Origin of the sequence: Gordonia sp. NPDC057258, assembly GCF_042668985.1 — a bacterium.
GTDB lineage: Bacteria > Actinomycetota > Actinomycetes > Mycobacteriales > Mycobacteriaceae > Gordonia > Gordonia hongkongensis.
In genome coordinates this window covers 154,703-208,530 of record NZ_JBHUXZ010000005.1, presented here as the reverse complement: position 1 = coordinate 208,530, position 53,828 = coordinate 154,703, and the positions used below count along the sequence as shown (strand labels likewise).

46 protein-coding genes, 1 other RNA gene and 1 riboswitch are annotated in these 53,828 nt (G+C 68.9%); of the genes, 25 read left to right on the top strand and 22 right to left on the bottom strand.

Annotation, left to right across the window (positions count from 1 at the left end; all coding sequences use genetic code 11):
• Window positions 1–54: 54 nt before the first annotated feature.
• Window positions 55–2,034, bottom strand: a complete 1,980-nt coding sequence (locus ACFUEJ_RS06320; protein WP_388028188.1) for a protein kinase — start codon at window positions 2,032–2,034, stop codon at window positions 55–57.
• Window positions 2,035–2,164: 130 nt separating this feature from the next.
• A complete protein-coding gene (locus ACFUEJ_RS06315) occupies window positions 2,165–2,974 on the bottom strand; it encodes a spermidine synthase (protein WP_388028185.1) in 810 nt (269 codons plus the stop codon).
• Between the two features lie 126 nt (window positions 2,975–3,100).
• On the opposite strand from ACFUEJ_RS06315, the gene ACFUEJ_RS06310 reads away from it, so the two are divergent.
• The gene (locus ACFUEJ_RS06310; protein WP_388028183.1) at window positions 3,101–4,138 is read left to right on the top strand and encodes a cobalamin biosynthesis protein; all 1,038 of its coding nucleotides are present in this window, start codon (window positions 3,101–3,103) and stop codon (window positions 4,136–4,138) included.
• Here ACFUEJ_RS06310 and ACFUEJ_RS06305 read toward each other — a convergent pair.
• The gene (locus ACFUEJ_RS06305) at window positions 4,116–5,102 is read right to left on the bottom strand and encodes an SURF1 family protein (protein WP_388028180.1); all 987 of its coding nucleotides are present in this window, start codon (window positions 5,100–5,102) and stop codon (window positions 4,116–4,118) included. The two genes, ACFUEJ_RS06310 and ACFUEJ_RS06305, sit on opposite strands and share 23 nt — an antisense overlap.
• 37 nt (window positions 5,103–5,139) lie before the next feature.
• On the opposite strand from ACFUEJ_RS06305, the gene ACFUEJ_RS06300 reads away from it, so the two are divergent.
• Window positions 5,140–6,144, top strand: a complete 1,005-nt coding sequence (locus ACFUEJ_RS06300; protein WP_058253129.1) for a putative zinc-binding metallopeptidase — start codon at window positions 5,140–5,142, stop codon at window positions 6,142–6,144.
• Window positions 6,145–6,449: 305 nt separating this feature from the next.
• Here ACFUEJ_RS06300 and ACFUEJ_RS06295 read toward each other — a convergent pair whose 3' ends face one another.
• Both ACFUEJ_RS06295 and ACFUEJ_RS06290 read right to left on the bottom strand, forming a co-directional pair.
• Window positions 6,450–6,929 (bottom strand): low molecular weight protein-tyrosine-phosphatase, encoded by a 480-nt coding sequence (locus tag ACFUEJ_RS06295; RefSeq protein WP_058253128.1) that lies wholly within the window; start codon window positions 6,927–6,929, stop codon window positions 6,450–6,452.
• A 50-nt stretch (window positions 6,930–6,979) separates the two neighbouring features.
• Complete coding sequence (locus ACFUEJ_RS06290) at window positions 6,980–7,666, bottom strand: HAD hydrolase-like protein (RefSeq protein WP_388028176.1); 687 nt, start codon at window positions 7,664–7,666, stop codon at window positions 6,980–6,982.
• Between the two features lie 30 nt (window positions 7,667–7,696).
• Between ACFUEJ_RS06290 and cobC the strand changes: the two genes are divergently transcribed.
• The 6 genes from cobC (at window position 7,697) to ACFUEJ_RS06260 (ending at window position 13,406) form a co-directional block, all read left to right on the top strand.
• Window positions 7,697–8,839 carry an Rv2231c family pyridoxal phosphate-dependent protein CobC gene (cobC, locus tag ACFUEJ_RS06285; protein WP_388028173.1) on the top strand — a complete coding sequence of 381 codons (1,143 nt, stop codon included), beginning with the start codon at window positions 7,697–7,699 and terminating at the stop codon, window positions 8,837–8,839.
• Window positions 8,817–9,959: a Nif3-like dinuclear metal center hexameric protein gene (locus tag ACFUEJ_RS06280; protein WP_388028170.1), complete on the top strand. Its 1,143-nt coding sequence runs from the start codon at window positions 8,817–8,819 to the stop codon at window positions 9,957–9,959. The genes cobC and ACFUEJ_RS06280 overlap by 23 nt, the downstream gene beginning before the upstream one ends.
• An 81-nt stretch (window positions 9,960–10,040) precedes the next feature.
• Complete coding sequence (locus ACFUEJ_RS06275) at window positions 10,041–10,778, top strand: zinc ribbon domain-containing protein (protein WP_388028168.1); 738 nt, start codon at window positions 10,041–10,043, stop codon at window positions 10,776–10,778.
• 4 nt (window positions 10,779–10,782) lie between these two features.
• Entirely contained in the window at window positions 10,783–11,472 is a 690-nt protein-coding gene (locus tag ACFUEJ_RS06270; protein ID WP_388028165.1) for a histidine phosphatase family protein, read from the top strand.
• A 50-nt stretch (window positions 11,473–11,522) separates the two neighbouring features.
• Window positions 11,523–11,937: RNase P RNA component class A (gene rnpB / locus ACFUEJ_RS06265), an RNA gene on the top strand.
• Between the two features lie 26 nt (window positions 11,938–11,963).
• Window positions 11,964–13,406: an RNB domain-containing ribonuclease gene (locus ACFUEJ_RS06260; RefSeq protein ID WP_388028163.1), complete on the top strand. Its 1,443-nt coding sequence runs from the start codon at window positions 11,964–11,966 to the stop codon at window positions 13,404–13,406.
• 9 nt (window positions 13,407–13,415) lie between these two features.
• On the opposite strand, the gene ACFUEJ_RS06255 is transcribed toward ACFUEJ_RS06260, so the two are convergent.
• The 3 genes from ACFUEJ_RS06255 to panB all read right to left on the bottom strand — a co-directional run bounded on the left by ACFUEJ_RS06255 (window position 13,416) and on the right by panB (window position 16,837).
• Entirely contained in the window at window positions 13,416–14,909 is a 1,494-nt protein-coding gene (locus ACFUEJ_RS06255; RefSeq protein ID WP_068971679.1) for a CYTH and CHAD domain-containing protein, read from the bottom strand.
• A 67-nt stretch (window positions 14,910–14,976) separates the two neighbouring features.
• Window positions 14,977–15,960: a prolyl aminopeptidase gene (gene pip, locus ACFUEJ_RS06250; protein ID WP_068971680.1), complete on the bottom strand. Its 984-nt coding sequence runs from the start codon at window positions 15,958–15,960 to the stop codon at window positions 14,977–14,979.
• Between the two features lie 31 nt (window positions 15,961–15,991).
• A complete protein-coding gene (panB, locus tag ACFUEJ_RS06245) occupies window positions 15,992–16,837 on the bottom strand; it encodes a 3-methyl-2-oxobutanoate hydroxymethyltransferase (protein ID WP_058253120.1) in 846 nt (281 codons plus the stop codon).
• A gap of 325 nt (window positions 16,838–17,162) precedes the next feature.
• Between panB and glnA (ACFUEJ_RS06240) the strand changes: the two genes are divergently transcribed.
• The 4 genes from glnA (ACFUEJ_RS06240) (at window position 17,163) to ACFUEJ_RS06225 (ending at window position 23,285) form a co-directional block, all read left to right on the top strand.
• Window positions 17,163–18,503 carry a type I glutamate--ammonia ligase gene (glnA, locus tag ACFUEJ_RS06240; protein ID WP_065630066.1) on the top strand — a complete coding sequence of 447 codons (1,341 nt, stop codon included), beginning with the start codon at window positions 17,163–17,165 and terminating at the stop codon, window positions 18,501–18,503.
• A gap of 66 nt (window positions 18,504–18,569) precedes the next feature.
• The gene (locus ACFUEJ_RS06235) at window positions 18,570–21,599 is read left to right on the top strand and encodes a bifunctional [glutamine synthetase] adenylyltransferase/[glutamine synthetase]-adenylyl-L-tyrosine phosphorylase (protein ID WP_388028159.1); all 3,030 of its coding nucleotides are present in this window, start codon (window positions 18,570–18,572) and stop codon (window positions 21,597–21,599) included.
• Between the two features lie 76 nt (window positions 21,600–21,675).
• Window positions 21,676–22,626 carry an endonuclease/exonuclease/phosphatase family protein gene (locus ACFUEJ_RS06230; RefSeq protein ID WP_165629875.1) on the top strand — a complete coding sequence of 317 codons (951 nt, stop codon included), beginning with the start codon at window positions 21,676–21,678 and terminating at the stop codon, window positions 22,624–22,626.
• Entirely contained in the window at window positions 22,623–23,285 is a 663-nt protein-coding gene (locus tag ACFUEJ_RS06225; protein WP_247449566.1) for a heme oxygenase (biliverdin-producing), read from the top strand. The genes ACFUEJ_RS06230 and ACFUEJ_RS06225 overlap by 4 nt, the downstream gene beginning before the upstream one ends.
• Before the next feature lie 41 nt (window positions 23,286–23,326).
• On the opposite strand, the gene ACFUEJ_RS06220 is transcribed toward ACFUEJ_RS06225, so the two are convergent.
• Window positions 23,327–23,512, bottom strand: coding sequence for a hypothetical protein (locus tag ACFUEJ_RS06220; RefSeq protein WP_165629877.1), 186 nt, complete (start codon window positions 23,510–23,512; stop codon window positions 23,327–23,329).
• A 173-nt stretch (window positions 23,513–23,685) separates the two neighbouring features.
• Here ACFUEJ_RS06220 and ACFUEJ_RS06215 point away from each other — a divergent pair, with 173 nt between their 5' ends.
• Together ACFUEJ_RS06215 and ACFUEJ_RS06210 are read left to right on the top strand one after the other, a co-directional pair.
• The gene (locus tag ACFUEJ_RS06215) at window positions 23,686–24,645 is read left to right on the top strand and encodes a cyclase family protein (protein ID WP_388028155.1); all 960 of its coding nucleotides are present in this window, start codon (window positions 23,686–23,688) and stop codon (window positions 24,643–24,645) included.
• Between the two features lie 100 nt (window positions 24,646–24,745).
• The gene (locus ACFUEJ_RS06210; protein ID WP_165629879.1) at window positions 24,746–25,804 is read left to right on the top strand and encodes a zinc-binding dehydrogenase; all 1,059 of its coding nucleotides are present in this window, start codon (window positions 24,746–24,748) and stop codon (window positions 25,802–25,804) included.
• Between the two features lie 36 nt (window positions 25,805–25,840).
• Here ACFUEJ_RS06210 and ACFUEJ_RS06205 read toward each other — a convergent pair whose 3' ends face one another.
• The gene (locus tag ACFUEJ_RS06205) at window positions 25,841–26,095 is read right to left on the bottom strand and encodes a hypothetical protein (RefSeq protein ID WP_068971686.1); all 255 of its coding nucleotides are present in this window, start codon (window positions 26,093–26,095) and stop codon (window positions 25,841–25,843) included.
• A gap of 141 nt (window positions 26,096–26,236) precedes the next feature.
• Complete coding sequence (gene glnA, locus ACFUEJ_RS06200) at window positions 26,237–27,670, bottom strand: type I glutamate--ammonia ligase (protein ID WP_010841141.1); 1,434 nt, start codon at window positions 27,668–27,670, stop codon at window positions 26,237–26,239.
• 322 nt (window positions 27,671–27,992) lie between these two features.
• Here glnA (ACFUEJ_RS06200) and ACFUEJ_RS06195 point away from each other — a divergent pair, with 322 nt between their 5' ends.
• From ACFUEJ_RS06195 to ACFUEJ_RS06185, 3 genes are all read left to right on the top strand, one after another.
• Window positions 27,993–28,499 carry an RDD family protein gene (locus tag ACFUEJ_RS06195; protein WP_388028152.1) on the top strand — a complete coding sequence of 169 codons (507 nt, stop codon included), beginning with the start codon at window positions 27,993–27,995 and terminating at the stop codon, window positions 28,497–28,499.
• Window positions 28,500–28,589: 90 nt separating this feature from the next.
• On the top strand, window positions 28,590–30,032 hold the full coding sequence (locus ACFUEJ_RS06190) for a hypothetical protein (RefSeq protein WP_388028149.1): 1,443 nt from the start codon (window positions 28,590–28,592) through the stop codon (window positions 30,030–30,032).
• Window positions 30,033–30,067: 35 nt separating this feature from the next.
• A complete protein-coding gene (locus tag ACFUEJ_RS06185; protein ID WP_388028146.1) occupies window positions 30,068–31,540 on the top strand; it encodes a PQQ-binding-like beta-propeller repeat protein in 1,473 nt (490 codons plus the stop codon).
• Between the two features lie 19 nt (window positions 31,541–31,559).
• On the opposite strand, the gene ACFUEJ_RS06180 is transcribed toward ACFUEJ_RS06185, so the two are convergent.
• The 6 genes from ACFUEJ_RS06180 to ACFUEJ_RS06155 form a co-directional block, all read right to left on the bottom strand.
• Complete coding sequence (locus ACFUEJ_RS06180; protein ID WP_388028143.1) at window positions 31,560–32,300, bottom strand: DUF4191 domain-containing protein; 741 nt, start codon at window positions 32,298–32,300, stop codon at window positions 31,560–31,562.
• Window positions 32,301–32,376: 76 nt separating this feature from the next.
• Window positions 32,377–33,465: a lipoyl synthase gene (gene lipA, locus ACFUEJ_RS06175; RefSeq protein ID WP_068971687.1), complete on the bottom strand. Its 1,089-nt coding sequence runs from the start codon at window positions 33,463–33,465 to the stop codon at window positions 32,377–32,379.
• A complete protein-coding gene (gene lipB, locus ACFUEJ_RS06170) occupies window positions 33,462–34,181 on the bottom strand; it encodes a lipoyl(octanoyl) transferase LipB (RefSeq protein ID WP_388028140.1) in 720 nt (239 codons plus the stop codon). The genes lipA and lipB overlap by 4 nt, the downstream gene beginning before the upstream one ends.
• Window positions 34,174–35,073, bottom strand: a complete 900-nt coding sequence (locus ACFUEJ_RS06165; RefSeq protein ID WP_311276961.1) for a TIGR01777 family oxidoreductase — start codon at window positions 35,071–35,073, stop codon at window positions 34,174–34,176. Before ACFUEJ_RS06165 ends, lipB begins: the two co-directional genes overlap by 8 nt.
• A gap of 37 nt (window positions 35,074–35,110) precedes the next feature.
• Window positions 35,111–36,919, bottom strand: a complete 1,809-nt coding sequence (sucB, locus tag ACFUEJ_RS06160) for a 2-oxoglutarate dehydrogenase, E2 component, dihydrolipoamide succinyltransferase (protein ID WP_388028137.1) — start codon at window positions 36,917–36,919, stop codon at window positions 35,111–35,113.
• 242 nt (window positions 36,920–37,161) lie between these two features.
• Window positions 37,162–38,709, bottom strand: a complete 1,548-nt coding sequence (locus ACFUEJ_RS06155; RefSeq protein ID WP_068972096.1) for a leucyl aminopeptidase — start codon at window positions 38,707–38,709, stop codon at window positions 37,162–37,164.
• A 109-nt stretch (window positions 38,710–38,818) separates the two neighbouring features.
• Between ACFUEJ_RS06155 and gcvT the strand changes: the two genes are divergently transcribed.
• Both gcvT and ACFUEJ_RS06145 read left to right on the top strand, forming a co-directional pair.
• On the top strand, window positions 38,819–39,928 hold the full coding sequence (gcvT, locus tag ACFUEJ_RS06150) for a glycine cleavage system aminomethyltransferase GcvT (protein WP_165629884.1): 1,110 nt from the start codon (window positions 38,819–38,821) through the stop codon (window positions 39,926–39,928).
• Window positions 39,929–40,019: 91 nt separating this feature from the next.
• Entirely contained in the window at window positions 40,020–41,126 is a 1,107-nt protein-coding gene (locus tag ACFUEJ_RS06145; RefSeq protein ID WP_058253105.1) for a branched-chain amino acid aminotransferase, read from the top strand.
• A 16-nt stretch (window positions 41,127–41,142) separates the two neighbouring features.
• Here the strand turns inward: ACFUEJ_RS06145 and ACFUEJ_RS06140 are convergent, their stop codons facing one another.
• The 3 genes from ACFUEJ_RS06140 to ACFUEJ_RS06130 are packed head-to-tail and all read right to left on the bottom strand — an operon-like array spanning window position 41,143 to window position 44,519.
• A complete protein-coding gene (locus ACFUEJ_RS06140) occupies window positions 41,143–41,940 on the bottom strand; it encodes an adenosylcobinamide-GDP ribazoletransferase (protein WP_388028132.1) in 798 nt (265 codons plus the stop codon).
• Between the two features lie 17 nt (window positions 41,941–41,957).
• Complete coding sequence (gene cobT, locus ACFUEJ_RS06135; RefSeq protein ID WP_388028129.1) at window positions 41,958–43,826, bottom strand: nicotinate-nucleotide--dimethylbenzimidazole phosphoribosyltransferase; 1,869 nt, start codon at window positions 43,824–43,826, stop codon at window positions 41,958–41,960.
• Between the two features lie 3 nt (window positions 43,827–43,829).
• A complete protein-coding gene (locus ACFUEJ_RS06130) occupies window positions 43,830–44,519 on the bottom strand; it encodes a DUF3043 domain-containing protein (protein ID WP_058253102.1) in 690 nt (229 codons plus the stop codon).
• 226 nt (window positions 44,520–44,745) lie between these two features.
• On the opposite strand from ACFUEJ_RS06130, the gene ACFUEJ_RS06125 reads away from it, so the two are divergent.
• The 4 genes from ACFUEJ_RS06125 (at window position 44,746) to ACFUEJ_RS06110 (ending at window position 48,014) form a co-directional block, all read left to right on the top strand.
• A complete protein-coding gene (locus ACFUEJ_RS06125) occupies window positions 44,746–45,828 on the top strand; it encodes a glycerate kinase (protein ID WP_388028126.1) in 1,083 nt (360 codons plus the stop codon).
• A gap of 216 nt (window positions 45,829–46,044) precedes the next feature.
• On the top strand, window positions 46,045–46,404 hold the full coding sequence (locus ACFUEJ_RS06120) for an iron-sulfur cluster assembly accessory protein (RefSeq protein ID WP_058253100.1): 360 nt from the start codon (window positions 46,045–46,047) through the stop codon (window positions 46,402–46,404).
• A gap of 176 nt (window positions 46,405–46,580) precedes the next feature.
• Window positions 46,581–47,558, top strand: a complete 978-nt coding sequence (locus ACFUEJ_RS06115; protein ID WP_259937418.1) for a carbohydrate kinase family protein — start codon at window positions 46,581–46,583, stop codon at window positions 47,556–47,558.
• 65 nt (window positions 47,559–47,623) lie between these two features.
• A riboswitch (guanidine-III (ykkC-III) riboswitch) is annotated at window positions 47,624–47,690 on the top strand.
• Window positions 47,691–47,699: 9 nt separating this feature from the next.
• Window positions 47,700–48,014 carry a multidrug efflux SMR transporter gene (locus ACFUEJ_RS06110; RefSeq protein WP_068972093.1) on the top strand — a complete coding sequence of 105 codons (315 nt, stop codon included), beginning with the start codon at window positions 47,700–47,702 and terminating at the stop codon, window positions 48,012–48,014.
• A gap of 55 nt (window positions 48,015–48,069) precedes the next feature.
• Here the strand turns inward: ACFUEJ_RS06110 and asnB are convergent, their stop codons facing one another.
• Window positions 48,070–49,995 carry an asparagine synthase (glutamine-hydrolyzing) gene (gene asnB / locus ACFUEJ_RS06105; protein ID WP_388028122.1) on the bottom strand — a complete coding sequence of 642 codons (1,926 nt, stop codon included), beginning with the start codon at window positions 49,993–49,995 and terminating at the stop codon, window positions 48,070–48,072.
• A 403-nt stretch (window positions 49,996–50,398) separates the two neighbouring features.
• Between asnB and ACFUEJ_RS06100 the strand changes: the two genes are divergently transcribed.
• Both ACFUEJ_RS06100 and ACFUEJ_RS06095 read left to right on the top strand, forming a co-directional pair.
• Entirely contained in the window at window positions 50,399–51,496 is a 1,098-nt protein-coding gene (locus ACFUEJ_RS06100; RefSeq protein WP_058253081.1) for a cytochrome c oxidase subunit II, read from the top strand.
• A 2-nt stretch (window positions 51,497–51,498) separates the two neighbouring features.
• On the top strand, window positions 51,499–51,915 hold the full coding sequence (locus ACFUEJ_RS06095) for a cytochrome c oxidase subunit 4 (protein WP_004022916.1): 417 nt from the start codon (window positions 51,499–51,501) through the stop codon (window positions 51,913–51,915).
• Between the two features lie 111 nt (window positions 51,916–52,026).
• On the opposite strand, the gene ACFUEJ_RS06090 is transcribed toward ACFUEJ_RS06095, so the two are convergent.
• Entirely contained in the window at window positions 52,027–53,475 is a 1,449-nt protein-coding gene (locus ACFUEJ_RS06090; protein WP_338855412.1) for a diacylglycerol kinase family protein, read from the bottom strand.
• Window positions 53,476–53,828: the final 353 nt, after the last annotated feature.

The window sequence follows — 53,828 nt, the reverse complement described above, 5'->3', positions numbered from 1 at the left end:
GTTTGTCCCGGTTGCCGGGACAAACCGCAACCGGATCCACATGGACTCCGTGGGTCACCCGCCGACGGTCGCCTTCTGGATCAGCAGGTTCTGCTTCGGCGGGCCCGACGCCGCACCCGGGGCGTTCGGGGTGAAGCCGCCGGCCAGGACCTTGTCGAGGACGGCGAGTCCGGACGGGTCGATGGTGCCGACGGTCGAGTAGGTCAAGGGGAGGTCGGTGTCGTCGGCGAGCAGGAAGAACGTCGTGGATCCGGTGGCACCCTCGTCATCGGGCAGATCGAGGATGCCGACGGTGCCGCGTGGGTAGGTGACCTGCGGTACGCCGTCGTCGTCGGTGCCGGCCGACGGCAAATTCTCGGGCAGCTCGTCCGGGCTGGTCCAGCCCGGGTTGGTGCCCTCCCGGCCGCCGGACGAGCCGCAGATCAGGTACTGCCGCGACGCGCGGTGACACTTGCTGTTGTCGTAGAAACCGGACTCGATCAACGACACCATCGCCCCCACGTTGCAGGGCGCCTCGGCACGGTCGAGCGTCAGGTCGATCGTGCCCTGGCCGGCAATGGGGATCTGCGCGTCGACCGTTCCGGTGTTCGGCTGGCTCGGGGCGGGAGCGGGCTGGGTGATGCCGCCGACCGCGGTTCGTGTCGGGTAGTCGCACGCAACGGTGCCCGCCGGGATCGCACTGGTCGACGTGCTCGGCGGGGCCGGGTCCTCATCGCCCGAACCGGCCAGGACCACGATGATGCCGGTGACCGCCAGCGCGATCACGACCAGCCCGGCTCCCACCGCGATGGCCACATTCCGTCCGGTGTTCGATTTCCGCGGCGGGGCGGTCGGGGTGCCCCACTGGCCCGGGCCCGCGAACTGTTGCGGGCCGGAGAACTGTTGCGGGCCGGAGTGCTGGGGGCCCGAATAGGACTGGGGACCCGAGCGCTGGGGACCCGGGTAGGACGGCGCGCCCGAATAGGACTGGGGTCCCGAATAAGCCTGGGGGCTCGAAAGTCGTTGCGGGCCGGACTGTCCCGGCGGTGGCCCGAAACCGGGGGCGCCGCCGGGCTGTCCGGGCGCGGGTGTGCCGGGCGAGATGACCGTCCGATCCGAGGGGACCGGACTCCCTGGCTTGCGAAACGCGTCCGAGCCGGGCCCTCCGGGCGCGTAGGTGGGCGGGGCCATCGGGGGTGGTGTCACGATGCGCGGTGTCACCGTCGGCGGTGCCGACGACGCGGGCGGTTCGGTCAGCGCCGACGCCGCGGCCCGGATCAGTTCGCGCGCCGTCGGATAGCGCTGCGCCGGATCCTTGGCGAGTCCGCGCGCGATGACCGGGTCGAGCGGACCGCCCATCGTCGGCGGTTCCTTGGTGATGTGCGCGGCCATCAGACCCTGATCGGTTTTCACCGGATACGGGGTCTGACCGGTGACACATTCGTACAACACGCAGGCCAACGCGTAGTTGTCCGAACTCGGCCCGGCGGGGTCGTCGCCGAACCGCTCCGGCGCCATGTAGGCGAGTGTCCCGAGCGCGGTCCCGATCTGGGTGAGGCGGCTGTCGCTCGCGCCCTGCGCGATGCCGAAGTCGACGAGGTAGGCGAAGTCGTCGGCGTCGACGAGGATGTTGTCCGGCTTGATGTCTCGGTGGACGAGGCCGTTGCGGTGCGCGGCGTCGAGAGCCGACGCCACCTGGCCGAGGATCGCAACCGCCCGGGCGGCGGGCAGCGGACCGGCGGCGAGCAGCTTGCGCAGGTCCTGCCCGTCGACGAGCCGCATGTCGATGAAGAGGACGCCGTCCTTCTCGCCCCAGTCGTGGATCGGGATGACGTGCGGGTCGGAGAGCTTCGCCGCGGTCTTCGACTCCCGCTCGAAGCGCTCGCGGAAGTCCTTGTCGTGCACCAGGTGTGGGGGCAGGAGTTTCAGGGCGACGCGGCGTTCCCGGACGGTGTCGTAGGCCTCGTAGACCTCACCCATCCCGCCACGACCCAGGAGTCTGTCGATGCGGTACGGACCCAGCGTCGTACCCGCACGCGACGATGGATCGCTCACGTCATCCTCGGTTCCTCGGCGTCGGGATCGAACCCAACCCTATCCATTGGCGACGACAGGTGTGCAGCGTGTGCCGGCAGCCGGGTCACGACTCCGCGTCCGGCGGGCGGCTGCGCGACCACCCCGGTGCTCAGGGCTTGTCGGTCAGGGCCTCGCCGCGGGCGAACTCGCGGGCCCGGTCACCGGAGAGGATTCGCGCCGGTAGCGGATCGCTGAGCAGGGTGCGGACGAGCGTGGCCGACGGATCGAGCGGGGTGTCGCTGCCCGCGATCACGATGTTGCCGGTGCGTCGACCTTTGAACATCGCGGCGTCGGCGATGAGCGCGAGATGGTCGAACACCGATCCGACGGTCGCGGCTTCGGCGCGGGCGCCGGCGAGGTCCCGGCTGTCGCCGCAGTTGGCGAGATACAGGCCGCCGGGGACGAGGACGTCGCGGACGCGTTCGGTGAATTCGCGCGTCGTGAGGTGCCGTGGCGTGCGGTCGCCGGCAAACGCATCCCGCACGACGACCTCGCGGGTGCCCGGCTGCAGCGACTCGACGACCTGCCGCGCATCGCCGACCCGGATCCGGAGTTTCGGCGCCCGGGGGAGGTCGAACCACTCCCGTACGAGGCGTGCGAGTTCGGCGTCGATCTCGACGGCCACCTGGCGGGCGTCCGGGTAGCGGTGGTCGAGGTGGCGCGCCAATGCGCAGGCCGCCCCACCGAGATGCAGGACCCGGAGTCGATCGGTCGTCGGGTGCCGTTCGTCGATGACGGCCGCCATCTGCCGCAGGTACTCGAAGTCGAGCGCGGTCGGGTCGTCGGGGTGGATGTGCGAGCTGTGCGCCCCGTTGATGGTCAGCAGCCACCCGCCCGCGATGGTGTCGGGGCTCAACTCGGCGACGCCGGTGTCGATGTCGTACCGACCGGGTGTCGGGTGTGCGGTTGTCCGGGCCACGGGGGCCAAGTGTGGCACGGGCCCGGCGCCGGGAGCGAAGCGAGCGGGCCGAATGGGTGCCGGCGCCGGGAGCGAAGCGAGCGGGCCGAATGGGTGCCGGCGCCGGGAGCGAAGCGAGCGGGCCGAATGAACACGACCATCAGTGGATACCATCGCGCGGTGCCCAGACCGTCGCGTTTCCGTAGTCCGCACCCCGATCGCCGTCGTGGTGACGTCACCGCGGCGGGGTTGGTGGCCGGGTTCGTGCTCGACGAGCTGTTCGGTGATCCGTCGCGCGGTCACCCGGTGGCCGGATTCGGACGGCTGACGGGTGCGGTCGAGCGGCGTATGTACCGGGACTCGCGGGCGGCGGGCGTCGGGCTGGTCGGGGTGATGGTCGGTTCGACGGTGGCGCTCGCGGCGTTGCCCGGTCGGCGATCTGCAGGCGTTGTCGGCGTCGCGGTGACCGCGGCGTCGACGTGGGTGGCGCTGGGCGGCACGTCGCTGTGTCGGGTCGGCGATGCGGTCGCGCAAGCGTTGGAGGCCGAGGACCTCGAGGGTGCGCGAGCGCTCATTCCCAGCCTGTGCGGCCGGGACCCGGAGTCACTCGACAAGGCGGGGCTCTGCCGTGCAGCTCTCGAGTCGATCGCTGAGAACACCTCCGATGCGACCGTCGGTCCGCTGGTGTGGGGTGCATTGGCGGGTGTCCCCGGAGTGCTGGGGTATCGGGCGGTCAACACGCTCGATGCGATGGTCGGCTATCGGAGTGAGCGCTACCGGAACTTCGGCTGGGCGGCCGCGCGCCTCGACGATCTCGTGAACCTGCTGCCCGCGCGGCTGGCGGGTTCGCTGCTGGTGGTGATCGGCGGCGCCCCGCGGCGGACGATCGCGGCGTGGCGCCGGGACAGCAGTGCCCACCCGAGTCCGAACGCGGGGGTCGTCGAAGCCGGGTTCGCCGGGGCGCTGGGGGTGCAGCTGGGCGGTCGGACCGTCTACCCGTACGGCGTCGAGATGCGTCCGACGCTCGGTTCCGGACCGGCGCCGGGGCCGGCCGATCTCCGGGCCGCGGTCGCCTTGTCGCGGCGCGTGCAACGCGCGACGGTGCTCACCTGCGCGGTCGTCGCCGTGGTACGACCGGGCGTCGGAGCCGCGGCGAGGCGGCTCAGCCGCCGTATCGCCGGGTGAGCTTGTCGCGGACGTCGCCGGACTCGTCGTCGGCGCGCGGGCCATGGCCGATGTCGCCGACCTGCTGGGTCACTGTGGTCCCGGCGGCGGCCCGCAATTCCTCTCGACGGTGCTGCCGGCGCTGGGAGCGGGACTCGACGGTCGTGGTGGCAGCGGCGACCGGGTCGGACGGCTGGTCGACGGCGGTGCCGGCGGCCGCGGTCGCCGATGTCTCGGTCGCGGCAGCGGCAGCCCGGCGACGGGCGCGGATCTCGGAGTAGAGGAAGTAGCCGACGCCGAGGGGGGCCATCACGCCGAAGGCGAGCCACTGCAGGCCGTACGACAGGTAGGGGCCGGTGTCGAGCTGGGGCAGCGGGATCTCGCCGAGCGAGCCCGGCTGGTCGGGGGAGAGCTGCAGGTAGAAGTCGTCCATCGGGGTGGACGTCGCCGCGGACACCAGCCCCGGGTTGATGGTCGCGACGGTCAGTGCGCCGTTCTCGACGCGTGTGCCGCGATCGGTGCTGACGCTCTCGGCGGCCCGGATGCGGCCGTCGACGGTTTGCTCGCCGATGGGCGGGGCCGGGATGTCGGGGACCGCTCCCTCGACCGGGCGGACGAAACCGCGGTTGACGAGGATGACCCGGTCGGACCCGCTGACCGCGAACGGGGTGAGCACCTCCACCGCGGGGCGCTGATCGACGTTGCGGAGCCGGACGAGAGCCTGCCGGTCCGTCAGGTACCGCCCGGTCACCGCGACCGAACGCCACTCCGAGGACGGCACGAAGGTCGACGACGGCGCCACCTCCGCCAACGGTGCCGTCTCGATCGACGTGGCAGTGCGGATCAGGTCGTTGCGGCGTTCGGTGTCGGAGTTCTTGCCCAGCTGCCAGGGCGCGAGCAGGGTGAAGCAGGCCACCGCGAACGCCGCGACCACGAGACCGAGGGCGATCCACCCGGGCCGGAGGATCGTTCGCAGTACGTGCACACCGCCCAGGCTACCGAGCGGGGGTAGCCTGATCGAAATGCGAGACTTCCTCTGCTTGAAGTGCGGTCAGCGTCTCTCCTTCGAGAACAGTCTGTGTCTGAACTGCCGGAGCCCGCTCGGCTTCTGGCTGAAGACCAGGACCATCCACGTCCTCGACGACCAGGCGCGCGTGGAGGTGGACGGCGTGCTGCTCGAACGCTGTGCCAATACCAAGGTCGCGCAATGCAATTGGCTGGTGAAGTGGAGCGGCAAGCCGACCATGTGTGAGTCGTGCCGCCTCACCCGTACCCGTCCCGGCGACGACGATCCCGAGGCGCTGGTCATCTTCGGCCAGACCGAGACCGCCAAGCGTCGCCTCATCCTGGAACTCGACGAACTCGGGCTCCCCATCGAGACCCGGGAGGAGAACCCGGAGTCCGGGCTGGCCTTCGACCTGCTCTCCAGTGCGAAGCAGTCGGTCATCACCGGTCATGCGAACGGCGTCATCACCCTCGACCTCGCCGAGGGGGACGACGTCCACCGCGAACAGATGCGCGTCGAACTCGCCGAACCGTACCGGACCGTCCTCGGGCACTTCCGGCACGAGATCGGCCACTACTACCAGCTCGTCCTCATCACCGACGAGCGACGAGCGGGCTTCGAGGAGCTGTTCGGAAACCCCGACGACGACTATCAGGCGGCTCTAGACCGCCACTACAGCGAGGGCGCTCCCGAGGGCTGGCGGCAGGACTTCGTGTCCTCGTACGCGACGATGCACCCGGCGGAGGATTTCGCGGAGACGTTCGCGCACTACCTGCACATCCGCGACACGCTCGACACCGCAGCGGCGTTCGCCATGGCGCCCGCGGGCACGACCTTCGACGGGGTGCCGCCCGGGGACGTGGGATTCGACCGGGTCATCGACGAGTGGCTACCGCTGACGTGGGCGCTCAACCAGATCAACCGGTCGATGGGCCATCCCGACCTCTACCCGTTCGTGCTGCCCGAGACGGTTCTGACCAAGATCCGCTTCGTGCACAATCTCATCGCGCCGGCGGCCTGAGACTGAGTCCCTGATCCGAAAGAACGACCCGCCCCCTGCTCCCTGAGGAGCGCCCGGAGCTTGCGGAGGGCGCGTCACGAAGGGTCTCGCAACCGACCTCTTCAAGACCCTTCGTGACGGCCTCCGCAAGCTCCGGCCTCCTCAGGGAGCAGTAGTTGGGCTCGCTCCGAGGGCAACGAGTCTTGTCAATGCGGGCGCTCCTCAGGGAGCAGTAGTTGGGCTCGCTCCGAGGGCAACGAGTCTTGTCAATGCGGGCGCTCCTCAGGGAGCAGAGGACAGACCGGCGGTTTTGTGGTTCTTTCGGATCAGGACACCCCGAGTTCGGCCCGCACCCAGTCGATCAGGCCCGGCATCGAACCCTCGATCTGTTCGCGTGTCACCACGAAGTCGTCGGGGGTGCCGTAGTACGGGTCGGCGAGATCGAGGTCGTCGGCGGGCGCGGACGGATCGAACGAGCGCAGCAGTCGTGTGCGGTCGCCGAGACGTTTGCGTTCGAGTTCGCGCACGTGGCCCTCGTCCATCGCGAGCAGAAGGTCGGCCTCGAAATGTTCAGGTCCGATCAACGCGGCGACATGTGCGTCGGAGTACCCGTGCGCGACCAATTCGGTTCGCGCGCGATTGTCGGCCGGCTCACCGATGTGATAGCCGCTCGTCCCGCAACTGGACACACGCACCTTGCCGCCGAGTCCGGCGTCGTCGAGTGCCGTTCGGAAGATGTTCTGCGCCATCGGTGACCGGCAGATGTTGCCCGTACACACGAAGCAGATGTGAAGTTCGTCAGACACTGCTACCTCAACAAGTCGATGTGCGCCTCAGCCGGTCGTCGGGTACGAGGTCACGCACCCAGGACGTCGCGGAGTTCGGCCACGGACTCGACCACCCAGGTCGCACCCTGGTCCTCCCCGCCCAGAGCGTAACCCCACCGCACGAGAATCGCTGAGATGCCGAATTCGGCCGCGCCCAGCACGTCATGGCTGCGGTCGCCGATCATCACGACCGGAGTGGTCACGTGCCCGGTCTGCGGGTCGGTGGGCAGTCCGAGTTCGGCGAGGGCGGAGGCGATCACGTCGGCTTTCTCGCGGCGGGTGCCGTCGTCGCTGGCCCCGGCGATGTAGCGGAAGTGTCCGGCCAGACCGAAGTGCTCGAGGATCCGACGCGCGGTGGTCTGGTTCTTCGACGTCGCGATCGTCAGGGTCCGGCCGCCGGCGGCCAGATCGGCGAGCAGCTCGGCCATCCCGTCGAACACCGAGTTCTCCAACCAGCCGACCTCGGTGTATCGCTCTCGGTACGCGCGCATCGCCTTGTCGGCCGTCTCGGGCGAGAGTCCCAGGGCATTCAGCGTGTCGATCATCGGCGGCCCGGCGATGCCGGCCACGATGCGCGGGTCGGGCTCGGGCGCCCCGACCACGGCGAGAGCATGCCGAAAGCTGTTCTCGATACCTGCGAAGCTGTCGGTGACCGTGCCGTCGAGGTCGACGAGTAGGACGGTCTCGGGATGGCGGGGATCCGGCGTCGTCGTCACCTCTCCATCGTGCACGTAAGGTCTGAACACATGACAGTTGGGTACGAAGCGCTCGACGTCGAGACTGGCCCGGCCGGGACACCGCCGCCGCGCGCCGATCTGACCGACCCGGAACGTCACGGCGACCAGGACGCCGCGCCGGGGCTCGTCGACTTCGCCGTGAACGTCCGCGGTACACCGCCCGCGTTCGTCCTCGACGCCATCCGGTCGGGACTCGACGATCTCGCGCGATATCCGACCGGAGCGCAGGAGCGACGCGCCGTCGACGCGATCGCCGCAGCACACGGCCGTCGCCCCGAGGAAGTGCTGCTGCTCTCCGGAGCCGCCGACGGGTTCGAGATGCTCCCGCGGCTGGGGGCTCGTCACGCGGCCCTGATCCAGCCGTCGTTCACCGAGCCGGAGATCGTGCTCCGCGCCGCGGGCATCCCGATCACGCAGGTCGCGCTGACCGCACCCTGGGAGCTGCCCGGTCCGGGAGACAGCGGGACCGCCGTGCCGGACGACGCCGATCTCGTCATCCTGGGCAATCCCACGAACCCGACGTCGGTGCTGCACCCGGTCGAGGCCATCGCCGCATTGCGCAGGCCGGGACGGATCCTCGTCGTCGACGAGGCCTTCGCCGACCTCACCCTGGGCGCCGACGGGTCACTCGAACCCCAGTCCCTCGCCTCGGCCGACTGGCCCGACCTTCTCGTGATCCGCAGTGTGACAAAGACTTTCGGTCTCGCTGGACTCCGCGCGGGTTATCTGCTCGGGCCGGTCGACCTGCTCGATCGACTCCGCGCCGGCCGACGACCGTGGGCCGTGTCGACCCCCGCGCTGGCCGCGCTGACCGCCTGCGTCGAGGAACAGGGGCAGCGATACTGCGCCGAGACCGCCCGGCGGGTCGCCGACGAGCGCACCGAGATGGTCGCCGAGCTGACGCGGGTCGGACTCCGGGTGGCGGCCGAGTCCGCGGCGCCCTTCCTGCTCGTCGAGATGAACCACGCCACCGAGGTGAAGCAGCGGCTGATCCGCCACGGATTCGCGGTGCGCAGCTGCGCCAATTTCGTCGGCCTCGGCGACTCGCATCTTCGTCTCGCCGTCCGGGCACTTCCGCAGGTCCGCGCGCTCACGCGGGCGATCGAGTTGGTACGAGAGGAGATCGACAGTGGAACCGGCGAACGCGTCTGACGCGACTGTGACGGTGGGCGACGTGGTCGACGTCGTGGAGCGGGCTTATCCGCCCGCCCTCGCCGAATCGTGGGATGCGGTCGGTCTGGTGTGTGGCGACCGGGCCGACCCGGCGCGCGGCGTGCTGGTGTGCGTGGACGTCACCGATGCGGTGGTCGACGCCGCGGTCGCGGCCGGCGCAGGGATCATCGTCGCCCATCACCCGCTCCTCCTGCGCGGTGTCACCACTGTGGCCGCCGACACCCCCAAGGGCCGGATCGTCCATCGGCTGATCCGCAACGGGATCGCGCTGCTGTGCGCACACACCAACGCCGACAGTGCGCGCCCCGGCGTCTCCGACGCGCTGGCCGACCGGCTGGGGTTGCGCGGCACCGTTCCCATCGACCCGAAACCGGTTGCGGCGATGGACAAGTGGGTCGTGATGGTGCCGGAGGGCAACGTCGAGCAGGTCAGCGAGGCGATGTTCGCCGCGGGTGCGGGGGCGATCGGCGACTACCGGGACTGCTCGTGGACGGTCGTCGGAACCGGGCAATTCGAGGCCGGCGACGACGCCTCACCGACGATCGGCGAGATCGGGATGCGCACCCACGTCGACGAGGCGCGGGTCGAGATGGTCGCCTCGCGCGGACTGCGGGCCGGCGTCTTGCGCGCCTTACGCGACGCGCACCCGTACGAGGAGCCGGCCTTCGACGTGTTCGAACTGGCCGACCTGGGCAGCGACGTCGGGCTGGGTCGCGTCGGGTCGCTCACCGAGCCGATGACGTTGCGCGACTTCGTCGCCGAGGCCGCCCGGGTGTTGCGAACCCCGGCGGGTGTCCGCGCCGCGGGAGACCCGGACGCGCTGGTGCGGACCGTCGCGGTGTGCGGCGGGGCCGGGGACTCCTTGCTCGGACGTATCCACGGTCTCGGCGTCGACGTCTACCTGACCGGTGATCTCCGTCATCATCCGGTCGACGAGAGTCTGCGCGACGGTGGGCCGGCCCTGGTCGACGCCGGACACTGGGCGACCGAGTTCCCGTGGTGTGCGCAGGTCGAAGCGTTGCTCGAGGCCGAATTGGGCATGCCGGTGAGCGTCTTCGAGGCGCCGACCGATCCGTTCGCGCTGCACAGTGCGGGCTGACTCGGGAGAAACCGAGCCGCCGCCGGCTCGCGCGCGCCCCCCGCGTACGGTGGGGGGACTTTCGCCGAAGAGGAGACCGCAATGAAAGTCGACGCCGCCGTGCAGCGACTGCTGCTCGATCTCGCGGACTCCGATGCCGAGATCAATCGTCTCGTTCATCGCCGCAAGACCCTGCCGGAGGACGCCGAGATCGCCGAACACAATTCCGCGATCGATGCCGCCCGTGACGATCTGGTGCGCGCGGAGATCGCCGCCGAGGACCTCGGACGCGAGTACCGCCGGATCGACTCCGAGGTGACCGGTATGGCCAACCGTGAGGCCAAGGACTCGGCCCTGTTGACCGCCGGTGGTCTGGCGCCGAAAGCGTTGTCGGAGTTGCAGCACGAGCTCGCGGGCCTGGGTCGTCGGCGAGCGGTGCTCGAAGACGAGATGCTGTCGCTGATGGAGCAGCAGGAGGCCGTCGAGTCCGAACGCACCCGGGCCGCGGCGACCATCAGCCACCTCGAGGAGAAGGTCGCCGAAGCGCAGGTCCGGCGCGACAAGTCCCTCGAGACCATCGACGAGGACCTGTCGCGCGCGCGGGAGCGCCGCGAGACCCTCGAAGCCGAGATCGATGCGCCGCTGCTCGCGCTGTACGACAAACAACGTGCCGGCGGCCGTATCGGCGCCGGCCTGCTGCGGGCACGCCGATGCGGTGCCTGCCGGATGGAACTCGACCGCGGGACCATCGCCACCATCGCCGCGGCGCAGTCCGACGAGGTGATCCGGTGCGAGGAGTGCGGCGCGATCCTCGTGCGGACCGCCGAGTCCGGGATCTAGATACATGACCGCGACCGCCGAAGAGTCTGTCCCCGAGGGTTCGGCGACCAAGGCGCCGTCGTGGCAGGGTCGGCGCAGCGATCCGACCCGGTTCATCCTGCTCCGGCACGGCCAGACGCCCCTGTCGGTGGAGCGGCGCTACTCCGGGCGAGGCAACCCGGACCTCACCGACGAGGGTCGACGCCAGGCCCGCGCCGCCGCCGCGCGCGTGGTGCGCGAGGAGGGGATCGCCGCGATCGTGACCTCGCCGCTGCGGCGTGCACGATCGACGGCCGAGGAGGTCGCCGTGCTGACCGGGATCGACGTCGTCGAACATCCCGGGCTGATCGAGAACGACTTCGGTGACTGGGAGGGTCTGACGTTCACCGAGGCGTCGCAGCGCGACCCGGATCTGCACCGCGCGTGGCTGTCCGACATCACCGTGCCCGCGCCCGGCGGGGAGAGCTTCGCGCAGGTCGCCGAACGCATTTCGCGGACGAAAGCCGAACTGCTGCAGAGGTATCCGGGTCAGACCGTGGTGCTGGTCTCGCATGTCACGCCCATCAAGACGCTGCTGCAGGACGCGCTCGGCGTCGGACCCGAACTGCTGTTCCGGCTGCACCTCGACCTCGCGTCGGTGTCGATCGCCGAGTACTTCGACGACGGCGGCTCCGTCGTGCGGCTCGTCAACGACGCCGCGCACTGGCGCGTCTGACGCCGCCGTCGAGGGTCCGCACAACGCCTGCCGTATCCTGGGTGCGCGAACGAGTCGGCCGGGCGGCCGCGGTGCGCGGAACGGGCGGTCTCCCGTCACGCCGCGCATCGAGGAAAGTCCGGACTCCGCAGAGCAGGGTGGTTGTCAACGGCAACCCGGGGTGACCCGCGGGACAGTGCCACAGAGAACAGACCGCCGGCCGCGAGGTCGGTAAGGGTGAAACGGTGCGGTAAGAGCGCACCAGCGGCACGGGTGACCGTGCCGGCTCGGTAAACCCCACCCGGAGCAAGGCCGAAGCACGCACCTCACGGTGCGTGTGCGCGGGCGTCACGAGGGCTGCTCGCCCCAGCCCGCGGGTGGGCCGCTCGAGGTACCCGGCGACGGTGTGCCCAGATGGATGGTCGCCGCCCACGCGGTCTCACGACCGTGCGGGAACAGGATCCGGCTTACGTGCCGACTCGTTCGCCTCACTCTTCTCTAGGGTTGGGGGAGTGAAGCGCATCCTCTCCGCCCCCGACATCGACTTCGCCGGTATACGCACCGAACTGGGCGTCGACGAGGAGTACGGCGACGATGCCCTCGCCGAAGCCCGGGCCACCGCGCAGATGATCGACTCCGGCGCTCCGGGTGCCGACCGGTACGCCGACGTCCGCGAGGACCACACCGGCGTCCCCTTCGTCACGATCGACCCGCCGACGTCCCGGGATCTCGACCAGGCGGTGCACCTCACCGCCGACGGCGACGGGTTCGTCGTCGACTACGCGATCGCCGATGTCGCGGCCCTGATCACCCCCGAAGGTGCTCTCGACCAGGAGAGCCGGCGACGCGGCGCGACCGTGTACTTCCCGGACGGGTCGGTCCCGTTGCACCCTCGCGCACTGTCCGAGGGCGCGGGTTCCCTTCTGCCGGAGCAGGTCAGACTGTGTGTGCTGTGGACCATCCGGGTGGCCGGCGACGGATCGGTGACCGATGTCCGGGTGCGGCGGTCCCGCATCGCCTCGGTCGCGCGCCTCGACTACGCCGGGGTCTCGGCCGATGCCGCCGCCGGCCGGCTGCATCCCGCCATCGCCGCCCTGCCCGCATTCGGCGAACTGCGACGCGAGGTCGCGCTGGCGCGGGGCGCGGTCGAACTCGACCTGCCCGACCAGACGGTCGTCCGCACGGCCGACGGGTGGCGTCTTGATCTCGAGGCACACACACCCGCCGACATGTGGAACTCGCAGGTGTCGCTGCTGGCCGGGATGTGCGCGGGCACGATCATGGCCGAGGCCGGTGTCGGGCTGCTGCGCACCCTGCCGCCGGCCGAGGAGGACGCGATCGAGGATCTGCGTGCCGCTGCCCGGGCCCTCGGGGTTCAGTGGCCGGCCGGCTTGCCGGTGGGCCGGTTCCTGGCGGGGCTACCGGGTGGCGAGCCGAGCACGCTCGCCCTGCAATCGGCCGCGGCCGGGCTCATGCGGGGTGCCAACTACCTCGCCCTCACCGGACCCGACGACGCCGTCGATGACGCGCTGATGCGGCATTCGGCGATCGGTGGGCTCTATGCCCATGTCACCGCACCGCTGCGGCGGCTCGGGGACCGGTTCGCCACCGAGGTGTGTCTGGCGATCGCATCCGGTACGCCGGTACCGGACTGGGTGCACCGCGCGTTGCCGACGCTGCCCAAGATCCTGCGGTCGGCCGACACTCTCGGCGCCACCGCGGATCGCGCGAGCATCGACCTGGCGGAAGCCGTCATCTTGCGTGAGCGGGTGGGTGAGCGGTTCGACGCGGTCGTGATGTCGGGCGCGACCGAGCGCAGGCAGGCGCAGATCTTCCTGTCCGATCCGCCGGTGGTCGCGCGCAGCGCGGGTGATCTACGCCCCGGCGACCGCGTGGCCGTCGAACTCACCAAAGCCGACGAAGTGACCCGGACGGTGGAGTTCCGCGAGGTGTGAGGTGTTCGGTCAGAGTTCCTTGGCGACTCGGCGGTACGCGGCGATCGCGCGGTGCCCGTCGGCCTCGAGCCGGGCGTCGATCCGGCCGAGTACGAACATGTCGGGGCCGCCGAGGGTGCCGGCCGAGGCGATCTGTGCGAGTCGCGTCCGGTTGATCCGGGTGTCGTTGAAATCGCCCAGCGCGGACTGGATCTTCTTGGCCGCCACGCCGACCTCGCGATACTTCTTCTTCCCGAGCGGTTCGGTCGCGTCGATGCTGTAGCGCAGCCGCTTGGCGCGCTTGCGGATGGTGTGCAGCTGCTCCTCCCACTCGTCGGAACCCTCGGCGAAGCCGGCGAGACGAGCCTGTGCGCGGTGGATGTGCTTGCGGCTGCGGGCGATCGCCTTGTCGACGACCGTGGTCGCCGGGATGTCGGCGTCGGGGCCCGGTGGGGGCGACGCGATCAGGCCGTCGATGCTGTCGAGCAGGGCGAAGTACCGCTTCGACGACATCGCGGCGTGTGCCGCGCGCAGGGCGCGATCGTGGGCGGTGACCTCGGTGCCGGCGAGCTCGGCGAGCAGCTCCGGCGAGGCGTTCTCGCCACGCAGCAGTGATTCGCTCAACTCGAGCTGCACCTCTGAATCGCGTGCGTCGCCGAGGATCTGGGCGAGCAGCTTCAGCTCGGCGCCGATGTGGGCGGTGCGCTCGGCGTCGAGGACGGTGGGGAAGCCCGACAACACGCTGCGCAGGCGGCGGCACGCCACGCGCATCTGGTGCACCGCGTCGGGGGCGTCGACGCGCACCAGGGGATCGTAGGCGACCAGCGAATTGCGGTGCAGCGCAATGTCGGTGACGACGAGTTCGAGTGCGGTGGGTCGCTTGGACAGGCGCGGTTCGTGCACGGTCGGGGTGGCGCCGATCGCACGGGCGAGTTTCGACGCGCTCGACGCCTCGCGGCCGCCCCCGGCACGCAGCGCTTTGTCGGCGGCCTTCAGGAGCTTCGGCGTGCCACCGGCGAGGAGCTCGAACTCCCACTCCGCCCACTGCTGGCTGTGACCGCCGGGCAGGAGCGACTGGGCGGTGACGAGGTCCTCGGCGAGTTCGGCGAGCGGCTCGTCGTCGGCGCCGAGCAACCGGGTCACGGTGCGCGTCGTGGAGATGACGGCGACCGGCATCAGGGTGCGTTCGCGGATGTGGGCCAGGACCGGTGTCGACAGCGCGTCGGGGACGTCGCCGTCCGCGGGCGCCTCGTCGAAGCCCACGTGCAGCTCTCGCCGGGTTCCCGGAATGCCCGTGGGGCGCTTGAGGTGCCAGCCCTGGTCGCTTCCGCCGGTACGCCGACGCATGGTGATCTTGTTGCCGGCGAGGTCGAGGTTCTCGGTGTCGAAATAGGTGGCGTCGAGTGAGAACGTCTCCGGGGTCGTCGCCGACACGACACCGGGCAGCACCCGCAGGTCGGGGGCCACGTGTCCGGCGTCCACGTCGAACTTCAGCTCCACCTCGACCTGCTCGGATGCGGCCACCTGTTCCTCCTGGTTTCTCGACGGCTGTCCGTCGAGCTTAGTGGTGCGTGCGGAGTACTGGCGTCGGCTACCGCGCGAACCGGTCCGTGGCCTCGATCAGGTGGTGTCTGATACCCGGCTCGTACGATGCGTGCCCGGCGTCGGCGACGATGCGGAGATCGGCAGCCGGCCAGGCGCGGTGCAGGTCCCAGGCGCTGCGCATCGGGCACACGACGTCGTAGCGGCCCTGCACGATCACGCCGGGGATGGAGGCGATCGTGTCGATCTCGTCGAGGAGCTGACCGTCGCGCAGGAATCCGTGATTGACGAAGTAGTGGTTCTCGATCGATGCGAAGGCGAGGTCGAAGCGGTCGGTGTCCTTCTTCTGGGGGTCGTCCGCCGAGGAACCGTCCGACTCCTCGTCGGGGCGGGGGAGGAGATAGCTGGTCGCCTGCTCCCAACCCGTCCAGGCGCGGGCGGCGGCGCGGGCCGTCGCGGCGTCCCCGGAGGTGAGCAGGCGGTGATAGGCGGCGACGAGGTCGCCGTCGCGTTCGTCGACGGGGATGGGCTCGAGGTAGCTCTCCCACAGGTCGGGGTAGATGTGGGCGGCCCCGCCGTTGTAGTACCAGTCGATCTCGCTGCGCCGCAGCAGAAAGATGCCGCGCAGCACGAGTTCGGTGACGCGGTCGGGATGGGCTTGCGCGTAGGCGAGACCGAGTGTCGAACCCCAGGAACCGCCGAAGACCTGCCAGCGGTCGATCCCGAGATGAGTACGGAGGCGCTCCATGTCGGCGATGAGGTGCGGTGTCGTGTTGACGGTGAGGTTCGCGCCGTCGGCGATGTGGGGCCGGGACTGTCCGCAGCCGCGCTGGTCGAACAGGACGATCCGGTACTTCGCCGGGTCGAAGAACCGGCGCTGCGCCGGGGACGTCCCGCCCCCGGGCCCGCCGTGCACGAACACGGCGGGTTTGCCGTCCGGGTTGCCGGAGGTCTCCCAGTAGATCTGCTGGCCGTCGCCGCCGTCGAGATGGCCGGAGGCGTAGGGCTCGATCTCCGGGTAGAAGTTCCGCATGGACGTCAGCGTAGTGCTGACGTCCGGGCTCTCAGTAGCTGTGTTCGGGGCCGGGGAACACTCCGCGGCGCACCTCGTCGGCGTATTGCTCGGCGGCCGAGCGTAATTCGCCTCCGACATCGGCGAAGCGCTTGACGAACTTCGCGGTCTTGCCGTGGGTGAGTCCGGCCATGTCCTGCCACACGAGGACCTGCGCGTCGGTCTCGTTGCCCGCGCCGATGCCGACGGTCGGGATGGTCAGCTTGCGGGTGATCTGACCGGCGAGATCGGCCGGCACCATCTCCATCACCACGGCGAAGGCGCCCGCCTCCTGGACGGCGATGGCGTCGGCGACGAGCTGATCGGCGCCGTCCCCGCGGCCCTGGACACGGAAGCCGCCGAGCCCGTTGACGCTCTGCGGGGTGAACCCGATGTGGGCCATGACCGGGATGCCGGCCGCGGTCAGCGCCGCGATCTGCGGGGCGACGCGTTCACCGCCTTCGAGTTTCACCGCGTGCGCACCGGTCTCCTTGAAGATCCGGAATGCGTTCTCGAGGGCGTGCTGCGGGCCGATCTCGTAGCTGCCGAACGGCATGTCGGCTACGACGAGTGCATGCGGTGCGCCGCGTACGACGGCGCGGATGAGCGGGATCATCTCGTCGACGGTGACCGGGATGGTGGTGTCGTAGCCCAGGACGACGTTGGCGGCGGAGTCGCCGACGAGCAGGACGGGGATCTCGGCGGCGTCGAAGATGCGGGCGGAGGAGTAGTCGTATGCGGTGAGCATCGACCACTTCTCGCCCTCGGCCTTCATCTGCGCGAGATGGTGGATGCGGGTCACGCGTCGCTTGGCGGACTGGGCGGGGGCGGACGCGCCGTAAACCGAGGAATCGGACATCGTTGTCTCTTTTCTGCCTCGAGTCCCGACTGGCCGGAGAGGCGCGGCGGGTACCCGGGTTGAACACGGACGTAGGCCATTGTTTCACCAGGACGACCTGTTGTGACCTGCCATGTTTATGCGATTGGTCACACGCGCGGACGGGGTCGAGAGCGCCGTGTGCGACTCTGTCGGCAGTTCACTTGGGATTTCGTGCCCGGCCCCGCGTCCCAGCTACTGGTCGGACGTCTCACGATGTGGGATTGAGTCCGTAAAACTGCAGCACATCGAGTTGGAATTGCGCGTGTAACACGGATTTAACAGCGTACTTCTAATGTCGGCGACCATGGATCGCCAAAAGGAATTCGTGCTGCGGACCCTCGAGGAGCGCGACATCCGCTTCGTCCGACTGTGGTTCACCGACGTCCTCGGTTATCTGAAGTCCGTGGCGATCGCCCCGGCCGAACTCGAGGGCGCGTTCGCCGAGGGTATCGGCTTCGACGGCTCGTCCATCGAGGGATTCTCCCGGGTCTCGGAAGCCGACACCGTGGCCAAGCCCGATCCGTCGACCTTCCAGGTGCTGCCGTGGACAACCTCGGCCGGTCGGCACCATTCCGCACGCATGTTCTGCGACATCGCGATGCCCGACGGCACTCCCAGTTGGGCCGACTCACGGCATGTGCTGCGCCGGCAGCTCAACAAGGCCGCCGACCTCGGCTTCAGCTGCTACGTCCACCCCGAGATCGAGTTCTTCCTCCTCAAGGAAGCGCCCCTGGACGGGTCGGTGCCGACTCCGGCGGACTCCGGGGGGTACTTCGACCAGGCCGTCCACGACGCCGCGCCCAACTTCCGGCGGCATGCGATCGAGGCCCTGGAGTCGATGGGCATCTCGGTCGAGTTTTCCCATCACGAGGGTGCGCCCGGTCAGCAGGAGATCGACCTGCGCTACGCCGACGCGCTGTCGATGGCCGACAACGTGATGACGTTCCGCTACCTCATCAAGGAGGTGGCGATCAACGAAGGCGTGTGGGCGACGTTCATGCCCAAGCCGTTCAGCGAGCACCCCGGTTCGGCGATGCACACCCACCTCAGCCTGTTCGAGGGCGACCTCAACGCCTTCCACAACCCCGACGACCCGATGCAGCTCTCGGCCACCGGGAAGAAGTTCATCGCCGGCATCCTGCATCACGCCTCGGAGATCAGCGCGGTCACCAACCAGTGGGTGAACAGCTACAAGCGGCTCATCCACGGTGGCGAGGCGCCGACCGCGGCCACCTGGGGCGGCGCCAACCGCTCGGCGCTGATCCGCCTCCCGCTCTACACGCCGAACAAGGCGTCGTCACGCCGCATCGAGGTCCGCAGCCCCGACTCCGCCTGCAATCCGTACCTGACCTTCGCGGTGCTGCTGGCCGCCGGGCTCAAGGGCATCAACGAGGACTACGAGCTGCCCGACGAGGCCGAGGACGACGTCTGGGCACTCACCTCGGCCGAGCGTCGCGCGATGGGTTACAAGGAACTCCCCGGCAGCCTCGCCGACGCGCTGAAGGAGATGGAGAACTCGGAGCTGGTCGCCGAGGCCCTCGGCGAGCACGTGTTCGACTACTTCCTGCGCAACAAGTGGACGGAATGGACCAATTACCGCAGCCTCGTGACCCCGTTCGAGCTGCAGAACTACCTGCCGCTGTAAGGGCTGCCTTGCCCGGTCGGGGACCGCGATGTCGTGCCGATCGGATCCGGTCGCTACTTTTGTGATGTGACAACACGATCGGGACCCCCGGGGCGAGCCGGACGCAGCACCGTCCCCAGCGCGGGCCGGCTGGGTCTGCTCGACGACTCCGCACCCCGGAACCTCGCCGATCTCGGGTGGAACACGCCAGAATCGGTCGACGTGTTGTGGGCCCTGTCGCGGTCTCCCGACGCCGACCTGGCCCTCCGTACGCTCGTGCGGTTGCGCAGCGCCGTCGGCGACGAGTGGTCCGAGATCGACGGCCTGGTGCGCGCGGAGCGCGCATTCCGTGGGCGCCTGTTCGCGATCATCGGTTCGTCGGACGCGCTCGCCGATCACCTGGTCGCCGAACCGTCGAGCTGGCGGCTCCTGCTCGCCGACGAGTTGCCCGACCGTGCCGAGGTCGACCGTCTGATGCTCGCCTCCGTCGGTGCCGAGCCCGTTCCGGGCGAGGTCGAGAAGGGCAACCGCGTGTACCGGTCGGCGCTCACCGGCCCGAAGGCCGTCATCGCACTCCGCCTGGCCTACCGCAACCTGATCCTGCAACTCGCGGCCCACGACGTCGCCTCGACCGTCGAGGACGAACCGGTGATGTGGTTGCCCGAGGTGGGTGCCTACCTGTCCGACTGCGCCGACGCCGCCCTGACCGCCGCCCTCGCCGTCGCCTTCGCCGAGGTCTGCGGGGACGATCCCATCCCGGTCCGGCTCGCCGTGGTCGCGATGGGCAAATGCGGTGCGCGCGAACTGAACTACGTCAGCGACGTCGACGTCATCTTCGTCAGTGACCCGGCCGACGGTACCGCGGCGCGGATCGCGGGCGAGATGATGCGCATCGGTTCGCTCGCGTTCTTCGAGGTCGATGCCGCGCTACGGCCCGAGGGGAAGTCCGGAGCGCTGACCCGAACCCTGGAATCGCATGTGGCCTACTACGAACGGTGGGCCAAGACCTGGGAGTTCCAAGCGCTGCTCAAGGCCCGGGCGATGACCGGCGACATGCAGCTCGCCGACGATTACATCGCCGCGGTCAAACCGATGGTGTGGAAGGCGGCCGAGCGGCCCGACTTCGTGCCCGAGGTGCAGAAGATGCGACGCCGCGTCGAATCCCTGCTCCCCGAGGACGAGCGCGAGCGCAACCTCAAACTCGGGCGCGGCAGTCTGCGCGACGTCGAGTTCGCGGTCCAGCTCCTGCAGATGGTGCACGGCCGGGTGGACGAGAACCTGCGCGTGATGCCGACCGTCGACGCGCTGGCCGCGCTCACCGCGGGCGGTTACGTCGGACGCGACGACGCCGCGAATCTCAGTGCGTCGTACCAGTTCTTGCGTCTCCTCGAACATCGGCTGCAGCTGCAGCGCATGTCCCGGACGCATCTCTTGCCGCAGCCCGACGACCACGAGGCGTTGCGCTGGCTCGCCCGCGCCGCGCACATCCGGCGAGAGGGCGAACTCGACGCGACGGGGGTGCTGCGCGAACAGATCCGCCACCAGAGCCTGCGGGTCCGCCGCTTGCACCAGAAGCTGTTCTACCGCCCGCTGCTCGAGGCGGTCACGCGCTTCAAGACCGACGAGCTCACCCTGACCGACACCTCCGCCGAGAGGCGGCTGGCCGCACTGGGTTACGCGAAACCCGATCGGGCACTGAGCCATATCCGCGCGCTGTCGAACGCGCCGGGACGCCGTGGTCAGATCCAGCTGCTCATCCTGCCGCAGTTGCTCGAACACATCGGGGACACACCGGATCCCGATGCCGGCCTGCTGAACTACCGCCGGCTGTGCGACGTGATGGAGGACACCGACTGGTTCCTGCGACTGCTGCGCGACGACGGCGTGGTGGCGGCGCGGCTGATGAAGGTGCTCGGGACGTCGGAGTACATCGCGAACATGCTGATGCGTTCCCCCGAGGTGATCCACCAGTACTCCGACGGGCCGGACGGGCCCAAGCTGTGCAACGTGCGCCCCGAGGACGTCGCCAAGGGCCTCGTCGCCTCGACGGTCCGCCAGCAGGACATGAAACGCGCTGTGGCCGTAGCGCGTTCGCATCGGCGCGCCGAGCTCGTCCGCATCGCGTCCGCCGACGTACTGGGACTGTTGGACGTGCCTGCCGTCTGCAAGGCACTGTCCAGCGTGTGGGCGGCGGTGCTCAACGCAGCGCTCACCGTGGCTATCAACATCTCCGAGCGCGAGCGGGGAACTCGGGCGCCGGCGCGCATCGCGGTGATCGGCATGGGCCGGCTCGGTGGCGGCGAACTCGGCTACGGCTCGGACGCCGACGTGATGTTCGTCTGCCAGCCCGATCGAGACGCCGAGGAGTCCGAGGCACTCAAGTGGGCACAGACGATCGCGGAGAACGTGCGGTCGATGCTCGGCAGCCCCAGCGCGGACCCGCCGCTGGAGGTCGACACCGGACTACGGCCCGAGGGCCGGAACGGCCCCATCGTGCGAACCCTCGCGTCCTACGCCGCGTACTACGCGCAATGGGCCCAGCCCTGGGAGGTCCAGGCGTTGCTGCGCGCGCACCAGGTCGCAGGCGACGAGGCGCTCGGCATCGACTTCCTGCACATGATCGACCACGTGCGGTATCCGGCCGGCGGTGTCAGCAACGACGCCGTTCGGGAGATCCGCCGGATCAAGGCCCGCGTGGACGCCGAGCGACTGCCGCGCGGAGCCGACCCGGCCACCCACACCAAGCTCGGCCGCGGTGGTCTCGCCGACATCGAGTGGACGGTGCAGCTCCTGCAGCTGAAGTATGCGCACCGCTATCGGAGCCTGCACAACACGTCGACGCTGGACTCACTGGATGCCATCGGCGCGGCGGAGTTGTTGTCGGAGAACGACGTCGCGCTGTTGAAGGACGCCTGGACGACCGCGACGAAGGCGCGCAACGCGCTGGTCCTGGTGCGTGGCAAGCCGATCGATCAACTACCTGGGCCGGGTGCACAACTGCGCCAGATCGCGTTTGCCGCGGGATGGCCGGAGGACCAGGCCAACGAGTTCCTGGAGAATTATCTCCGGGTGACGCGCCGGGCCAAGGCCGTGGTGCTGAAGGTCTTCGGGGCCTGAGCGCGGAGAGAAGCGGACGGGCGTGGAAGGGCGCAGCTGACTCCGGCGGGGGAACACCGGATCACATGGGGGAGCGATGACGAGATTTCTGTGGGCGGCCGCGTACGTCCTGGGGTGGGCGATGCTCGCCGGCGTGGTGCTGGGCGTGTTCCTGCACTTCTACCCGTCCCGCGGTGACGTCGCGCTGTACCTCACCAGCGCCGTGCAGTTCGCGTTGATCCCCGGAGTGATCGCGATCGTCGTCTTCGCGGTCCTGCGGCGCTGGTTCATGCTGGCGATTGCGCTCGTGGCCGTCGGCGGTCTGGCCTACACCCAGGTGCCGCTGGTCATCGCCAACGCGGCGCCGTCCGGCGAGCGGTTCACCGTCGTCTCCGCCAACCTCCTCTTCGGCGGAGGCGACCTGGGTGCGCTCGAGAAGATCGTCGCCGATGCCGATCCGGACCTCGTGTCCCTCCAAGAGGTCACCCCCGAGGCGCTGGAACGTCTGCGGCGCAGTGAGATCGGCCGCTCGCTGCCGCACGAGTTCGCCATTCCGTACACCTACGCGGCCGGCACCGCGATGTTCAGCAAGCGCCCGCTGGACGAGCGATACAACATCCCGGGGACGGTGCTGCACAACCTGCAGGCCCGCACCGACCTGCCCGGCGCCGCCGGGACCCAGGTCCTGGCCATCCACCCGGCGGCGCCGCTGTGGGGTCGCAACTGGGACTGGCACGACGACATGGACACGCTCGCCGCACATTTCGCCGAGCTCCCACCCGGCCGGGTGATCGCGATCGGGGACTACAACTCCACCTGGAATCACGCGAAGTACCGCAGCCTGCTGACCAACGGGCTCGTCGACGGCACCGACATGGCCGGTGCCGGGTTCCTGCCGAGCTATCCCACCGACAAGCAGCTCGGCAACCGGCCGCTGGTCGCCATCGACCGGGTCATCCTGCGCGGTTTCGTGGCCACGTCGATGGACACCCACTACCTGCCGGGTTCCGATCACCGGACTCTGGTGGTAACACTGGTGGCATCATGACGCCCGATCCCGAGAACGTCGGACCACACGACCGCCCGAGTATCTCCGAACGTCTGCGTTCGGCCACAGCGGTGGCGCACGAGCGCGCCGAGCATGCGCCGTTCATCGACGATCTGATGTCGGGCCGGTTGGACTCCGGCGAGTATCAGCGCCTGGCGGTCCAGTTGTACTTCGTCTACGAGGCGCTCGAGCGTGTCGGTGCCGACCTGGCGGGGGACCCGGTGGCCGACGCCGTGCTCGACCCGAAACTGCTTCGCCTGCAACGCCTCGGCGCCGACCTCGCCTCCTTCGGCATCGACCCGTCGACGGCGTCGCCGCTGCCGGCGGTCGCGCGCTATGTGACCGCGATCGAGTCCACGCGTGACGACCCGGCACGATATGTCGCACACCACTACACCCGCTATCTCGGCGACCTCAGCGGTGGCCAGGTGGTGGCCCACCGCATGCGAGAGCACTACGGGGTCGACGACGCGGCGCTGAGCTTCTACTCGTTCGACGAGATCGACAAGCTCAAGCGCTACAAGGACGCCTACCGGGCACGGCTCGACGCGCTACCGCTCGACGCCGCAGGGATCGAACGGCTCGTCGACGAGGCCATCGCGGCCTTCGACCACAATCAGGCGGTGTTCGGCGATCTCGACGGCGCCCGGGCGGCCTGACCCATAGGTCCGCCCGAACGTCGGGATCGTCGAATCAGGCGTCAGTTGACCTGCAGCTTGACGGTGCGGTCCAGGATGACCTCACTCAGGTCGTCGTGGCCCTTGACGAGCTCGATGCGTAGCTGGTTGTCGTCGAGACGGCTGGTGGTGCGAACCACTCGCGGGGTGCCTTCGAGGCGAATCCGGTCACCGGGTACGAGGTCTTCGACGTATACATCACGGGTCATTCGTCCAAACTACGGTCGTATTCGGTGAGTCGGCAGGGTAACAAGTCCCAAAAGTGTTACGGATCACATGCCGTATTGCGGGTGCTGTTTCGACGCACGTCAGCGTTGCCGCTCGGCACCCGATTGCACATCCAGCGCGCGTCGCGCGCTGACACCCTGCGGAAGGTGAATCGATGGCAGATGCCGCCGTGCCCGATCTCAGCGAGATCCTCGCCGACTCGCCCACCAATTGGGGCAGATGGGGACCCGATGACGAGGTGGGCAGCCTGAACCATCTGACGGCCGCACAGGTCTTGGCGGGCGCGGCGCAGATCAGGCGGGGCGCGGTGTTCACGCTTCAGCGCCTGATCGGCGATCCCCACGGTGACCCCGTGTGGCCGGGTCGTAGCCCTGCCACTCGCGAGATGACCCTTGACGAATCGCACTGGGATGACGGCAAAGGGCCTGCTTTCCCCGGAGGCATGCACTGCGCCGACGACAAGCTCACCGCATCGCTCCAGGGTTCCACGCAGTACGACGCGCTCGGCCACGTCTGGTACGACGGCCAGATCTGGAACGGGTACGACTCGAGGACCACGATCGGGGGCTTGTCGAGGGCCAGCGTCGCGCCGATCGCCGAGCGTGGAGTGGTCGGTCGCGCCGTGCTCCTCGACATCGCACGTCACCGGGGTAAGGCCTACCTGGAGCCGTACGAGACGTTCGACCACGAGGATCTGATCGCGTGTGCCGAGTACCAGGGCACGGAGATCCAGCCGCGCGACATCGTGGTGATCCGAACCAATCACCTGCAACTGTTCTTCGAGAACGCCGTCGAGTTCTACAGCGACTTCTGCGAATCCGGCCTCGTCTACTCCCGCGAACTCGTGTCCTGGTTCCAGGAGATGGAGATACCGAATCTCGTGACCGACACCATCGCGAACGGGGTGACCGTGGACCCGAACAACGGCGCCGCTCTGGTGCTGCACAACGCGCTCATGCGCAACCTCGGCGTGGCGTTCACCGAGATCTGCGACCTCGAGAAGCTCGCCGCCGATTGCGCCGACGACTGGGTCTACACGTTCTTCTACGTGGCCGCGCCGCTGAAGATCAACGAGGCCACCGGTTCTCCTGTCAACCCTGTCGCCATCAAGTGAGACTTCTTCCCGGCCGGGCAGTCGTCTCAAGGTGAGACGTTCTGCGAGCGCACCCATGCCTAATCTTCGCGCGAGGACCCGCAACCACAAGGAGTCGGCCATGAAAGCTCTCGTGTATCACGGTCCAGGTCAGAAGGCCTGGGAGGACGTTCCGAATCCGGTCCTGCTGGAACCGACGGACGCCATCGTCAAGATGGAGGTGACCACCATCTGCGGAACCGATCTGCACATCCTCAAGGGCGACGTAGCGGCGGTCACGCCGGGTCGGATCCTCGGGCACGAGGGCGTCGGAGTGGTCACCGAGGTCGGTCCGGGCTGCGAGCGGGTTCGGGTCGGGGATCGCGTGATCGTGTCCTGCGTGAGCAAGTGTGGAACGTGCGAGTTCTGCCGAGCGGGTCTGACGTCGCACTGCCAGACAGTGGGTGGCATCGGCTGGATCTTCGGTCACCTCATCGACGGCACCCAGGCCGAGTACGTCCGGGTTCCGTTCGCGGACAACGGTCTGATCGCGCTTCCCGAGAAGGTGACTCCCGAGCAGGGCACGATGCTCAGCGACATCCTGCCGACCGGCTACGAGATCGGGGTGCTCTACGGCGCCGTCGCAGAGGGCGACGTCGTCGCCGTCGTCGGGGTCGGGCCGGTCGGGCTGGCGTCGGTGATGACGGCGTCGGCGGCCGGCGCGTCGAAGGTGATCGCCGTGGACGGCAACAAGTTCCGGCTCGAGCAGTCGCGCGACTTCGGTGCGACCGACACGATCGACGTCAACGCAGGCGGGGACGTGGTCGCGCAACTCAAGGAACTCAGCCGAGGCGGGCTCGGGGTGGACGTGGCGATCGAGGCGGTCGGGGTGCCCGCGACGTTCGGCGTCGCGCTCGATTCCGTCCGTCCCGGCGGTCATGTCGCCAACGTCGGCGTGCACGGGGAGAGCGTCACCTTCCCGATCGAGCGGGACTGGATCAACAACCTCACGATCACCACCGGATTGGTCAACGCCACGACCGCACCCGAACTCCTGGAGAGCATCGAACGCGGGGACATCTCCCCGGAGAAGTTCATCACCCACCGGTTCACGTTCGATCAGTTCGACGAGGCGTACGACACGTTCGCGAACGCTGCCGACGAGCACGCGCTCAAGGTGATCATCGCCGCCGGCGACTGACGGTCCGGCCTGGTCCGGCGGCGCTGGCTCGGGTCGTCACTCCTTGGCCTCGGCGATGGAGAGAACGACCGTTGTCCGCTCGTCGGAATCCGCTACGACGTCGTCGGTCTCGTCGACCAACGAGAAGTGCCGGACGTTGGCGAGATTCACGATGTGCGCCGACCCCTCGAGCTCGAGGGCGATCGGTTCGCGCTGCCGGACCACGTCGCGGACGAACTGCATCACCTCCGGGACCGACTCCGCGAACAGCAGGCGGATCTCGAACTCGTCGGACGTCAGCAGTGTGCCCATGCGGCTCATCGTCGCACGGCGGGACGGTCGGACACGGCTGCTCGCGCGGATTGATGGATCGAGTCGGCCGACAACGAAACGGCCCGCTCGGCGATCGGAGAGCGATCGCGGAGCGGGCCGAGTCGACGTCGGAGCCTGGGCTCAGCAGTCGTAGTACAGCGAGAACTCGTACGGGTGCGGACGGATCTGCACCGGCTCGATCTCGTTCTCACGCTTGAGCGCGATCCAGGTCTCGATGAGGTCCTCGGTGAACACGCCACCGGCGGTGAGGTATTCGTGATCCTCTTCGAGACGGTCGATGACCGCGGCCAGCGAGGTCGGGGCCTGCGGGATGCTCTTGGCCTCTTCCGGCGGGAGCTCGTAGAGGTCCTTGTCGACGGGCTCGTGCGGCTCGATCTTGTTCTTGATGCCGTCCAGGCCGGCCATCATCATCGCGGCGAACGCCAGGTACGGGTTGCCCGAGCTGTCCGGGCAACGGAACTCGAGGCGCTTGGCCTTCGGGTTGTTGCCGGTGATCGGGATACGCACACAGGCCGACCGGTTGCGCTGGCTGTAGACCAGGTTGATCGGGGCCTCGTAGCCCGGCACCAGACGCTTGTAGGAGTTCACGGTCGGGTTGGTGAACGCCAGCAGCGACGGTGCGTGGTGCAGGATGCCACCGATGTAGTAGCGCGCCAGGTCCGACAGGCCCGCGTAGCCGGCCTCGTCGTGGAACAGCGGCTTGCCGTCCTTCCACAGCGACTGGTGGGCGTGCATGCCCGAACCGTTGTCGCCGAAGAGCGGCTTCGGCATGAAGGTGACCGACTTGCCGTTCTGCCATGCGGTGTTCTTGATGATGTACTTGAACAGCTGCACGTCATCGGCTGCGTGGAGCAGAGTGTTGAACTTGTAGTTGATCTCCGCCTGGCCCGCGGTGCCGACCTCGTGGTGGCCGCGCTCGAGCTCGAAGCCCGAGTTCTGCAGGTTGGTGGACATCTCGTCACGCAGGTCGACGTAGTGGTCGTACGGTGCGACGGGGAAGTACCCACCCTTCGGGCGGACCTTGTAGCCGAGGTTGGGGCTGCCGTCGGGATCGGTCGGCGACGCGGTGTTCCACCAGCCGGACTCGGACTCGACCTCGTAGAAGGTGCCGTTCATCTCGGAACCGAAGGACACCGAGTCGAAGATGTAGAACTCGGCCTCGGCACCGAAGAAGCAGGTGTCGGCGACGCCGGTGGAGGCGAGGTAGTCCTCGGCCTTGCGGGCGACGTTGCGCGGGTCGCGGCTGTAGGCCTCGCGGGTGAACGGGTCGTGGACGAAGAAGCTGAGGTTCATCGTCTTGGCCTTGCGGAACGGATCGATCCGCGCGGTGGCCGGGTCGGGCAGCAGCATCATGTCCGACTCGTTGATCGACTGGAAGCCACGCACCGACGATCCGTCGAACGCCAGCCCGTCCTCGAAGACGTCCTCGTCGAAGGCCGACGCGGGGATCGAGAAGTGCTGCATGACACCGGGCAGGTCGCAGAAACGGATGTCGACGTACTCGACACCTTCCTTCTTGATGCCCTCGAGTAGTTCTTCTTTACTGCTGTACACCGTGCGGTGACTCCTTCGTGATCGGTGGTCCGTGTATGGGGACACGCCACATCCGCCACTGAGAAACAGCAGCGGATCTCAGCGGCAACCGTATGGAGGCGAAGTTGCCCATGCGTCAAGTCCGTGTTTCCCCCGTGTTACACGCGCAGTGGTGTTGGCTACACAGCGTGATCGGGGGCCGTCGCACTCGGCGCATCCCAACCCTAGCGGCAGGGGCCAACGGGCGGGACGGGTCACGACAACCAGCGACTACGATGGTTCCCAGTGCGGCGACGACGCGGACCGAGGGGGTTGCGCGGTCGCGTGAGAGGAGTCATCACCGATGGGACGAGTCACGGGTTCCTGGCTGTCGGGACCGCAGATCGGTCCCGAGAACGGCGTGGACAACGAGTACCGGGGACAGGATCTCGGCCTACCGCAGAGCGGTCCCGGGTCGCTGGCCACCGGCTGGCCGCGGGTGGCCGGCCTGCTCGTCGACTGGCTGATCGCCGGCGGGCTCGCGATGGCGTTCTTCGGTGGCTTCAGCTCGCCGCATCTGGGCACCGCGCAGATGGGCGTGTGGTTCGTCATGGGCATCTTCGCGGTGACGCTGTTCGGGTTCACCCCGGGCCAGCTCGTCATCGGGATGCGCGTGGCGCGAGTGGATTACGGCGTCGAGCGCAACACCGCCGAAGCGACCGGCGAGCAGAGCCCGGCGGCGGTCGGGATCGTCCGGGCCTTCTTCCGCCAGCTGCTGATGATCTTCCTGGTCCCGGCGCTGATCAACGACTACAACGGGCGCGCTCTGCACGACCGCGCAACCGGCACCGCGCTCGTCCGGACCCGCTGACCCGGGGCGGCAGCTCGTTCTCCATACGCCTATCGATTCGCTGTGGAACTAGGGGCGGGATGGTCATCGTCGCTGTGATTTAGTGGTCGCATGCGGGGGAAGTCGGGGGCCGTCGTGGCCCTTTTCATGGGCACGGTGATCGTTGCGATGGGGGTGATCGTCACTCTGGCGGTGCCTCGGTCTGTTGACGGGCACGCCGCGGTGGTGGCAGACAGCGCGACGACCGCGGACCGCAGCGCGGCCGACGACAGGTATCCCGATGTCGACCCCCTGGCAACCACCCCGACCCCGCGGTGGTCGGCGGACATGTCTGACATCGCCGGGCTGCGAACCCCGGACACCACCCGGGTGCCGACGGTGCTCGCAGCTGATCGGCAGATCGTCGTCGGCGGTCCCACGAGCGCATCCGTCACCGAACTGATGGCCTTCGACGCTGCGGACGGCAGGCAACTCTGGCCCGAGACGTCGGCGTTTCGAGCCGAGACCTGCGCTCTCAGCCGCGATGGCAGACTCGCCTGCCTCCGTCGCGGGAGTGCGCCGAGCACCGTCGATCTCGGGTTCATCGCGGTCGGCACCGGTGCGGTGACGGCGACGAAATCGTTCGAGATCGCAGACGGTCCACAAGACCCGACCCTCGCCTCCGCAGGTAACGGCTTCCTCGTCACGAGCCGGCGGTTCGTCGAAACCGAGGCCGTTTATGCGGCGACCTTGAACTGGTTCAGTTCCGACGGTTCGCGTTCCTGGGTGCAGCGTCCTCCCGTGGGGCTGTCCGATCCGGAACTGTCCGAGTCCGGCAACGTGGTGGCGGTCTCTGACTACAAGCGCGGAGCGCGGGTGTACGCCCTCGACAGTGGAACTGTGCTGTACGACTCCGCCCGGGACCTCGAGCCCCACGGTGGTCCGGGCGGGTCGGCCATCATCCAGGTCGCCGTGGCCCGGCCCGGCTTCGTCGCGGTCAGCATCCTGACGAGCGCCCGTACCACCACCGTCTATGACGACAGCGGCACCCTACGCGGCGCGATCGACGGCGTCGTCCTGCCCTTCGCGCCGTCCGGTTCAGAAGGAGACCTCATCCCCGTCACCGGAACCGATGTGGACAACCGTCAGGCCATCGGTGCCGCCTCATTGGAGACGCTCGAGGTCGTCGCTCTGACGGCGTTCGCCGGCAGCCTTCTCGGTACCGAACTATTGGGTGAGCAGTATGTGGCCGGTTCTGAGACGACCGGCAGCAACTCCGAGGAATGGGTGGTCCTCGACCTCGACAAACCGCAGAGCGCGACGACCATGGCCGCCGGGAACAACCGTCTCCTTGCTTTCGACGGAGTTCGGGCCGTCTTCGCAGACAGGTTCGGTTCGAACTACGGTGTCCCGAAGATGGTCGCCTACGAACTGTCGAGCGGACGTGAGGTATGGACGCTCGGAAACCCGGACGGCGAGCGCGAATACCGTTTCGTCGGACCGTACCTCTTTCAAGTCATCACCGGTGTGGCCGGCGAGTCGGGTTCGCTTCGTCTGCTGGATGCGAAGCCTTGACCCGGCCGTACCCGGGCGACCATCACTCGGTCGGAATGCCGCCCTCGCGATCCCCGAGGGCCCGTCGCGGAACCGGTACGACGACCGGACTGGCGATCCTCGTACTCGGGACGCTCGCGCTCGCGACTGTGCTGACCGTGACGCTGGCGGTACCACGCACGGTCGAAGGATCGGGTACCGTGCTCGGTGCGCCGACGGGGGAGCACGGCGAGGACCCGATCATCCGCGCCTTACCCACGCAACCCGAACCGCTGTGGGAAACGTCGGAGGAACTCGCTCTCGGCTCGCCGCAACCCGCGACGTACGTGATTCCCCTCGCCGCCGACGACCGGATGGTCATCGCTGGTGCGTCATCGGACCTCACGTCGGCAGGCGGGGTCGTGGCGCTCGACCAGACGAACGGAAGAGCGCTGTGGCGCAACCCGTCAATGTTTCTGGCCAGTGACTGCGCGTTGAGTCGGGACCGACGACTCGCCTGTGTCGCCTCGGCGAGTGACCGACAGACCGAAGTGGCATTTCTCGAGGCTGCCACGGGCGCGGTCTCGGCGACCGCGACCGTGCGGTCTGGCCGGAGCCAGATCGTCCGCGCAGCAGACGGCTTTCTGGTCACGTCGGTGTTGTACGACTCTGTGAGCTATCGGGCCACGACCACCCTGACGGCGTTCGAATCCGACGGGCGACAGCGGTGGACCCAGGTGCTTCCCGAGCAGATAGGTGACCCGGCGTTGTCCGAGGCCGGCGACGTAATTGTCGTCGGCGACAGCGAAGCAGGAGTTCGAGTCCTGTCGCTGCCTACCGGCGACGTCCTCTACGACTCCGCCGCCGACGACGAACTTCGCGGACCGGGAGGCGCGGCCGATGATGATGACGCGCAGGGAAGTGCGAACACCTGGATCAGGGTCGCGGCGACGGGAACCGGTTTTGCGGTCAGTCACACCGTTTATCCGCGCCGATCCCTGAGGCTCTTCGATCGGCAGGGTATCGAACACGGCCTGTTGGCGGATCTCGAACTCCCGAACGGGCGCCCGACCGCGACCGAGGGCGCATTGTTGCCCGTCCAGGGCGAGAACAAATCCGACCGCCCGATCGCCGGCGCAGTGTCCACCGTGAACGGGAAGCTGCTCTGGTCCGTCGAGGGCAACATCGTCGACGACGTCTCCCTCCTGGCTGGCCGCTACGTCGGCGTGCAGGCGCTGGCCGATGTCGGCTACCGGTGGACTTTCATCGAGGCCGCTTCCGGCGTCGCCGGGGCAACGATCCCGATGAGCACTCACCAGCGGTACAAGGCCTTTGATGGCACACGCCTGATCTTCGAAGAAGACGGAGAGCAAGACGAACCCGGCCCGCGGGCGTTGGTTGCTTATGACCCGCAGAGCGGTGAGCAGGCGTGGCGGCTGAAAGAGACGCGAGACGCGGACGACGTCGACGTGCAGATCGTGGGGCCGTACCTTTTCGTACTTGAGACGCGCTCGGGTCGCTCATCACCCACGATGACCCGTATGGGTTGAGTGGGGCCACGCGGAGGCGTCAGCCGCGGCGGCGCGCCGTGCGCTGCATGCTGCGCATCTTGGCGTTCGCGGGCAGGGGACCCTTCGGCATGCCGGGGCCGGGGGCCTTGCTGCCGAGGGCGGACAGCCGGCCTTCCAGGGTCTCCATCCGCTTGCGGTCGATGTTGCTGGGCAGCTTGTTGAGGTGCCGCTCGAGCTTCGACAGCGGAACCTGGCCGTCGTCGTTGCCGACCATGATCTCGTAGATCGGGGTGTCGCCGACGACCCGCGCGACCTTCTTCTTCTCCTGGCCGAGCAGTGACTTGATGCGAGTCGGGGAGCCCTCGGCGACCAGGATGATGCCCGGCTTGCCGATGACACGGTGCACGGCGTCGAGCTGGGAGGTGCCGGCCACGGCCTGCTTGACCCGCCATTGCCCGCGCATGTTGCCCAGTGCCCATCCGGCGGCGCCGGGCTGTCCCTCGGCCTTGGTGTACACGTTCTTCTGGACGCGGCGGCCGAAGAGGATGAAGGCGCCGAGGATGCCCAGCACCACGCCGAGCGGGATCAGCAGCCACGGCGAACCGAGGACGAATCCGAGAGCGGTGAAGACCGCGATCGACAGGACGATGACACCCACCATGTAGGGGATGAGTCGTTTGTCTTCCTTGCGCTGCATCTGGAAGGCCTGCCAGAGCTGCTGGCGCCGTTCCTTCGATGCGGCCTTACGGGCCTTCTTCTTCTCGGCCTTGACCTCTTTGCTCACATGCGCCTTTGCCATGAGGCCAGTTTACGTCCGTGGATCGAGCGATCGGGGCATCGGGTGACCGTCCGATGATCACCGGACGCGCGGGGCGTCAGCGGGCGAGGCGTGCCATCAGGCTGGAGGCCTCCTGGCTGGCCGATCCCTCGGCCGCCAGGTGTGCGAGAGCCGGTGAGATCTCGCGGCCATGATGGGCCATCGCCTGCGCGTACAGGCGGCCCGCCCGGTACGACGACCGCACGAGCGGACCCGCCATGACGCCGGCGAATCCGACCTCCTCAGCGAACTCGGAGTGATCGACGAACTCCTCGGGCTTGACCCACCGCTCGACCGGATGATGCCGCGGCGAAGGGCGCAGGTACTGCGTGATGGTCAGGATGTCGCAGCCCGCCTCGTGCAGATCCACGATCGCCGACTGCACCTCCTGCGGGGTCTCGCCCATCCCGAGGATGAGGTTCGACTTCGTCACCAGGCCGAAATCACGTGCGGCGGTGAGGACTTCGAGAGACCGCTCGTAGCGGAAGGCCGGGCGGATGCGTTTGAAGATGCGCGGCACGGTCTCGAGGTTGTGCGCCAGTACCTCGGGCCGGGCGTCGAAGACCTCGGCCAGCAGGTCGGGCTTGGCGTGGAAGTCCGGAATGAGGTTCTCCACACCGGTACCGGGGTTGAGGCGGTGGATCGCGCGGACGGTCTCGGCGTAGAGCCATGCACCCTCGTCGGGTAGGTCGTCGCGGGCGACGCCGGTGATGGTCGAGTAGCGCAGGCCCATCGCCTGGACGCTCTCGGCGACGCGGCGGGGTTCGTCGCGGTCGAGTTCGGCGGGCTTGCCGGTGTCGATCTGGCAGAAGTCGCAGCGTCGGGTGCACTGCTCGCCGCCGATGAGGAACGTCGCCTCGCGGTCTTCCCAGCATTCGTAGATGTTGGGGCAGCCGGCCTCTTCGCAGACGGTGTGCAGACCCTCGCGCTTGACCAGGCCCTTGAGTTCGGTGAACTCCGGGCCCATCGTCGCGCGGGTGCGGATCCACTCCGGCTTGCGCTCGATGGGGGTCTGCGCGTTGCGCACCTCGAGGCGGAGCAGCTTACGGCCCTCGGGGGCCGGGGTCGGGGTCTGTGGTGCGGATGCCGAGGCCGAGGGTGTGGCTTCGGGGGCACCGGGTCCGGGGGTGATGGGGGACGCGGTCACTGGATCGATCCTACGCTCGCAGAAGTGGATGGAGAGGACTGTGCCGACACGACCGGGCTCGTAGTGGCGTCGAGCGCGGTGAGCACGGCATCGGCGGTGACGTCGAGCAGAGAGGCCACCGACAACGGCCGCCCCAGTTCGCGCGCCAGGGACGTGACCCCGGCGTCGGCGATCCCGCAGGGGACGATCGCCTCGAACGCCGACATGTCGGGGTCGATGTTGAGCGCGAAGCCGTGCAGGGCCACCCCGCGTGCCACGCGGATACCGATCTGTCCGAGTTTGCGTTCACCGGCGTCGTCGGTGATCCACACGCCCGAACGTCCTTCGACGCGGCCGGTGGTCACGCCGAGACCGGCGCAGACCGAGATGAGGGCCGCCTCGAGGCGACGGACGTACTCGACGACGTCGAGCGGCTCGGCGAGCTTCACGATCGGATAGCCGACGAGTTGTCCCGGTCCGTGCCAGGTGATCCGGCCGCCGCGGTCGACGTCGATGACCGGCGCCCCGTTGGTGGGCCGGTCGGCGTCCTCCGTGCGCTTGCCCGCGGTGTAGGTGGACGGATGCTCCAGCAGGAGCAGCACGTCGTGGTCCAGGACGCCGTCGGCGCGGTCGGTCGCCAGCCCGTGCTGCAGGTCATAGGCCGTCTGGTAGTCGACGACGCCGAGATGGCGGACCTCGACCGGTTCGGCACTCCCGCGGATCGGACGCTCAGTCATGACTGGTGGAACCGGTGGCGTAGGCGAGGGCCTCGTCGACACCGGGATGGGTGAAGGTGAATCCGTGATCGGTCAGCACCTTGGGTGTAACGCGCTGACTGAACAGAATCATTTCCTCGGCCATCTCGCCGCCGACCCGACGCGCCGCGAAGGCGGGTACCTGCAGGATCGTCGGGCGGTGCACGGCCCGGCCCAGAGCCGAGGTGAACTCACTGAACGGGACGGCGCCCGGCGAACTCAGGTTCACCGGCCCGGACACGTCGGAGTCGAGGAGGAACTCGATGGCGCGGATCTCGTCGATCAGGCTGATCCACGAGAAGTACTGCTTGCCGTCACCTATCGGTCCGCCGAGCCCGAGCTTGAACAACGGCCGGAGTTTGCCCAGCAGGCCGCCGTGCGTGCTGAGGACCGGCGCCGTGCGGAGCAGGACCAGACGCGTGTCCGCGCCGACGCCGGCGGTGGCGGCGCGCTCCCAGTCGACGACCAGGTCGGCGAGGAACCCCTCGCCGGGGCCGTCGGTCTCTACCGCGGCGTGGCCACCGGTGTTCCCGTAGTAGCCCGTGGCGCTGGCACTCACGAACGTCGGGATGCCGAGATCGCGGACGGCCTCGGCGAGCAGTTCGGTGGGGGTGATCCGCGAGTCCCGGAGCTCCTGTTTGAATCGGCCGGTCCACCGACCGTTGCCGACTCCCACACCGCCCAGCGAGACCACCGCCTCGACGCCGTCGAGACTCTCCGGCGGGACGCCGATCGTCTCGGGATCCCAGCTGAACTCGTCATCGGCGCGTGCCTCGCGGCGGACCAGACGTGTGACCGTGTGGCCCGCCGCGCGCAGCGAGTTGACCAGGGCGTTGCCGATGAGTCCCGATGATCCGGCGACGGCGATGCGCATTCTGTGTCCTCGGTGTGCCGTCTGAAGGAGATCTGGGCTAGAGGCCCAGGTCCGCGGCGAAGGCGGCCTCTTCGAGACGCTTCTTCACCGTGGTGAGGAAGCGGCCCGCGTCGGCGCCGTCGATCAGACGGTGATCGTAGGTCAGCGGCAGGTAGGACATCGACCGCACCGCGATCGATTCCGAACCGTCCTCACCGGTGATGACGACCGGGCGCTTGACGATCGCGCCGGTGCCCAGCATCGCCGCCTGCGGCGGCACCAGGATCGGGGTGTCGAACAGCGCGCCCTGACTTCCGATGTTGGTGATGGTGAACGTGCCGCCGGCGAGCTCGTCGGGCTTGAGGCCGTTGGAGCGCGCCCGGGACGCGATGTCGGCGATGGCGCGGGCCAGACCGGCGATCGACAGGTCGTCGGCGTTGTGGATGACCGGCGACAGCAGCCCCTGCGGGGTGTCGACCGCGATGCCGAGATGCACCTTGTCGTAGTAGGTGATCTCCTTCTTGTCCTCGTCGATCGACGCGTTGACGTTGGGATGCGCCTTCAGCGCCTCCACGACGGCCTTCGCGATGAACGGCAGGTACGTCAGGTTGACGCCCTCGGACGCCTTGAAGCTCTCCTTCGCCGCCTTGCGGAGCCCGGCGATGCGGGTCATGTCGACCTCGAAGACCTGGGTGAGCTGTGCGCTCTGCTGCAGCGACTCGCGGGTCTTCTTCGCGGTGATCTGACGGATGCGGTTGATCTTCTGCGTCGTCCCGCGCAGCTCGGCGAGCTCGGGCCGGATCTCCGGCGAGCCCGACGACGCGGCCGGCGCCGACGATGCCGCGGGCTTGGCGGCCGGGGCGGACTCCTGCGCCGGGGCCTTGGCCTCCTCGGCCGCGGCGAGCACGTCCTGCTTGCGGATGCGGCCACCGACACCGGTGCCCTTGATGGCGTTCAGGTCGATGTTGTTCTCCGCGGCGAGCTTGCGCACCAGCGGCGTCACGTACGGGGTCGACTCGACGGTCGGCGGGTCGGACTTCTCCGCGGCCTGTGCCTTGGGCTCGGGGGCCTTGGACTCCTGGGCCTTCGGCTGCGGCTTCTGCTCTTCCTCGGGGGCCGGCGCCTGCTCGGGCTCCGGCTCCGGCGCGGACTCCTGCTCGGGCTCGGGTTCCGGTTCGGGTTCCGGCTCGGGCTTCTTCTTCGACGGAGCCGCCGAGGCATCACCGATGACGGCGAGCTTGCCGCCGACCTCGATCACATCGTCCTCCTGCGCGAGGATCTCGAGCAGGGTGCCGGCGACCGGCGAGGGGATCTCGGTGTCGACCTTGTCGGTGGAGACCTCGAGCAGGGGTTCGTCGGCGGCGACCTCGTCGCCGACGGCCTTCAGCCAGTTGGTGACCGTGCCCTCGGTGACCGACTCGCCGAGTTCGGGCATGAGTACGTCGGTGCCGTCGGCCGAGCCCGAGCCGGTGTCGGCGGTGGGCTTCTCGGCGGGCGCGTCCTCGTCGACGGAGGGCTCCTCGGCGGCCTGCTCGGGCTCGGGTTCGGGGGCGGCCTCGGTCGGCTCGTCGCCGCCGGCGGCGTCGGAATCGGAATCGTCCGAACCGGAGTCGTCGGAACCGGCCTCGTCAGCGTCGCCGATCAGGGCGAGATCGCCGCCGACCTCGACGACGTCGTCCTCCTGCGCGATGATCTTGGTCAGCACACCCGAAGTGGGGGCGGGGATCTCGGTGTCCACCTTGTCGGTCGACACCTCGAGCAACGGCTCGTCGGCCTCGACGGTGTCGCCCTCCTCCTTCAGCCACCGAGTGACTGTCCCCTCGGTGACACTTTCACCAAGGGCGGGCATCTGGACGGAGAAGGCCATCGTTGTGAACTCCTGAACTCGACGTGGTGGTCTGTAGGTGATGCCCAGTGGTGTGTGCGCCGTGGGCACGGGGGTCGGGAGGCGGTGGAAGACCGCGCAGATGAGTGGCGGATCAGCCGCTCATCCCCGCGGCCAACCCTACCCGTACGGTGAGCCGCCGACTCGGTTCGGCTCGTACTCGTCGGTAACGATTCTCCGGCGACCGCGGCACCGGTCTCGGCCGCGGCTCGCCGAAGGTGTTCTCAGCCGTTTGCGGCGATGTCCTCGAGCACGGCCGCGATGGTCCGGACGGGGACGCCCGTACCGCCCTTCGTCGTGTAACCCCAGGGGCCGCCGGTGTTGAAGGCGGGCCCGGCGATGTCGATGTGGGCCCACTGCACGTCCTCGGGCACGAACTCCTTCAGGAAGATGCCCGCGGCGAGCATCCCGCCCCAGCGGTGGGGGGTCACGTTCGCCAGGTCCGCGACGCGGGACTTCAGGTCTGCGCGCAGCTCGGCCGGGAGCGGCATCGCCCAGGCGTTCTCACCTACATCGGCCGACCGGGCCGCGACCCGGTCGCGGAACCCGTCGGTGCCCATGACGCCCGGTGTCCGGGTGCCGAGTGCCACCATCTGGGCGCCGGTCAGGGTCGCGGTGTCGATGAGATAGTCGGGATCGTCCTCGCAGGCCCGCACGATGGCATCGGCGAGGATCAGCCGTCCCTCGGCGTCGGTGTTGAGGACCTCGACCGTGCGGCCGCCGTACTGGGTGAGCACGTCGCCCGGGCGCTGCGCAGTCGACGACGGCATGTTCTCGGCCATGGGGACGGTGGCGATCACCGTCACGTCGACATCGAGCCGGGCGGCCAGGATCGTCGCCGCGATGACCGCGGCCGCGCCGCCCATGTCCGAGGTCATTGCGTCCATGTTGGCGGCGGGTTTGATCGAGATACCGCCGGTGTCGAAGGTGATGCCCTTGCCGACGAGCGCGACCTTCTTCGGCGACTTCTTCGCGGTGTGGGTCAGCCGGACGAGGCGCGGCAGCCGGGACGAGCCCTTGCCGACGCCGATGATCCCGCCGTAACCCTGCGCCTCCAGCTGCTTGTCGTCGAGGATCTCGACCTTGAGTCCGGCCTTGCTGCCGAGGGTGCGGGCGCGGGCGGCGAACTCCTCGGGATACAGGTGGCTCGGCGGGGTGTTGACGAAGTCGCGGGCGATCGCCACCGAGTCGGCCACGGCGACCGCGCGCTCCACAGCGGCCTTGGCCTCCTTGGACTTCGATTCGACCAGCAGTGTGATGCGTTGCGGCGGAGTCTTCTTGGGCTTCGACTTGTCCGAACGGAACTCGTCGAACCGATAGGCGCCGAGGAACAGTCCCTCGGCGGCGGCAGCCAGGTCGACGGCCGAGAGCGTGGTGGCGACCGACTCGTGCCCGTCCAGTTCGCGGGCGACGACACCGGCGGCCTGCCGGACCTGGTCGGCGTCGTCGAGGTTGTCGGCATCGCCCAGGCCGACGGCGACGACGATGTCGACGGGCAGCGACTCCGGAGCCGCGGTCCGGGTGACCTCGCCGTGGGACCCGGTCGCGCCGAGGGCGGTGAGAGCGGCGGTGATGGCGGCGGCCTGGGCGTCGTCGAGGATGCCGTCGCCGATGGCGAGGGTCGGTTCGGCTGTGGGGTCGGCATTCTCGGCGTCGTCGGGGGACGAGGCGCTGATCAGGCCGATGACCAGGGCGGAGTCGTCCTTGCCGATCGAGGTGGACAGTTCGAGTTCGGGGCCGCGCGTGCGGTCGACGGTGTCGTTCTTGCTCACCCGGTCAACTCTGCCACAGCTCCGGCGGCGCCGAGTCTCAGCGGGAAGACGTGCAGACGAACGCCGCGTCCGTGCCCGGCCGGCGGGGTCGCCCGATAGCGTGGACGGCATGAGTGAACTCCTCGCCGGGCCGATCGCCGACCGTCATGCCGCACTGGGGGCCACCTTCGCCGAGTTCGGCGGCTGGAACATGCCGGTGTCGTACTCCGGCACGGTCGCCGAGCACGCCGCGGTGCGGGAGAGCGTGGGCATCTTCGACGTCAGCCACCTCGGCAAGGCACTGGTGTCCGGCGAAGGTGCGGCGGCCTTCGTCAACTCGACGCTCACCAACGACCTCGGCAAGATCGTGCCGGGCAAGGCGCAATACACGTTGTGCTGCAACGACTCCGGTGGTGTCGTCGACGACCTGATCGCCTACCTCGTCGGCGAGGACGAGGTCTTCCTGGTGCCCAATGCGGCGAACACCGCGTCCGTGGTCGCCCAGCTGCAAGCGATTGCGCCGGAAGGGATCTCGATCACCGACCAGCACCGTGACCTGGCCGTGCTCGCGGTGCAGGGCCCGAAGTCGCCCGAGATCCTGGCCGGGCTCGGACTGCCCGCCGACATGGAGTACATGGCGTTCGCCGATGCCGACCTGACGACCGCCGACGGCGTGGCACCGGTCCGCGTGTGCCGCACCGGATACACCGGTGAACGCGGGTACGAGATCGTGCCGCGGTGGGACGATGCGGGTGCGGTGTTCGACGTCCTACTGGAAGCGATCACGGCAGCCGGCGGGTTGCCCGCCGGCCTGGGCGCACGGGACACCCTGCGCACCGAGATGGGATATGCGCTGCACGGCCACGAGCTGGGGCCCGACATCTCGCCGGTGCAGGCGCGGTCGAGTTGGGCGGTCGGCTGGGACAAGCCGTCGTTCTTCGGACGCGACGCCCTACTCGCCGAGAAGGAGGCCGGACCGACGCGTCGTCTGTACGGGTTGCGGGCGACCGGCCGCGGGGTGCCGCGTGCGGGGTGCGTCGTCCGCCTGGCGGGGAAGGACCAGCAGATCGGCACCTGTACGTCGGGGACGTTCTCGCCCACCCTCAAACAGGGCATCGCACTGGCCCTGCTCGATACGGCGTCCGGGGTGCGCAAAGGCGACGAGGTCGTCGTCGACGTCCGCGGGCGGGACCTGGCGTGCGAGGTCGTGATCCCGCCGTTCGTGCCGTCGCACGTGTGACCTGCGGGCCCTCGCGCGACGTCCCACGCAGCCCCGGGGGTCAGCCGACCGGGCCGGGAAATGCTTTTGTGCCCGGCGGTACGATGGCGTGATGACCTTGGAGTTCAACCGTACCGAGCATCCGCACCCGGTGTCTGAGGGCCGGCGCGCGGAGATCCTGTCCGCCCCCGGATTCGGGCGCCACTTCACCGACAACATGGTGATGATCGATTACGACGCAGGGGTGGGTTGGCACAACGCCACGGTGAAGCCGTACGGTCCGATCGCCCTCGACCCCGCGGCCACGGTTCTGCACTACGGCCAAGAGGTGTTCGAGGGGCTCAAGGCCTATCGGCAGCCGGACGGTTCGATCGCCGCGTTCCGCCCCGAGGCGAACGCCGCGCGTCTCCAGCGCAGCGCGGAGCGGCTCGCGATGCCCGCGCTGCCGGTCGAGGATTTCATCGCCTCGCTCAAGGCCCTGCTCGAGGCCGACAACGAGTGGGTGCCCGCCGCCGGCGGCGAAGAGGCGCTCTACCTCCGGCCGTTCATGTTCGCGTCGCAGGCCAGCCTCGGCGTCAACGCCCCGTCCTCCAGCTACATCTACTCGGTCATCGCCTCGCCGGCGGGCGCCTACTTCGCCGGTGGGATCAAGCCGGTGAGTGTCTGGCTGTCCACCGAGTATGTCCGCGCGGCACCGGGCGGCACCGGATTCGCCAAGTGCGGTGGCAACTATGCCGCCGCGTTCCTCGCCCAGCGGCAGGCCACCGAGCAGGGGTGCGACCAGGTCGTGTGGCTCGACGCGATCGAACGCCGCTTCATCGAGGAGATGGGCGGCATGAATCTGTTCTTCGTGTTCGGCTCAGGCGCCGACGCCCGGCTGGTGACCCCCGAGTTGTCGGGCTCACTGCTGCCCGGCATCACCCGTTCGTCGCTGCTGACGCTGGCCACCGATGCCGGCTTCGAGGTCGAGGAACGCAAGATCACCACCGAGGAGCTGCGCAAGGGCGTGGCGTCGGGCGACATCACCGAGGTGTTCGCCTGTGGCACCGCCGCGGTCATCACCCCGGTCGGCCGGGTCAAGGGTGAGGGCGAGGACTACACCATCAACAACGGTGAGACCGGTGAGGTGACGCAGGCGTTGCGTGACACCCTGACCGGCATCCAGCGCGGGACCTTCGCCGACACCCACGGGTGGATGACGGAGCTCTACCGCCGCTGAGCGGCGCCACGACGCCTCAGAGCAGGAGGCCGACGACGCCGATCGCGACCCCGAGTTCGATGGTCGCGCCCAGCACGTCGCCGGTCATCCCACCCATCCGGCGAGCGCAGTGCCTCGTGAACCACCACGCGAAGGCGGTCACGGCCAGCACGATCGCACACCCCCGGACGACGGCGGCCACCTCGACGTGGCCGCCGTCGAATCCGTTGGCGGACAGTCCGAGCGGCACGGTTGCGAGCAGGGCCACCACGAACCACGCGGCGACCGAGGTGCGCTGGGTCCCCGCGACCAGGGCGCCGAAACCGTTGTGGTGGGCCGGTTCCAGGGACCGCCGGGTGCCGACGACTGCGCCGAACCGCCCGAGTGCGATCGCGAAAGCGAGGTCGTACCAACGAGACCCGTTCGCGAGCGCGGCGAACCCGGTCGACTGCACGGCCAGCGTGAGGACCAGCGTCGCGACGCCGAACGGTCCGACGGTGCCGCTGCGCATGACCTCGGTGACACGATCGGGCGTCCCGTAACACCCGAGTCCGTCCGCGGTGTCGGCGAGCCCGTCGAGGTGCATGCCCCGGGTGGCGACGCCGAGCAGCACGACGATCAGCACGCCCGCCGTGACCGCCGGGAGGTCGGTCTGCGCGAGCCCGAAAGCCAGTCCTGCCGACGCCGCGCCCAGGGCGGCGCCGATCACCGGGACCGACGCCATGACCGCCGCTCCCAGCTCCCGGTCGGGTGCGGAAGCGCCTGCGTGACCACCGACGGGTACCACCGTGAGCCAGCTGAACGCGGTTCGCAGCGCCCGGATCGGCGAGATCATCTCGGATCGGTTCGGCGTCAGGTCGTCTCGACGGTGGCGTGCTCAGCCTCCCGGTCGGACACCCCCGCCTCGTCGAAGGTGGCCATCGAGCCGAGCAGGTCTGCTGCCGACTGCACGATCGGCAGTGCCAGGACGGCACCGCTGCCTTCGCCCAGGCGCATCGAGAGGTCGAGTACCGGAACGAGATCGAGGTGGTCGAGCGCGATCTGGTGGGCGGGTTCGACCGATCGGTGTCCGGCGATCCACCAGCGTATCGCCCCCGGTGCGAGTTCGTTGGCGACCATCGCCGCGGCAGTGATCACCACGCCGTCGAGAATGACCGGCGTCCGACGCAGCGCCGCTTGGGCGAGGAAGCCGACGGTGGCGGCGAGATCGGCGCCGCCGACCGCGGCGAGCAGCGCGAGGGGGTCGTGGATGACCTTGCGCGCGCGACGCATTCCGTCTCGGATCGCGGCCGTCTTCCGCATCCATCCGGCGTCGTCGACGCCGGTGCCGCGGCCGACGATCTCGACCGGCTCGCGCCGGGTCAGCGCGCCGATGAGGACGGTCGCCGGGGTGGTGTTGCCGATGCCCATCTCGCCGGCGATGAGCAGGTCGGTGCCCGAGTCGACGAGGTCGTCGGCGATGGCGCGTCCGGCGGCCAGCGCCTCACGTGCCTCGGCGAGGCTGATGGTGTCGGTGGTGCGGAGGTCTTCGCTGCTGCGACGGACCTTGTACCGCGACAGTTCCGGCGGGGTGTCGGCGTCGACGGACATGTCGACGACCTTCACCGCGGCGCCGACACGGCCCGCCATCACGTTCACTGCGGCACCCCCCGCGGCGATGTTGGCGACCATCTGCGCGGTCACCTCGGGTGGGAACGCCGACACGCCGCCGCGTGCGACACCGTGATCGCCGGCGAAGACGACGACGGTGGGGGAGATGAGTGGCGCGGGCGGACACTGCCCCTGGCATGCGGCGATCCAGACGCCGATCTCCTCGACGCGGCCCAGCGACCCCGGCGGCTTGGTGAGTACCGCCTGCCGTTTCCGCGCATCCTGCGCGACCGCCTCGTCCGGCGGCGCGATCGGTGCGAACACCTCGGCGTCCGTGGGGTCGGGCCGGGGCCGTTCCGAGACACCCACGCCCGCAACAGGTTCGGGTGCTGCGCCGAAAGTGGTTGCCACCGCGGCCGCCGCTGCTGTGCTCGGCGGCGTCGCGGTCGGGTCGTCGGAGGCGGACGGAGTCGTCGTCGGGGTGTCCGATGCCGGGGTGGCCGAAACCGGGGCGTCCGACGCCGGGTCCGCGTTGCCGGCCGGGTCCGCGCCGGCTGTTGCATGCGGGATTCCGGACTCGTCGGCGGGAGCTCCGGCGGGGAGGTGCAGGACCCGGCCGGCGACGACGAGATCGACACGCTCGCACACCTCGGCGACCCGGACGTTGAGGGTCCCGAGCAGGTCTTGGAACACCCGGCCGGCGGGGGTGGGCGGTACGAGCGAGAGGCCGGCTTCCGGGCTGATGATCACGAAGTCGGCCGACATCGCGCGCAGGGCATCGCACAGGTCGTCGATCCGGCCGTCGAGGTCGATCTCCGAACCCGAGGTCCAACCGTGGACGGCGTCGATCTGCGCGGTGAGCCAGTTGCCCAGGTCGTCGACGAGGGCCGGGATGTCGGGCGCGGCGCGCAGGGCCTGGCCGAGATCGGTCGTCTCGATCGTCGTGTACCGGTCGTCGCGGCGTTCGCGATGGAGCCGGACCCGGTCCATCCACTCCCCGTCGGAGGACGTCAGCGGGCCCGTGGCCAGGTAGCGGATCTGACGGTGGCCGTCGAGCAACGACTCTCCGTGCGCGGACTTACCCGAGCGCACGCCGCCGAGGACGAGGGTGCGCGCTGCGCGATCGGTCATCGATCAGACTTCGTCGCCCGGCGAGACCATCGGCTTGGGGGCGCGCATCTTGCGCAGCTGCATCGCGCGCGTGAACGCGTACCAGCCCAGCTTGAAACCGCCGTCGCTGGACTCGGGGAAACGTTCGGCGACCCGCCGATTGACCATGCGGCCCAGGATCACACCGTCGGCCGCCATCAGCACGACGAAGGCGACCAGGATCAGGTTGGTCAGCGCCGCTGCCTGCGGGACCAGGAACATCAACACGATCAGCAGGATCGCGAACGGCATGAACAGCCCGGCGAAGTTGCGTCGGGCGTCGACGATGTCGCGGGTGTAGCGCCGCGAGGCGCCCTTGTCGCGCGGCATCAGGTAGGCCTCGTCGCCGGCCATCATCCGTTCGCGCTGCTGGAGCCGCTTCTCGCGGCGCTCGGCGGAGAGTGCGCGCTTCTCCTCTTTGGAGAGCGTGGACTTCAGTTCCTTCTTGCGGGCGCGCGCCTCGGCGCGGTTCGTCGGGGGCGGTGCGACGGGACCGCGTCGCTTGTTCTCGGCCTGTCGGCGAGACGGCGTCGGACGACCCTTGCCCGGGGTGTACTTGCTGCCCTTGGTGGAGGGCGCGACGTCGGTGCCGGACTCGTCGTCGGCGGTGTAGGTGGAGACCGAGCTGTCGCCGGAATCCGCCTGGGTGTCGTCCTTCTTCCATGGCAGCTTCACGCTGTAGAGCCTAGGTGATCGATGTTGCGAGACAAACGCGTGGTCGTCGCTTTCGGGTGGTCACCCCGGCGGACTCGGCATCTGCGGCTTCGCGCGGTGTATCGCGGATCCGTCCCGCGTCGATGTCGCGCTGCCGGGTCGGGTTCGGCCACTTACACTCCGTGCTCATGACCGGGAACGGCGCGCAGCGCGGTGGAGCACCCACGGGGCCGACGGCGGGATCCCGGTGCGGATCCTGATCGCGCCGGATTCGTTCGGTGACACCATGTCCGCAGTGGTCGCGGCGCGGGCGATCGCCCGAGGGTGGCGTGCGGCACGGCATGGGGACGAGCTTGTCGTGGCTCCGCAGTCGGATGGCGGACCCGGCTTCGTCGACGTGCTCGCCTCGCGGTTCGGGACCGTGATCGCCGAACCGGTGTCCGGTCCGCTCGGGGCGGGGGTCATCGCGCGATGGCTTCTCGACGACGCGTCGACCGCATACATCGAGTGCGCCCAGGCGTGCGGTCTGCACCAGCTGGGCGGGACGCCGACGCCGCGGACGGCGACGGCAGCCGATACCCGCGGGGTCGGCGAACTCGTCGCGGCGGCGCTGGCGCGCGGGGCCGAGCGGATCGTGATCGGCCTCGGCGGCAGTGCGACGACCGATGGCGGCGCCGGCCTCGTGGCAGCCCTCGGTGGCGGCGACCGCGCCCGGGAGCGACTCCGGGGTGTGGATCTGGTGGTGGCGTCCGATGTGGAGAACCCGCTGCTCGGGCCGTCGGGAGCGGCCGCGGTCTTCGGTCCGCAGAAGGGCGCCGACCCGGAGACGGTCGAACTGCTCGAGACCCGCCTCGCCGACCGGGCGCAGGTGTTGAGTGCGCTCGCCGGCCGGGATGTCGCCGATGAGCCCGGCGCCGGCGCCGCGGGCGGGCTGGGTGCGGCGCTGCTCGCGCTCGGCGGTACCCGGGTGTCCGGTGCCACCGTCGTCACGGAGGCGACCGGGCTGGCGGCCGAGGTGGCCGCGGCCGATGTCGTGGTCACCGGAGAGGGGAAGTTCGACGCCCAGACGCTCCGGGGCAAGGTGGTCGCCGCACTTCACGAGGCGGCCTCGACGATCGGCGCCCGGGGCGCGGGTGCGCCGACGATCGTCCTCGCGGGGCAGGTCGCACTGGGCCCCGACGAGATCCGAGCGGCCGGTGTCGCGGCCGCGTATGCGATCGTCGACATCGCCGGATCGGTCGAGGTCGCGATGAACGATGCGGAGAACCAGCTCGTCGCGCTCGCGACGTCGGTCGCATCCGACTTCCGGGCGGCGGACGGTCCGGGCTGACCTCGGCGTCGCGCCGTGCCGCCGAATCGGGTGCCGACCTCCCGGAAACGCCCGTCCGACTGGACGGGAATACCACGGGGAGGAGTACGGTTGTACGCACGGGCACACCGGTCGACCTCCCGGCGAGCGGGTGAATCCCGAACGACCGTGAGGGCACACCCCAACCACGGCATCGGGCCACGATGCACCGGGACCACACCACTTACAGGAGCATCCATGACCGTGCAGAACGAAACGGGCACAGCCACGAGCACCGGCGTCATCCTCAGCGACGCAGCCGCGTCGAAGGCCAAGGCGCTGCTCGACCAGGAGGGCCGCGACGACCTCGCGCTGCGTATCGCCGTACAGCCGGGTGGTTGCGCGGGTCTGCGATACCAGCTCTTCTTCGACGACCGCACTCTCGACGGCGACATCACCACCGATTTCGGTGGCGTCACCCTCGCCGTCGACCGCATGAGCGCCCCCTACGTGCAGGGTGCCACCATCGACTTCGTCGACACCATCGAGAAGCAGGGCTTCACCATCGACAACCCGAATGCCACCGGCAGTTGCGCCTGCGGCGATTCGTTCAACTGACGCCGTACACGTCAGCAATTTTCCGGTACCGGCCGCATCCCACTTGGGGTGCGGCCGGTGTCGTTTGCCGATGAGTGAGTAGCGTGGACACCTGTCTGCGTCATCACCTGTCCGGGTGAGGTGACCACCTGCTGGGTACATCCGTCGGGCAACCAATCGAAGGGTCGAGATCTCCAGTGGCAATCGTTGTGTGTGGGTCCATCGCAACCGACCATCTGATGAAGTTCCCGGGCAAGTTCTCCGAGCAGCTGCTCGGAGACCACCTCGAACACATCTCCCTCAGCTTTCTCGTGGAGGATCTCGTCGTTCGGCGCGGCGGTGTCGGCGGCAACATCTGCTACGCGATGGGTCAGCTCGGCGGTGCGCCCGTTCTGGTCGGCGCGGTCGGGTCCGACTTCCACGACTACCGCCAGTGGCTCGAAGCCAACGGGGTCGACTGCCGGGGCGTGCGGGTCTCGGAGACCCACCACACCGCCCGGTTCATGTGCACCACCGACGAGACGATGGCCCAGCTCGCCACGTTCTACGCCGGCGCGATGAGCGAGAGCCGCGAGATCGTGCTGTCCGAGGTCATCGCCGAGGTCGGGGCGCCCGACCTCGTCCTCATCGGGGCCGATGATCCGGCCGGGATGATCCGCCACACCGAAGAGTGCCGGGCCGCCGGTATCCCGTTCGCGGCGGACCCGTCGCAGCAGCTGGCCCGCCTCGACGGGGAGCAGACCCGCACGCTCATCGACGGCGCCGCCTACCTGTTCACCAACGAGTACGAGTGGGGACTGCTGCGCCAGAAAGCCGGATTGTCCGAGGCGCAGGTCGCGGAGATGGTCGGCGTGCGCGTCACGACGCTCGGCAAGGACGGCGTCGAGATCGTCGACCGCGACGGCACGCGCATCCACGTCCCCGTCGTGCCGGAGACGGAGAAGGTCGACCCCACCGGTGTCGGCGACGGGTTCCGCGCCGGGTTCCTGTCCGCGCTGGCGCGCGGACTCGACTTCGAGCGGGCCGCGCAGGTCGGGTCGATGGTCGCGGTGCTCGTGCTGGAGACCGTCTCGACACAGGACTGGGCATGGGACCCGGACTCGGCCCTGGCTCGGATCGAAGGCGCCTACGGCGCCGAGGCCGCCGCGGAGATCAAGGCGGCGTTCGCCGGCTGAGTCCGGTTCCCCGGGGTGGTGACGCGTCTGACGTTGCCACCCCCGCCCCGGCGTGAGACGTTGGAACGGAGTCCCGATCGAGGACTCCCGGACGAGGGGTGCTGTACCCGGTGTGCGACAAGACGGCCCGGAGGGAGCGTCATGTCGTGGATCGTTCTGATCGTGTCCGGTGTCCTGGAAGCCGTGTGGGCAACCGCGCTGGGCAAGTCTGAGGGTTTCAGCAAGCTGGGTCCGACGGCCGTGTTCGGGGTCGCGCTGGTCGCCAGCATGGTCGGACTGGCGTATGCGATGCGCGATCTGCCGGTCGGGACCGCCTATGCGGTGTGGGTCGGTATCGGCGCGGTGCTGACCGTCGTCTATGCGATGGCCACCGGTGAGGAACCGGTTTCGCTGCTCAAGGCGCTGTTCCTGGTGATGATCGTCGGCGGGGTCATCGGTCTCAAGCTCGCGCACTGATCCCGTCGCCACCGAAGCCGCCCCGGATTCGTGGGCGGCTTCGGTTGTCGGGGAATCAGACCCGCACGGGGTAGGTGTGGTCGATGATCTCCGGAACGATCGTGCCCTCGACGAAGATGCCGTGCCAGACCATGAACATCAGGACCGTCCAGAGTCGACGGCTGTTGTCCACCACGCCTTCTCGGTGCTCGTTGAGCATCGCGACAACAGCGTCCTTGGCGAAGATGTGATCGGTCTGCGAATGCATGATCGTGTCGTGCGCCCAGTCGAACATCTCGGTGCCGGCCAGCCAGTGGCGGATGGGGACCGGGAAGCCGAGCTTCTTGCGATGCAGAACGTGCGCCGGGACGATCTGCTCCAGCGCCTTGCGCAACGCGTATTTCGTTGTGCCGTGCGCGATCTTCTCGTCATGGGGGAGACCCTCGGCGATCGCGAAGACCTCCGGGTCGAGGAACGGCACCCGCAGCTCGAGGGAGTTGGCCATGGTGATCTTGTCGGCCTTGACCAGGATGTCCCCGCGCAGCCAGGTGAAGAGGTCCAGATGTTGCATCCGGGCCACCGGGTCCCAGCCCTGGCTCATCGCGTAGATCGGTGCGGTGACGTCGGTGTGGGTCCATTCGGGACGGTAGTCGCGCAGCACCGCGCGGAGCCGCGCGTCGTCGAAGCTGCGGGCGTTGCCGTAATAGCGCTCCTCGAGCGTGAGCGACCCGCGGTGCAGCAGGCTCTTGCCGCGGGTCCCCTCCGGAATCCGCTCGGACACCTTGCCCGCCGCACGACGCAGCGCACGGGGCAGCCGGTCGAACGCGGCGAGGGACAGCGGTTCCTTGTAGATCGTGTAGCCGCCGAACAACTCGTCGGCGCCCTCGCCGGACAGGACCACCTTGACGTGCTTGCGCGCCTCGGCGGCCACGAAGTACAGCGGGACGAGTGCCGGGTCGGCGACCGGATCGTCGAGGTACCAGACGATCGACGGGATCGACTCGATGAACTCCGACGGCCCGACGACCTTCACGACATGCCGAGCGCCGATCGCCTCCGCGGACTCGGCGGCGACGTCGACCTCCGAGTAGCCCTCGCGCTCGAAGCCGGTGGTGAAGGTGATGAGGTCGGGGTTGTGCCGGATCGCGAGCGCCGCGATGGCCGTCGAGTCGATGCCGCCGGACAGGAACGACCCGACCGTGACGTCGGCGCGCATGTGCTTGGCGACCGAATCGGCGAGGACGTCGGCGATCTCGTCGTAGCGCTTCTGCCGGGTGGCCTCGGTGACCGGGCGAACACCGAACTGCGGGGTGAAGTATCGCCGGATCGACAGGGGACTGCCCGGCGTGGCGGTCGCGTGGCAGCCCGACTCGAGCCGCCGGATCGACGCGTGGATCGTCTCGGGCTCCGGGACGTACTGCAGCACGGTGTAGTGCTCGATCGCGCGGGGATCGAGCTCGGTCGACAGCCCGACGCGTTCGATCAGCTCGAGCAGGCTCTTCTTCTCGCTGCCGAAGATCAGCCCGCCCGGGCCCGACGCCACGAACAGCGGCTTGATGCCGAACGGGTCGCGGGCGAGGAAGAGCGAGCGGTTCTCGGTGTCCCAGATCGCGAAGGCGAACATGCCGCGAAGCCGTTTGACCGCGTCGGGGCCCCAGTGGTGGAACGCTGCGACGATCGCTTCGCTGTCACCCTCGGTCCGGAACAGCACCCCCTCGTCCTTCGCCAGCTCGGCGCGGAGCTCCAGGTAGTTGTAGATCTCGCCGTTGAACACCAGCGCGTAACGGTCGGGATTCTCGGGCGGGCCCCAGCGCAGCGGCTGATGCGAATGCTCGATGTCGATGATCGAGAGGCGATTGAACCCGAACACGATGTCGTCGTCGTGCCATGTACCGGGCTCGTCGGGTCCGCGATGCCGCATGCAGTGCGAGGCCACCGCCACCGGTTCGACGACATCGGCGGCCGTTCCGTCGGATGTCAGTAGGCCGAGCAGACCACACACGTCTCGTTCTCTCCGTTCAGTTGCCAGTCCACGCACGATTCCGACGCCGGGCCGGATCGCGTCCGAGTATGCCTGAAGCGGCGGGCGGAGTTCCTATGTGGCGCGGTGGGCCGTGCGAGCGAACGCGACTGTCGCGCGCGACCCGTGGGCGCCGGTGCGGGACCGAGGGAGGGGGACACGACGCCGATCGCGCCCCGATTCCGACAGCTTCCGCGGGTTGGTCTACGCTGCGTAGTACTAGGTGCAAGAATTGCTGTGTGTCCACAGCAAGACCTTGCCCCGTGCAGGTCATGTGGCATGCACTCACCTCGGCGCGAGGGCGCCGGTGAGCGAGCAGGAAGGCGTGAAATTGGCACACGGTGGACGGCCCCGAGCGAGGCGTGTCTCATCAGCGTCGCGGACGATGAAGCGACTCGGATTCGTCGCCGCTCTCGGCCTCGGCGCACTGCTGATGTCGGGTTGCAGCGCCAGTGAGGCGATGCGTTTCGGTTGGCCCGAGGGCGTCACGCCCGACGGCAAAGAGATGGTCGATCTGTGGACCTGGTCGGTCATCGCGGCGCTGGTCATGGGTGTCCTGGTCTGGGCGCTGATCTTCTGGACGATCACGTTCCACCGCGCGAACGACGCCAAGAAGGGCGTGTTCCCGCGCCAGACGGCATACAACGTGCCGCTGGAGCTCACCTACACGGCGATCCCGTTCGTCATCATCGCCGTGCTCTTCTACTTCACGGTCATCGTGCAGAACAACGTCGAGGGCAAGAACAACGACTCCAAGGTCGTCGTCGACGTCACCGCGTTCCAGTGGAACTGGAAGTTCGGCTACAACCAGGTCGAGTTCTCCGACGGCACCACCTACAACGGCTTCGAGCAGAACGGCAACCCGTTCGAGATCCAGGCGCAGACCGGTAGCGGCGCCGAGACCGAGCACGCCGGCAGCGACGAGGGCGGCGAGCACGGTGAGCTCCCCGGTCCGGCCGGTGGCCGTGACGACGACGTCCGCGACTACCTGAAGTTCGACCGCATCGAGACGGTCGGCTCGTCGTCGGAGATCCCGGTCCTGGTGCTGCCGACCGGCAAGCGCATCGAGTTCAACATCGCCTCGGCCGACGTCATCCACTCGTTCTGGGTGCCGGAGTTCCTCTACAAGCGCGACGTCTTCCCGTTCCCCGAGCAGAACGCGACCGACCCGATCTTCCAGATCAAGTCGATCGACCGGACCGGCGCCTTCGTCGGTCGCTGTGCGGAGATGTGCGGTACGTACCACTCGATGATGAACTTCGAGGTCCGCGCGGTCTCGCCGGAGGACTTCGACAGCTACATCCGGTTCCGCGAGGCTAACCCCAGCGCCACCAACGCCGAAGCGCTCGCGTCGATCTGCCAGGCACCCGAAGCGGTCACCACGGTGCCCTTCGACACCCGCCGCGCGACCGACGGCTCCGTCGGTGCCACCGGTGATCCCGACAACCCGACCCTCGCCAACTGCACCAAGGAAGTGAGCTGACGATGAAGATCGAGGCACGCCTCTTCGAGATGCTGACCGCCTTCTTCTTTCTGACGGGCGTCGCATACACCCTCTTCACCGCGTTCACCAGCAAGGGCATCGAGTGGGTCGGCGTCGTCGGCCTGTTCTTCGCGGCCGGCCTGACGCTCATCGCGGGCACGTTCTTCCGATTCGTCGCCCGACGCGTCGAGATCCGCCCCGAGGACTACGAAGACGCCGAGATCGAGGACGGCGCCGGCGAGCTGGGCTTCTTCAGTCCGCACTCCTGGTGGCCCATCCTGATCGCGCTCGGCGCCTCGACCTTCGCGGTCGGCTTCGCCACCGGTAACTTCTGGCTGTCGATCTTCGCGGCCGTGGTCATCATGGGCACGGCGGCGGGCCTGGTCTTCGAGTACCACGTCGGTCCCGAGAAACACTGAGCGACAGGCACTGACGCCGCCTGGCGGCGTCCCGCACGCACCACGAAAGCGCCCCACCGGAGATTCGGTGGGGGGCTTTCGTGTCGTCGCCGAGCGACCCTCGGTGAGCGGTCAGGGACGCTCCCGGCCGACCGGCCGGAAGACCTTCAGGACGCGGTAGTCCACGCGGAAGTCGGCCTGCGAGAACGACTCCTCGACCTCGCCGTCGTGTGACACCGCGACGGGGCCGTCGACCGCGGTGAAGCGGAACTCGGGGACCTGCATCTCGTGGTACAGGTGGGAGCGTTCGAGACGACCGAGCGCCAGTGAACCCAGGAGCCGCAGGGTCGCCCAGCGATGGCTCGTCTCGAGGATCCGTACGTCGAGAAGGCCGTCGTCGAGCCGGATGCGTCGCGACGGCAGGAATCCGGTGGGCTGGTAGATCGAGTTGCCGACGAGGAACAGGGACGCGTCGAGTACACGGCCCTCCACCTCGATTCGGACGTGCGGGTCTTTGCGGAGGACGTGCAATACGGCCGCCGCGGTCGCGAGCGGCCGGCTGATCCGCCGCTGGAGGCGCCGGCGGACCCGGACGAAGTCGGGGTGCGCGCCGATGCTCGCGGTGTTGAGGATCAGGCGGGAGTCGTTGAGCCACATCGCGTCGACACGGGACGCCGAACCCGAACGGATCGCGTCGATCGTGGTGTCCACCGTGCCGCAACCGATGTCGCGCGCGAAGTGGTTGAACGTGCCGGCCGGGAAGACCGCGACGGGGATGTCGGCGGCGAGCGCAGGAGCGGCGGCACATGCCACGGTGCCGTCGCCGCCGGCCACCCCCAGGATCTCCGCGCGGGCCGCCACGTCGGCGAAAACGGTTGCCATGTCGTCGGTGTCGTCGAGCTCGATGATCTCGGCGGCCGGCAGCCCGGTGCGGATCGCATCCACCACGCGGCGACCCCGTCCGTCCGCGGAGCCCGGGTTCACGACGACGACCAGCCCGGTCCCGTCGGGGTTGGGTCCCACGTCGACGACGGACGGGGCGGCCAGGGACAGCGACGGTTCGGTGATGGGCGGCACGACACGGGCACCGATGGTGGCGATGACGGCGCCGATGCCGAGCCCCGCGACCACGTCGCCGGGGTAGTGTGCCCCGGTCGCCACCCGGGACAGCCCGACGAGCCCGGCCAGTGCCGACAACAACAGACCCGCGGGCGGATTCTCGACGGCCACACCGACCGCGAAGGCGGCAGCACTGGCGGAGTGTCCGGACGGTAGCGAGTTCGACGTCGGGCGTCGACGACCCCGCCGGGACAACGGGATCAGTCCGTGGGAGGGCCGCGAGCGGTTGCGGATCCGCTTCGCCCCCTGGTTGGTGACCAGACTCGTCACGGCGAGCGAGACCAGTCCGCGTGCGGCGCCGCGCTGCAGCGAGGGACGGCCGGACACGGCAAGCCCGGCGGCGATCGCCATCCACAGCTTCGAGTGGTCGGCGGCCCGGGTGAGTATCGGCATCGTCACGTCGAGGAGCGGGCTCGGGGACCGGGCGATCGAATCGTAGATCTCGGCATCGAGAGTGCCCATCCCGCGGGTGATCTGGGACAGACCGGAACTTCGGGGAGTTGACCGGTGCATGGGGTACACCGTGCCACATCGAACCCGCGCCGGCAGCCACCCCGGGGGAGGGGAGTGGTATCGGTCGAAGACGTGGGTCACCATGCACAACGAACCGCGGGCCGTCGCGCAGCGCCTCGAACGGGTTCTCCTCGGCGGGGCGTTGGCGCAGCTCGGCGAGGAAGCGCGACTCGACCATCTCCTGGATGGCGAAGACGGCTTCCTCCTTGCTGGCGAAGTAGCGGAAGAAGGTGCGCTGCGAGACCTCGGCCGCCTCCGCGATGTCGTCCACGGTCGTCGCCTCGTAGCCCCGCTCGGTGAAC

Excerpts from the sequence above, each read along its gene's own strand:
- panB (WP_058253120.1), bottom strand. The coding sequence starts at position 16,837 with ATGTCCGATTCCTCGGTTTACGGCGCGTCCGCCCCCGCCCAGTCCGCC.
- glnA (WP_065630066.1), top strand. The coding sequence starts at position 17,163 with ATGGATCGCCAAAAGGAATTCGTGCTGCGGACCCTCGAGGAGCGCGAC.
- ACFUEJ_RS06215 (WP_388028155.1), top strand. The coding sequence starts at position 23,686 with ATGGCAGATGCCGCCGTGCCCGATCTCAGCGAGATCCTCGCCGACTCG.
- ACFUEJ_RS06180 (WP_388028143.1), bottom strand. The coding sequence starts at position 32,300 with ATGGCAAAGGCGCATGTGAGCAAAGAGGTCAAGGCCGAGAAGAAGAAG.
- ACFUEJ_RS06190 (WP_388028149.1), top strand. The coding sequence starts at position 28,590 with ATGCGGGGGAAGTCGGGGGCCGTCGTGGCCCTTTTCATGGGCACGGTG.
- ACFUEJ_RS06185 (WP_388028146.1), top strand. The coding sequence starts at position 30,068 with ATGCCGCCCTCGCGATCCCCGAGGGCCCGTCGCGGAACCGGTACGACG.
- ACFUEJ_RS06300 (WP_058253129.1), top strand. The coding sequence starts at position 5,140 with ATGCGAGACTTCCTCTGCTTGAAGTGCGGTCAGCGTCTCTCCTTCGAG.
- ACFUEJ_RS06165 (WP_311276961.1), bottom strand. The coding sequence starts at position 35,073 with ATGCGCATCGCCGTCGCCGGATCATCGGGACTCATCGGCAACGCCCTG.
- ACFUEJ_RS06225 (WP_247449566.1), top strand. The coding sequence starts at position 22,623 with ATGACGCCCGATCCCGAGAACGTCGGACCACACGACCGCCCGAGTATC.
- sucB (WP_388028137.1), bottom strand. The coding sequence starts at position 36,919 with ATGGCCTTCTCCGTCCAGATGCCCGCCCTTGGTGAAAGTGTCACCGAG.
- ACFUEJ_RS06120 (WP_058253100.1), top strand. The coding sequence starts at position 46,045 with ATGACCGTGCAGAACGAAACGGGCACAGCCACGAGCACCGGCGTCATC.
- ACFUEJ_RS06140 (WP_388028132.1), bottom strand. The coding sequence starts at position 41,940 with ATGATCTCGCCGATCCGGGCGCTGCGAACCGCGTTCAGCTGGCTCACG.
- ACFUEJ_RS06230 (WP_165629875.1), top strand. The coding sequence starts at position 21,676 with ATGACGAGATTTCTGTGGGCGGCCGCGTACGTCCTGGGGTGGGCGATG.
- ACFUEJ_RS06270 (WP_388028165.1), top strand. The coding sequence starts at position 10,783 with ATGACCGCGACCGCCGAAGAGTCTGTCCCCGAGGGTTCGGCGACCAAG.
- ACFUEJ_RS06195 (WP_388028152.1), top strand. The coding sequence starts at position 27,993 with ATGGGACGAGTCACGGGTTCCTGGCTGTCGGGACCGCAGATCGGTCCC.
- ACFUEJ_RS06220 (WP_165629877.1), bottom strand. The coding sequence starts at position 23,512 with ATGACCCGTGATGTATACGTCGAAGACCTCGTACCCGGTGACCGGATT.
- ACFUEJ_RS06145 (WP_058253105.1), top strand. The coding sequence starts at position 40,020 with ATGACCTTGGAGTTCAACCGTACCGAGCATCCGCACCCGGTGTCTGAG.
- gcvT (WP_165629884.1), top strand. The coding sequence starts at position 38,819 with ATGAGTGAACTCCTCGCCGGGCCGATCGCCGACCGTCATGCCGCACTG.
- ACFUEJ_RS06110 (WP_068972093.1), top strand. The coding sequence starts at position 47,700 with ATGTCGTGGATCGTTCTGATCGTGTCCGGTGTCCTGGAAGCCGTGTGG.
- ACFUEJ_RS06205 (WP_068971686.1), bottom strand. The coding sequence starts at position 26,095 with ATGGGCACACTGCTGACGTCCGACGAGTTCGAGATCCGCCTGCTGTTC.
- ACFUEJ_RS06275 (WP_388028168.1), top strand. The coding sequence starts at position 10,041 with ATGAAAGTCGACGCCGCCGTGCAGCGACTGCTGCTCGATCTCGCGGAC.
- lipB (WP_388028140.1), bottom strand. The coding sequence starts at position 34,181 with ATGACTGAGCGTCCGATCCGCGGGAGTGCCGAACCGGTCGAGGTCCGC.
- ACFUEJ_RS06210 (WP_165629879.1), top strand. The coding sequence starts at position 24,746 with ATGAAAGCTCTCGTGTATCACGGTCCAGGTCAGAAGGCCTGGGAGGAC.
- pip (WP_068971680.1), bottom strand. The coding sequence starts at position 15,960 with ATGCGGAACTTCTACCCGGAGATCGAGCCCTACGCCTCCGGCCATCTC.
- ACFUEJ_RS06100 (WP_058253081.1), top strand. The coding sequence starts at position 50,399 with ATGAAGCGACTCGGATTCGTCGCCGCTCTCGGCCTCGGCGCACTGCTG.
- cobT (WP_388028129.1), bottom strand. The coding sequence starts at position 43,826 with ATGACCGATCGCGCAGCGCGCACCCTCGTCCTCGGCGGCGTGCGCTCG.
- ACFUEJ_RS06095 (WP_004022916.1), top strand. The coding sequence starts at position 51,499 with ATGAAGATCGAGGCACGCCTCTTCGAGATGCTGACCGCCTTCTTCTTT.
- ACFUEJ_RS06090 (WP_338855412.1), bottom strand. The coding sequence starts at position 53,475 with ATGGGCACTCTCGATGCCGAGATCTACGATTCGATCGCCCGGTCCCCG.
- ACFUEJ_RS06310 (WP_388028183.1), top strand. The coding sequence starts at position 3,101 with ATGAACACGACCATCAGTGGATACCATCGCGCGGTGCCCAGACCGTCG.
- cobC (WP_388028173.1), top strand. The coding sequence starts at position 7,697 with ATGACAGTTGGGTACGAAGCGCTCGACGTCGAGACTGGCCCGGCCGGG.